General features: G+C 68.0%; 44 protein-coding genes (2 of these 44 cut by a window edge). 21 read left to right on the top strand and 23 right to left on the bottom strand.

Annotation, left to right across the window (positions count from 1 at the left end; genetic code table 11):
- A protein-coding gene (gene sppA, locus AB0F51_RS33250; RefSeq protein WP_360286249.1) for a signal peptide peptidase SppA crosses the window boundary here: on the top strand, positions 1–1,582 show its 3' portion. 80 nt of this gene lie to the left of the window's left edge; only the last 1,582 of its 1,662 coding nucleotides appear in the window; its start codon lies off the left edge, out of view; its stop codon occupies positions 1,580–1,582.
- Here the strand turns inward: sppA and AB0F51_RS33245 are convergent.
- A complete protein-coding gene (locus AB0F51_RS33245) occupies positions 1,575–3,428 on the bottom strand; it encodes a sialidase family protein (RefSeq protein WP_360286246.1) in 1,854 nt (617 codons plus the stop codon). The genes sppA and AB0F51_RS33245 overlap by 8 nt on opposite strands.
- A gap of 161 nt (positions 3,429–3,589) precedes the next feature.
- On the bottom strand, positions 3,590–4,174 hold the full coding sequence (locus tag AB0F51_RS33240) for a cob(I)yrinic acid a,c-diamide adenosyltransferase (protein WP_360286244.1): 585 nt from the start codon (positions 4,172–4,174) through the stop codon (positions 3,590–3,592).
- 50 nt (positions 4,175–4,224) lie between these two features.
- Between AB0F51_RS33240 and murA the strand changes: the two genes are divergently transcribed.
- The 3 genes from murA to AB0F51_RS33225 are packed head-to-tail and all read left to right on the top strand — an operon-like array spanning position 4,225 to position 7,883.
- The gene (gene murA, locus AB0F51_RS33235; RefSeq protein WP_360286242.1) at positions 4,225–5,511 is read left to right on the top strand and encodes a UDP-N-acetylglucosamine 1-carboxyvinyltransferase; all 1,287 of its coding nucleotides are present in this window, start codon (positions 4,225–4,227) and stop codon (positions 5,509–5,511) included.
- Positions 5,512–5,530: 19 nt separating this feature from the next.
- Positions 5,531–6,715, top strand: a complete 1,185-nt coding sequence (gene fabV / locus AB0F51_RS33230; RefSeq protein WP_360286239.1) for an enoyl-[acyl-carrier-protein] reductase FabV — start codon at positions 5,531–5,533, stop codon at positions 6,713–6,715.
- Positions 6,716–6,743: 28 nt separating this feature from the next.
- Positions 6,744–7,883 carry a hypothetical protein gene (locus tag AB0F51_RS33225; RefSeq protein WP_360286237.1) on the top strand — a complete coding sequence of 380 codons (1,140 nt, stop codon included), beginning with the start codon at positions 6,744–6,746 and terminating at the stop codon, positions 7,881–7,883.
- A 3-nt stretch (positions 7,884–7,886) separates the two neighbouring features.
- Here the strand turns inward: AB0F51_RS33225 and AB0F51_RS33220 are convergent, their stop codons facing one another.
- The 3 genes from AB0F51_RS33220 to AB0F51_RS33210 form a co-directional block, all read right to left on the bottom strand.
- Positions 7,887–10,388 (bottom strand): DUF3516 domain-containing protein, encoded by a 2,502-nt coding sequence (locus tag AB0F51_RS33220; protein ID WP_360286234.1) that lies wholly within the window; start codon positions 10,386–10,388, stop codon positions 7,887–7,889.
- Positions 10,389–10,504: 116 nt separating this feature from the next.
- A complete protein-coding gene (locus AB0F51_RS33215) occupies positions 10,505–11,146 on the bottom strand; it encodes an ATP-grasp domain-containing protein (protein ID WP_360286231.1) in 642 nt (213 codons plus the stop codon).
- The gene (locus AB0F51_RS33210) at positions 11,143–11,328 is read right to left on the bottom strand and encodes a hypothetical protein (protein WP_360286229.1); all 186 of its coding nucleotides are present in this window, start codon (positions 11,326–11,328) and stop codon (positions 11,143–11,145) included. The genes AB0F51_RS33215 and AB0F51_RS33210 overlap by 4 nt, the downstream gene beginning before the upstream one ends.
- Positions 11,329–11,448: 120 nt before the next feature.
- Between AB0F51_RS33210 and AB0F51_RS33205 the strand changes: the two genes are divergently transcribed.
- Positions 11,449–11,637, top strand: a complete 189-nt coding sequence (locus tag AB0F51_RS33205; RefSeq protein ID WP_360286227.1) for a hypothetical protein — start codon at positions 11,449–11,451, stop codon at positions 11,635–11,637.
- 96 nt (positions 11,638–11,733) lie between these two features.
- Here the strand turns inward: AB0F51_RS33205 and AB0F51_RS33200 are convergent, their stop codons facing one another.
- Together AB0F51_RS33200 and AB0F51_RS33195 are read right to left on the bottom strand one after the other, a co-directional pair.
- Positions 11,734–11,895 carry a hypothetical protein gene (locus tag AB0F51_RS33200; RefSeq protein ID WP_360286225.1) on the bottom strand — a complete coding sequence of 54 codons (162 nt, stop codon included), beginning with the start codon at positions 11,893–11,895 and terminating at the stop codon, positions 11,734–11,736.
- A 222-nt stretch (positions 11,896–12,117) separates the two neighbouring features.
- On the bottom strand, positions 12,118–12,441 hold the full coding sequence (locus AB0F51_RS33195; RefSeq protein WP_360286223.1) for a hypothetical protein: 324 nt from the start codon (positions 12,439–12,441) through the stop codon (positions 12,118–12,120).
- Positions 12,442–12,573: 132 nt separating this feature from the next.
- Between AB0F51_RS33195 and AB0F51_RS33190 the strand changes: the two genes are divergently transcribed.
- Positions 12,574–12,906, top strand: coding sequence for an STAS domain-containing protein (locus tag AB0F51_RS33190; RefSeq protein WP_360286220.1), 333 nt, complete (start codon positions 12,574–12,576; stop codon positions 12,904–12,906).
- 23 nt (positions 12,907–12,929) lie between these two features.
- On the opposite strand, the gene AB0F51_RS33185 is transcribed toward AB0F51_RS33190, so the two are convergent.
- Positions 12,930–13,721, bottom strand: coding sequence for a hypothetical protein (locus AB0F51_RS33185; protein WP_360286218.1), 792 nt, complete (start codon positions 13,719–13,721; stop codon positions 12,930–12,932).
- 70 nt (positions 13,722–13,791) lie between these two features.
- Between AB0F51_RS33185 and AB0F51_RS33180 the strand changes: the two genes are divergently transcribed.
- Positions 13,792–14,700 (top strand): DUF4232 domain-containing protein, encoded by a 909-nt coding sequence (locus AB0F51_RS33180; RefSeq protein WP_360286215.1) that lies wholly within the window; start codon positions 13,792–13,794, stop codon positions 14,698–14,700.
- Here the strand turns inward: AB0F51_RS33180 and AB0F51_RS33175 are convergent, their stop codons facing one another.
- Positions 14,701–15,198, bottom strand: coding sequence for an SRPBCC family protein (locus AB0F51_RS33175; RefSeq protein ID WP_360286212.1), 498 nt, complete (start codon positions 15,196–15,198; stop codon positions 14,701–14,703). It lies immediately after the preceding gene.
- 89 nt (positions 15,199–15,287) lie between these two features.
- Here AB0F51_RS33175 and AB0F51_RS33170 point away from each other — a divergent pair, with 89 nt between their 5' ends.
- Together AB0F51_RS33170 and AB0F51_RS33165 are read left to right on the top strand one after the other, a co-directional pair.
- Positions 15,288–15,893: a TetR/AcrR family transcriptional regulator gene (locus AB0F51_RS33170; RefSeq protein WP_360286210.1), complete on the top strand. Its 606-nt coding sequence runs from the start codon at positions 15,288–15,290 to the stop codon at positions 15,891–15,893.
- 64 nt (positions 15,894–15,957) lie between these two features.
- Positions 15,958–17,937, top strand: a complete 1,980-nt coding sequence (locus AB0F51_RS33165; RefSeq protein ID WP_360286207.1) for a protein meaA — start codon at positions 15,958–15,960, stop codon at positions 17,935–17,937.
- Positions 17,938–17,972: 35 nt separating this feature from the next.
- Here the strand turns inward: AB0F51_RS33165 and AB0F51_RS33160 are convergent, their stop codons facing one another.
- A complete protein-coding gene (locus AB0F51_RS33160) occupies positions 17,973–18,461 on the bottom strand; it encodes a pyridoxamine 5'-phosphate oxidase family protein (protein ID WP_360286204.1) in 489 nt (162 codons plus the stop codon).
- Positions 18,462–18,545: 84 nt separating this feature from the next.
- Here AB0F51_RS33160 and AB0F51_RS33155 point away from each other — a divergent pair, with 84 nt between their 5' ends.
- The 5 genes from AB0F51_RS33155 (at position 18,546) to AB0F51_RS33135 (ending at position 36,121) form a co-directional block, all read left to right on the top strand.
- Positions 18,546–20,471 (top strand): hypothetical protein, encoded by a 1,926-nt coding sequence (locus AB0F51_RS33155; RefSeq protein ID WP_360286201.1) that lies wholly within the window; start codon positions 18,546–18,548, stop codon positions 20,469–20,471.
- Between the two features lie 40 nt (positions 20,472–20,511).
- Entirely contained in the window at positions 20,512–21,603 is a 1,092-nt protein-coding gene (locus AB0F51_RS33150; RefSeq protein WP_360286199.1) for a LuxR C-terminal-related transcriptional regulator, read from the top strand.
- A 285-nt stretch (positions 21,604–21,888) separates the two neighbouring features.
- Entirely contained in the window at positions 21,889–27,906 is a 6,018-nt protein-coding gene (locus AB0F51_RS33145; protein WP_360286197.1) for a DNRLRE domain-containing protein, read from the top strand.
- Positions 27,907–28,138: 232 nt separating this feature from the next.
- The gene (locus AB0F51_RS33140; RefSeq protein ID WP_360286195.1) at positions 28,139–34,252 is read left to right on the top strand and encodes a DNRLRE domain-containing protein; all 6,114 of its coding nucleotides are present in this window, start codon (positions 28,139–28,141) and stop codon (positions 34,250–34,252) included.
- Between the two features lie 120 nt (positions 34,253–34,372).
- The gene (locus AB0F51_RS33135; RefSeq protein ID WP_360286193.1) at positions 34,373–36,121 is read left to right on the top strand and encodes a DNRLRE domain-containing protein; all 1,749 of its coding nucleotides are present in this window, start codon (positions 34,373–34,375) and stop codon (positions 36,119–36,121) included.
- Positions 36,122–36,751: 630 nt separating this feature from the next.
- On the opposite strand, the gene AB0F51_RS33130 is transcribed toward AB0F51_RS33135, so the two are convergent.
- Both AB0F51_RS33130 and AB0F51_RS33125 read right to left on the bottom strand, forming a co-directional pair.
- Entirely contained in the window at positions 36,752–37,672 is a 921-nt protein-coding gene (locus tag AB0F51_RS33130; RefSeq protein ID WP_360286191.1) for a cyclase family protein, read from the bottom strand.
- Between the two features lie 101 nt (positions 37,673–37,773).
- A complete protein-coding gene (locus AB0F51_RS33125; RefSeq protein WP_360286189.1) occupies positions 37,774–39,507 on the bottom strand; it encodes an MFS transporter in 1,734 nt (577 codons plus the stop codon).
- Positions 39,508–39,611: 104 nt separating this feature from the next.
- Here AB0F51_RS33125 and AB0F51_RS33120 point away from each other — a divergent pair, with 104 nt between their 5' ends.
- Positions 39,612–40,313 (top strand): TetR/AcrR family transcriptional regulator, encoded by a 702-nt coding sequence (locus AB0F51_RS33120; RefSeq protein WP_360286186.1) that lies wholly within the window; start codon positions 39,612–39,614, stop codon positions 40,311–40,313.
- A gap of 14 nt (positions 40,314–40,327) precedes the next feature.
- Here the strand turns inward: AB0F51_RS33120 and AB0F51_RS33115 are convergent, their stop codons facing one another.
- Both AB0F51_RS33115 and AB0F51_RS33110 read right to left on the bottom strand, forming a co-directional pair.
- Positions 40,328–41,053, bottom strand: a complete 726-nt coding sequence (locus AB0F51_RS33115; RefSeq protein WP_360286184.1) for an isocitrate lyase/phosphoenolpyruvate mutase family protein — start codon at positions 41,051–41,053, stop codon at positions 40,328–40,330.
- A gap of 6 nt (positions 41,054–41,059) precedes the next feature.
- Positions 41,060–41,524 carry a carboxymuconolactone decarboxylase family protein gene (locus AB0F51_RS33110; protein ID WP_360286182.1) on the bottom strand — a complete coding sequence of 155 codons (465 nt, stop codon included), beginning with the start codon at positions 41,522–41,524 and terminating at the stop codon, positions 41,060–41,062.
- Positions 41,525–41,571: 47 nt separating this feature from the next.
- On the opposite strand from AB0F51_RS33110, the gene AB0F51_RS33105 reads away from it, so the two are divergent.
- Positions 41,572–42,960 (top strand): PLP-dependent aminotransferase family protein, encoded by a 1,389-nt coding sequence (locus AB0F51_RS33105; RefSeq protein ID WP_360286180.1) that lies wholly within the window; start codon positions 41,572–41,574, stop codon positions 42,958–42,960.
- Here AB0F51_RS33105 and mmuM read toward each other — a convergent pair.
- From mmuM to AB0F51_RS33080, 5 genes are read right to left on the bottom strand one after another with little or no spacing between them, the layout of a single operon-like run.
- Positions 42,934–43,812: a homocysteine S-methyltransferase gene (gene mmuM / locus AB0F51_RS33100; protein WP_360286178.1), complete on the bottom strand. Its 879-nt coding sequence runs from the start codon at positions 43,810–43,812 to the stop codon at positions 42,934–42,936. The genes AB0F51_RS33105 and mmuM overlap by 27 nt on opposite strands.
- 3 nt (positions 43,813–43,815) lie before the next feature.
- The gene (locus tag AB0F51_RS33095; protein ID WP_360286176.1) at positions 43,816–44,736 is read right to left on the bottom strand and encodes an FAD-dependent oxidoreductase; all 921 of its coding nucleotides are present in this window, start codon (positions 44,734–44,736) and stop codon (positions 43,816–43,818) included.
- Between the two features lie 47 nt (positions 44,737–44,783).
- Positions 44,784–46,106, bottom strand: coding sequence for an enolase C-terminal domain-like protein (locus AB0F51_RS33090; protein WP_360286173.1), 1,323 nt, complete (start codon positions 46,104–46,106; stop codon positions 44,784–44,786).
- Positions 46,103–47,017: a 5-dehydro-4-deoxyglucarate dehydratase gene (kdgD, locus tag AB0F51_RS33085; RefSeq protein ID WP_360286170.1), complete on the bottom strand. Its 915-nt coding sequence runs from the start codon at positions 47,015–47,017 to the stop codon at positions 46,103–46,105. Before kdgD ends, AB0F51_RS33090 begins: the two co-directional genes overlap by 4 nt.
- 19 nt (positions 47,018–47,036) lie before the next feature.
- Entirely contained in the window at positions 47,037–47,969 is a 933-nt protein-coding gene (locus AB0F51_RS33080) for a LysR family transcriptional regulator (protein WP_360286168.1), read from the bottom strand.
- A gap of 98 nt (positions 47,970–48,067) precedes the next feature.
- Here AB0F51_RS33080 and AB0F51_RS33075 point away from each other — a divergent pair, with 98 nt between their 5' ends.
- Genes AB0F51_RS33075 through AB0F51_RS33060 form a run of 4 tightly spaced genes read left to right on the top strand, consistent with a single transcriptional unit; the run spans position 48,068 to position 52,333 of the window.
- Positions 48,068–49,078, top strand: a complete 1,011-nt coding sequence (locus AB0F51_RS33075; protein ID WP_360286166.1) for a tripartite tricarboxylate transporter substrate binding protein — start codon at positions 48,068–48,070, stop codon at positions 49,076–49,078.
- A complete protein-coding gene (locus AB0F51_RS33070) occupies positions 49,075–49,578 on the top strand; it encodes a tripartite tricarboxylate transporter TctB family protein (RefSeq protein WP_360286163.1) in 504 nt (167 codons plus the stop codon). Before AB0F51_RS33075 ends, AB0F51_RS33070 begins: the two co-directional genes overlap by 4 nt.
- Positions 49,578–51,080, top strand: coding sequence for a tripartite tricarboxylate transporter permease (locus AB0F51_RS33065; RefSeq protein WP_360286160.1), 1,503 nt, complete (start codon positions 49,578–49,580; stop codon positions 51,078–51,080). The genes AB0F51_RS33070 and AB0F51_RS33065 overlap by 1 nt, the downstream gene beginning before the upstream one ends.
- The gene (locus AB0F51_RS33060; RefSeq protein ID WP_360286158.1) at positions 51,077–52,333 is read left to right on the top strand and encodes a glucarate dehydratase family protein; all 1,257 of its coding nucleotides are present in this window, start codon (positions 51,077–51,079) and stop codon (positions 52,331–52,333) included. Before AB0F51_RS33065 ends, AB0F51_RS33060 begins: the two co-directional genes overlap by 4 nt.
- A 3-nt stretch (positions 52,334–52,336) precedes the next feature.
- Here AB0F51_RS33060 and AB0F51_RS33055 read toward each other — a convergent pair whose 3' ends face one another.
- Genes AB0F51_RS33055 through AB0F51_RS33040 form a run of 4 tightly spaced genes read right to left on the bottom strand, consistent with a single transcriptional unit; the run spans position 52,337 to position 56,352 of the window.
- A complete protein-coding gene (locus AB0F51_RS33055) occupies positions 52,337–53,029 on the bottom strand; it encodes a FadR/GntR family transcriptional regulator (protein ID WP_360286157.1) in 693 nt (230 codons plus the stop codon).
- Positions 53,026–54,144 (bottom strand): mandelate racemase/muconate lactonizing enzyme family protein, encoded by a 1,119-nt coding sequence (locus tag AB0F51_RS33050; protein ID WP_360286156.1) that lies wholly within the window; start codon positions 54,142–54,144, stop codon positions 53,026–53,028. Before AB0F51_RS33050 ends, AB0F51_RS33055 begins: the two co-directional genes overlap by 4 nt.
- Before the next feature lie 53 nt (positions 54,145–54,197).
- A complete protein-coding gene (gene glmS / locus AB0F51_RS33045) occupies positions 54,198–56,018 on the bottom strand; it encodes a glutamine--fructose-6-phosphate transaminase (isomerizing) (protein ID WP_360286155.1) in 1,821 nt (606 codons plus the stop codon).
- Positions 56,019–56,076: 58 nt separating this feature from the next.
- Positions 56,077–56,352: a hypothetical protein gene (locus tag AB0F51_RS33040; protein ID WP_360286154.1), complete on the bottom strand. Its 276-nt coding sequence runs from the start codon at positions 56,350–56,352 to the stop codon at positions 56,077–56,079.
- A gap of 280 nt (positions 56,353–56,632) precedes the next feature.
- Between AB0F51_RS33040 and AB0F51_RS33035 the strand changes: the two genes are divergently transcribed.
- On the top strand, positions 56,633–57,671 hold the 5' portion of the coding sequence (locus tag AB0F51_RS33035; protein WP_360286153.1) for a M4 family metallopeptidase. Its footprint extends 884 nt past the window's final position; the window shows 1,039 of its 1,923 coding nt (coding positions 1–1,039); its start codon is at positions 56,633–56,635; the stop codon falls past the right edge of the window.

The following is a 57,671-nucleotide window of genomic DNA, read 5'->3' as shown; positions in this document are numbered from 1 at the left end:
GGCTCGGCATCTGCCGACCATGCGTGAGTTGGTGCGGGCGTTGCGGAAGGGCGCGGAGGACGACCAGGTCGTCGGTCTGGTGGCGCATCTGGGTGGGCCGGGGTTGTCGCTGGCTCAGGTGCAGGATCTGCGGGAGGCCGTTGCCGACTTCCGGGCGTCCGGGAAGGGTGCTGTCGCCTGGACCGAGTCGTTCGGTGAGGTCGGTGGTGGGACCGTGCCGTACTACCTGGCGACCGCCTTCGACGAGATCTGGGTCCAGCCGTCCGGGGATCTCGGGATCACCGGAGTATCCGTGCAGGCGACCTTCGTCCGGGGCGCGTTGGACAAGGCCGGTGTCATCCCGCAGTTCGGCAAGCGGCGTGAGTACAAGACCGCCGTGGACACCTTCACCGAGAAGGAGATGACCGGGCCGGCCCGCGAGATGGCGTCGCGGCTGGCCGAATCGGCGTACGAGCAGATCGTCGAGGGCATCGCCGTACGGCGCCGGTTGGAGCTCGCCAAGGTGCGGGAGCTCATCGACAGTGCGCCGCTGCCCGCTCAGGCAGGTGTTGACGCCGGCCTGGTTGACCAGCTCGGCTACCGCTCGGATGTGTACGACGAGCTGGAGAAGCGGCTGGGGGAGACCACGCCCTTACTGGCTGAGCGCTACGTCCGCCGCGGCCCCCGCAACCTCAAGGACCTCAGGGAGAGCCTCCCGTGGCCGCAGAAGCCGGTAGTGGCGGTCATCCGCATCAGTGGAGGCATCAATGTCGGCCGCAACTCGGGTGGTGGCCCTCTGGGCGGCCCCAGCTCTGGCTCCGACACCATTGGTGCCGCCCTGCGCGCTGTGGCCGACGACGACAAGGTCAAAGCCGTCGTACTGCGCATCGACAGCCCCGGCGGCTCGTATGTCGCCTCTGACGCCATCCGGCACGAGGTACTGCGCCTGCGAGCCACCGGCCGACCAGTGATCGCCTCAATGGGCAGTGTCGCAGCCTCAGGCGGGTACTTCGTGGCAATGCCGGCCGACGTCATCGTGGCTCAGCCAGGCACGATCACCGGCTCCATCGGCGTTCTCTCCGGCAAGGGCGTAGTACGGGATGCTCTTGGCCGGATCGGGATCTCGCAGGAGGCTGTGTCGCAGGGGCAGAACGCCCGGATGTACTCCGCACAGGAGGAGTTCTCCCCCGAGCAATGGGAGCGCCTTGAAGAAACCCTCGACCGTATCTACGACGACTTCGTCGCCAAGGCGGCACAGGATCGCGGCCTCCCAGTGGCCGACCTGGAAGCCCTGGCCCGCGGCCGCGTCTGGACCGGAGCCGACGCCCAGCAACGCAAACTGGTCGACGAACTAGGCGGCTTCGAACACGCCCTGCAGGTCGCCTGCAACCGCGCCGGCCTCGACCGCGACCACATCGCCCTCACCGCAGCCCCCCACCGCCACTTCCTCGACCGGCTGAGGCCCCCGGAATCCACCGAGGACCTCGCCGCCCAAGCCAAGACGGTCTCGCTCACCGACGGCCTGACGTCGGCCGTCTACACCGCCCTGGGTTTGCCGCCCACCGGCGTACTGACCATGCCGATGACGTGGCGCCTCACCTGACGGCGCCGTAGATGTTCTGGTCGAGGCCTCCGCTGTTCGGGCAGGTGTCCGGTCCGAAGGTGCCGTCGGGGCCGGCGACCCGGCACTGCAGGACGTCGAAGCCATCCACGCCGTCGATCGGGTAGCGCGGATCGGTGCCCGGGACAACATCGCGGTGGTCCGTCCAGGTCATGAACGCGGTCGTTCCCGACGCGGCGATGTAGTTGTAGTCACCGAAGAACGGCACATCGCGATCCCCGAACTGCTCGTACTGCGGCATCGTGCGAGCCGTGGTCACCTCACCGCTCGCCCAGCTTGCCCCGTCGTTCGTCGACACGGCGTAGAACGCCGCAAGTCCGGGACCAGCCGAGACCGCACCCGGGGGATTCGCCGGTACGGCGCGGTTCCCGACCGGGACGCTGCGGAAGTCGCGCCCGCCCGGACCCACCGCGGCGTCGAACCGGCTGTCCTGCCAGACGGCGTGCAACCGCCCGGCCTCGGCCACGATGTCCGGGAAGTACTGGTGGCCGCGCGCCTGCGAGTCGATCCGCGTCGGCGTGGACCAAGTCGCACCTCCCGTGCTCGTGCGCAGGAAGTAGATCGATGCCTGGCTGCCGGTGCCCGGGCTGATCGTGCCGTACGTCGTACCGGTGGACGTCTGGCTGCCAGACACGGACCCGTCGTAGACCACGAACACCTCGTCCGGATCACCGAAGGTGGTCGGATCGGCGGTGATCCGCACCTGCGAGTTCACTCGGTGGAACACGTAACCGGACTGGCAGGCCAGCGGCCCGTCCCCACAGTCGCGTGCGAACGCCCGCGGCTCCGGACTCGCGCAGGCGCCCAGTGTGCCGTCCCCCACGAGACAGGCGTTGTACTTCGCTTGGCCGTAGGCCGGAGCCGAGACCGTCTGGTCGCCTGGGTCCCAGCCGATGAAGCCAGTCGCCACAGCCGGCTTGGTGAACGACCGGCCGCCGTTGACCGACTTCACCCACGCGACGGCGTTGCCCTGCAGTTGCCCCTGGTTCGGCTTGAACTCGAACTGCCGCCACGCGACGTAGACGTCACCGTCCCGGGTGACCGCGATGTCGCAGAACTGGCTGCCGTGCACCGACTCCGACACCTTCTGGCTGCGGAAGGTCCGGCCGCCGTCGCTCGAGCGGGCCAGGAACACGCCGTTGTTCGGGCCGCTGGCGGTGAAGCGAGCCCAGCACACGTAGACGTTGCCGGCGTACGGGCTGTCCGCGCCGCGGTCCACCTCGAGCTGGATCTTGTCGTGGAACAGGCCTTGGAAGATCGGGCTCGGTGTTCCCCGCTCGACCAGGGTGGTGAACTGGTACGACGGGGCGGCGCCACCTGGCCACCCGTAACGGGCGACCCAGATCGAGCCGAGTGCCGGCCTTTCGCGGTTGAAGCCGATGCCGGCGTAGTACAGGTGTCCGTCGTTGTCCCAGGCCTGTACCGGGTCCCCGGCGTTGCTGACGCCGATCCGGTGCAGCGGCGACGCAGTACCGGCTGGTGAGGTGTCCCCGGGATAGCCAGGTAGCAGGCTGTTGGTCCACGAGGTGCCGCCGTTACCCGAGTAGTAGAAGCCTGCCCAGGTACCGCCGGTCGTCGGGACTGTGCAGTAGTCGTTGGATCCCGAGCTCATCAGCGCCGGATTGTGCGGTGCCACGCTCGCGGCCGGTTCGTTCTGCTGCCTGTTGTTGGTCGAGCAGGCGGCCAGCACCGGGTCGGTGCCGCCGTCGTACCGCACATAGGTGCGGTCACTGACCGCTACGTCTCCCGGCGCCGCGCCCGCGGGTACGGACAGTAGCGGCGCCATCAGGCCGGCGCAGAGTACTCCGGCCACCACAAAACGCTTCACGACTTCCCCTTGAGCCAAGCCCCCGAGCAGTTCGACACGGTGCGACCGCCCGATGCACTGGACGGCAGCGACAGCCACGTACAGCTCTTCTCACAGGAGACGTCCGGCACCCTCGCCTGTCAACAACTCGCCAGCTCGCCCGAGCCGGCGCGGGGATGCCGCTACTTGTCGCGGTCGCCGCCTGGGACCCAGAGGACGTCGCCGCCGGAGGAGAGGTTGGCTACTCGGCCGAGGATGAAGAGTAGGTCGGACAGGCGGTTCAGGTAGGTGATGGCGAGCAGGTTCACCGTTGGGCCGTGCGTCTCGACGGCGGTCCAGGCGGTGCGTTCGGCTCGGCGGGTGACCGTGCGGGCGACGTTCAGGTACGCCGCACCCGGAGTACCGCCCGGGAGGATGAACGAGCGCAGCTTGGTCAGCCGGTTGTTGTACTCGTCGCACCAGCCCTCGAGCCGGTCGATGTAGTCCTGGGTGATCCGCAGCGGCGGGTACTCCGGGTCCGGGGTGATCGGGTTGCACAGGTCCGCGCCGACGTCGAACAGGTCGTTCTGGATCCTGGTCAGCAGCAGCACCAGGGAGCTGTTCAGGTGCCCGGCCGCGATCGCGACGCCGATCGCGGAGTTCGCTTCGTCGACGTCCCCGTACGCCGCCACCCGCGCATCCGTCTTGGAAGCCTTGCTCATGTCGCCCAGGCGGGTCTCGCCGGCGTCGCCCGTCCGGGTATAGATCCGCGTCAAGTTCACAGCCATGTCACGGCACTCTACGCAAAGCTGGAATGCCCAGCCGATACAGTCAGCAGGTGGAACGGTTTCGAATCGCAGGTGAGGCACGGCTCGAGGGCACTGTCGAGGTGGCGGGCGCGAAGAACAGCGTGCTGAAGCTGATGGCGGCGGCACTGCTGGCAGAGGGTACGACGACGCTGCGGCAGGTGCCCAGCATTCTCGACGTCACCTTCATGGCCCAGTTGCTGGACACCCTGGGCTGCTCGGTGAAGGTGGACGCGGACACGGCGAGCGCGACGATCGCGGTCCCGGCCGAGATCGGTCACCAGTGTGACTACGAGCTGGTGCGCAAGCTGCGGGCGTCGATCTCGGTGCTCGGGCCGCTGCTCGGCCGCTGTGGCCGCGCCGAGGTGGCGCTGCCGGGTGGCGACAACATCGGCTCACGCGGCCTCAACATGCACGTCGCCGGCCTGGAGGCGATGGGGGCGAAGGTCCACATCGAGCACGGTTTCGTGATCGCCGAGGCGCCGCAGGGGCTGCACGGCGCCGAGGTCTGGCTGGACTTCCCGAGCGTCGGCGCGACCGAGACGATCATGATGGCGGCCGTGCTGGCCAAGGGCAGCACGGTGATCGAGAACGCCGCCCGCGAGCCGGAGATCCAGGACATCGCCGCGATGCTGGTCGCGATGGGTGCGCAGATCGACGGCGCCGGGACGCCGCGGATCGAGGTGACCGGGGTGGACGGGCTGCTGAAGCCGGTCGAGCACGTCACCGTGCCGGACCGGATCGTGTCCGGTAGCTGGGCGTTCGCCGCCGCCATCACCAAGGGTGACGTGACGATCTCGAACGGTCACGCCGAGCATCTCGAACTCCCGCTGGACAAGCTGCACAAGGCCGGCGCCGAGATCACCCTGCTGAACCCGGGCTTCCGGGTCCGGATGGACGACCGCCCGAAGCCGGTCGACGTGGTCACCCTGCCCTACCCGGGGTTCGCGACCGACCTGCAGGCGTTCGTGATCGCGATGAACGCGGTCAGCGACGGCGCCGCGATGGTCACCGAGAACCTGTTCGAGGGCCGGTTCACCTTCGCCCAGGAGCTCACCCGGCTCGGCGCGCACATCCAGACCGATGGCCACCACGCCGTCGTCCGGGGCGTGCCGCGGCTGTCCGGCGCTCCGGTGGTCGCCAGCGACATCCGCGCGGGTGCCGCGCTGGTGATCGCCGCCCTGGCCGCGGAGGGCGAGACGCTCGTCTCCGCCGCCCACCACGTGCACCGCGGCTACACCGACTTCGCCGGCAACCTGCGTCGGCTGGGCGCGGATGTGACCGTCGAGCCGGACGACGCCGAGCTGTACTGGAACTAGATGGCCTAAGGTCAGGCGCATGACTGAGCGCGTGATCAAGCCCGTCGGCCGTGGGTTCCTGTTTCTCGACTCGCACCCGGTGGGGTGCGAGCAGCTCGTCAGAGGGCTGACCGAGCAGGTCGAGCCGCGCACACCCGAGCAGCGCCCGGTTGCGCTGGTGATCGGGTCCAGTTCGGGCTACGGCCTGGCCGCGACCGTCGCCGGACTGGCGCGCTACGGCATCGACGGGATCGGCGTCTCCTTCGAGAAGGGCGCGACAGTACGCCGTACCGCGTCCGCCGGCTGGTATCGCACCGCAGCCACTGCCGCGTACGCCGAGAGCGTCGGCAGCGACTTCACCTTCCTCAACGCCGACGCCTTCGCCGACACGACCAAGAGCGAAGTGCTCGACCTGTTGCAGGAGAAGTTCGGGGGAGTCGACTACCTGATCTACAGCGTCGCCGCACCGCGTCGCGTTGACCCGCGCACCGACACGACGTACCAGTCGGCCATCAAGGCCATCGGGCAGCCTGCCCAGACCAAGAGCCTCGCGTACGACGCAGGCGAGCCGGTCCTGCAGGAGGTGGGCATCGAGGTCGCCACTGACGAAGAGGTGGCCGACACGGTCCAGGTGATGGGTGGCGAGGACTGGTCCCGCTGGGTGGACGCCCTGGAGGAGCGCAAGCTGGTCAAGGACGGCTTCAGCACGGTCGCGCTGACCTACATCGGCTCCGAGCTCACCGGGCCGATCTACAGGCAGGGCTCGATCGGTGCCGCCAAGGCCCACCTGGAAGCCACTGCACGCACCCTGTCCGAGCGCGACGGCGTAGAGGCCCGTACGTCGGTCAACGGCGCCGCGGTCACGCAGGCGTCATCCGCAATCCCTGGCATCGGCCTGTACGTCAGCCTGCTCCACAAGGTGCTCGGCGCTGACATGCAGACGCCAATGCAGCAGTCCATCGCCTTGTGGGACCAGCTGACCGGTGAGAAGCCCCTGGACCTCGACGGGGACGGCCGCATCCGCCTGGACCGCTGGGAACTGGCAGACGACGTACAGGCCGCAGTACGGGCCCAGTGGGACGCTGCAACCCAAGAGAACATCGCAGACGTCGCCGACACCGTCTGGTTCTACGAAGAGGTCCGCCGCCTCTACGGCTTCGACGTAGCCGGTGTCGACTACGAGTCGCCCGCAGAGGTGGACGTCGACTGGCCCTCGAAGTCGTAGACCTGCAAGAGAGCTAGATTTGGCGGCTGTGACTTCCTGGGGGCTCAAGCGCGGCGGCGCGATCGTGGTGGCGGCAGCGCTGGTGATGGCTGCGCTCACCGGGTGCGACGACCACGACCAGGCCAAAGCGGTGGCGCCGAACCGGTTGCTCTTGGGGGCCGACGAGGTCGGGGACGGTGCGAGTGCGGTGGCCGTCCAGCAGGACGACTACGCCTCGCCGACGCTGTGCGGCCCGGAGAGCGACGGGATCAAGGCAGGGGTCGAGCCCAGCGACTTCGCCGCGTTCACCCGTGGCGGCAGCCGTGTCGTGGTGGGTGCCTGGGAGAAACTCGATGTCCGCGACTCGGCGATCTCGGCGGTCGCCAAGAAGGCCACCGACCCGACCTGTACGGAAGGCGCCGGCAGTTCGGGCGTCGAACGGTGGCGGGTGCGGCTCAACCCGGGCAGTGACCGCACCAAGGTGTCCTTCAGCTGGACCCGCTGGTGGGTCCAGGACGGCACGGCTCCGCTGACCCCGAAGGTGGGGGATGGGGTCAAGGCGACCTCGGGTGTTCGGGCCTATCGCCTGGTCGGCGATTACGTGGTGACCGCCTCCATCATCAGGGAATCGGCGCAGCCACCGGCGGCGTCCGAACTCGCCAAGATCTTCGATCGACAGTCGATCAAGGTCGACACCACCCCCGGGACTTCGGGTCCGGACGCTTGCGGGCTGCTCAACACCGAGCAGGTGAGCGCGGCGCTCGGAACCGACCCCCGGTCCACTCTCGACGATTCGACCAACAAGCAGCTGTCCACCAGCAATGTGCTGGCCTGTCGCTACCTTGGCCAGGGCGAAGAGCGCCTGACGTTCCGGGGCTCTCGCACCACGAGGTGGCAAGAAGCGCAAGCCGAGGTCGCCAAGCAGCGGCAGACCTGCCCGACCGCGGTCGAGCTCGACATGAGCCAGATGAGCATCCACCCCGGCACCGGCTTCATCTGCCCGGCTGCGAAGGACGGCGGCCCGGCCACCGCGTGGGCACAGTGGATGACCGTCGTCCTGCAGGTCCAGCTTCGGCCCACCGGCGACCCGCAGCCGACGGACACGACACGTCGCCTCACTCAGGTGACGACCGAGGTCCAGCGCAAGCTGACGTTCGACGCCTTCGGTTCCCGGACCGGCCGGCCCTGACGACTACAGCGGCTTGAACGACACCATTTCGAGTACTAGGTCGCCTGCTTCGTCGGAGGCGGCTAGGTCGATGGTGGCGGTGATGCGCCAGTCGTGGTTGCCTTCTGGGTCGTCGATGATCTGCTGGACCTCCCAGTAGCCGGGGTGCTCCTCGACCATGAAGAGGGCCGGGCCGCGGGCGGCAGGGCCGGTGCCGAGGGTGCTGTGCTCGGCGTAGTACGCAGTACCGGCTTCTGCCCAGCGGCCTGCGTCCCAGCCGGACTCGGCGTCCAGCTGGCCGAGCTCGGCCCAGCGGTGCAGTGAGACCAGCTCGACCCGGCGGAACATCGCGTTGCGGACCAGCACCCGGAAAGCCCTGCTGTTCAAGGTGATCCGGCGCGGACCGGCCGGGACCGGTGCGGCGACCACCTCGTCGCTCGGGTTGGTCAGCTCCTCCCACTCGTCGAGCAGGCTGGAGTCGGTCTGCCGGACGACCTCGCCGAGCCACTCGATCAGGTCGGTGAGGTCCTCGTTGGTCTTGTGCGGCGGGACGGTCTGCCGCAGCGCCTTGTACGCGTCGCTGAGGTAGCGCAGGACGATGCCCTCGGAGCGCGCCAGGCCGTAGTACTGGATGAACTCGCCGAACGTCATCGCCCGCTCGAACATGTCCCGGACCACCGACTTCGGCGACAGCCCGGCCTCGGCGATCCACGGGTGGGTCTGCCGGTACATCTCGAAAGTTGCCTCGAGCAACTCCTCGAGCGGTTTCGGCCAGCTGATCTCCTCGAGCAGCTCCATCCGCTCGTCGTACTCGATCCCGTCCGCCTTCATCCCACTGACCGCCTCGCCCTTGGCGTGGTGCAGCTGCGCCATCAGGATCGCCCGCGGGTCCTCCAGCGTCGCCTCGACCACCGACACCACGTCCAGCGCGTACGTCGGATCCTCGGGGTCGAGCAGGTCGAGCGCGGCCAGCGCGAAGGTGGACAGCGGCTGGTTCAGGCTGAAGTCCTTCTGCAGATCCACCGTGAGCCGCAGCGTCCGGCCGAACTCGTCGGGCTCGTCCAGCCGCTCGACGACCCCCGCGGTAAGCAGCGTGCGGTAGATCTGGATCGCGCGGCGGATCAACCGCAGCTGCGCCTTGGAGTCCTCGTGGTTGTCCTGCAGCAGGTGCCGCATGCTCGCGAACGCGTCGCCGTCGCGGGCGATCACGTTCAGCAGCATCGCGTGGCTGACCCGCATCCGCGACTGCAGCGGTTCGGGATCGGCCGCGACCAGCCGGTCGAAGGTGTCCTCGCCCCAGGTGACGAACCCCTCCGGCGGCTTCTTCTTCTGCACCCGGCGCTGCTTCTTCGGGTCGTCACCGGCCTTGGCCAGTGCCTTCACGTTCTCGATCACGTGGTCGGGCGCCTCGACGACGACCGTGCCGGAGGTGTCGTACCCGGCGCGGCCGGCCCGGCCCGCGATCTGGTGGAACTCGCGCGCCTTGAGGATGCGCTGCCGGCGTCCGTCGTACTTGCTCAGAGCGGTCAGTACGACGGTGCGGATCGGTACGTTGATCCCGACGCCGAGGGTGTCGGTGCCGCAGATGACCTTCAGCAACCCCGCCTGCGCGAGCTGCTCGACCAAGCGCCGGTACTTCGGAAGCATGCCGGCGTGGTGGACACCGATCCCGTGCATGATCAGCCGCTGCAGCGTCCTGCCGAAGCCCGGGCTGAACCGGAAGTGCCCGATCAGCTCCTTGATCTTGTCCTTTTCTTCCTTCGTGCAGACGTTGATGCTGGTCAGCGCCTGGGCCCGCTCCAGGGCGGATGCCTGGGTGAAGTGCACGACGTAGACCGGGGACTGATGAGTGACGAGGAGCTCGGCGAGCGTTTCGTGCAGCGGCGAGGTGACGTACTTGTAGACCAGCGGCACCGGACGCTCACCCGACGCCACGATCGCGGTCGGCTTGCCGGTCCGCCGGGACAGGTCGATCTTGAACCGCTCGACGTCGCCCAGGGTCGCCGACATCAGGATGAACTGGGCGTGGGGGAGTTCGAGCAGCGGGACCTGCCAGGCCCAGCCGCGGTCCGGCTCGGAGTAGAAGTGGAACTCGTCCATCACCACCTGGCCGACGTCGGCCGTCGCGCCCTCGCGGAGCGCGACGTTGGCCAGCACCTCGGCGGTGCAGCAGATGATCGGCGCGCCGGCGTTGACCGAGGCGTCGCCGGTCAGCATGCCGACCTTGTCGGCGCCGAAGATGTCGCACAGCGCGAAGAACTTCTCCGAGACCAGCGCCTTGATCGGCGCGGTGTAGAAGGTGCGCTTGCCGTTGGCCAGCGCGGCGAAGTGCGAGCCGGTGGCGACCAGACTCTTGCCGGAGCCGGTCGGGGTGGACAGGATCACGTTCGATCCGGTCATCACCTCGATCAGCGCTTCCTCCTGCGCCGGATACAGCGAGATGCCTTGCGCACCCACCCAGGTGGCGAAGGCGTCGTACAGGGCGTCAGGATCGGTCGTTTCCGGCAGCTTCTCGGTCAGCGTCATCAGTTCCATTGTCCCGCATGGACTCACACCCGCCGAACCGCAGTCTCCGGCCGCGGTTCGGCGGGAAAGGCGAGAGCTGCGAGGCAGCGGAGTGGTGGCGGGTGGGTCCGGGCTGGTCAGAAGAGGGCGGTGACCAGGTCGGACGGGTCTCGGGACGTCGGCCAGTCGCTCACCTGGCCGTCGCCGAGTTCGACGATGCGCCAGGCGCCGTCGGTACGGCGTACCAGGTCGACGGTGACGAAGGGGAGGCCCAGGTCGGTGACGAGTGGTTCCACCTCGACCAGGTCGAGGCCATCGGGAAGTTGGTCAGGGGTGTCGGGGTGGGGAGTGACCAGGGCGCAGCTGCCGCCGATCCACCAGGTCCGCGCCTCGGCGCCGGTGAACTCCTCGAACCGGCGCAGGACGAACCCACCCGTGAACGCGTCATCCCGCAGTTCGAGGAATCGCCTCGCGACCCGCTGGACCGTCTCCCGATCGGCGACGTCGGGGATGTAGGCCGCCTCGTCCCAGTAGTGCTTCATGGATTTCACATGATCACGCAGTACTGCGGGCCCGCTGCCGAGCTGCTCGCAGACCGCGTCCAACCCGGCCAGATCCGGCCCTTGAGTCCAAGCAGACTCCGGCGTCAACGGCTTCAACGCCTCGTACCAACCCGGTAGCTCATGCGCCGCTTTGTACTCCTCGGGGCTGGTCCGAAGCGTCACCCGCCGGGCGTCGAGCGCCTTGGCGAACCCCTCGTACTCGTTCGCGGACATCATCCAGCCGCGGTAACGGCGTCATCACCTGCCGGGACTCCGGCAACAGCCTCATCGGGCCGGCTCAGCGCGTCGTGGTCGATCCTGGCGACGGCAACCCCGCGGTCGCGCGCCGCAGTGGCTTGTGCAGCGAAATGCGGATCCACCCGACGCGGATCGAGCGGGTCCCCCGGTACCAGCAGCATGCAGTGAATTGTCCCTGCCACGACAGGGATCCGCTCGCTATTTCCGCGCGCCAGGCCAATGACTTCCTGCTGTAACCGGCGGAAACACAGCCGATCACTGGGCCTTGTAGCTTCACCGGCGTGACAACATCGTCGTCCCGTCGCCGGGTCCGGTTGTGGTTCGGTCAGCACCAGATCGCCGACTACATCGGCCAGCCGGCCCACGCCGACCGCTACGAGGCCGCCATGCGCCGCCGCTTCCCCGGATTGCAGATCACCAACGAGGCCCTCCGGTGTGCCGATGGACAGGATGTGCTGCCCGGCAGGTAGTACGACGGACTGTCTGCTCGACGTTGTTGCCTTTGGCATCGATCACGGTCGCGCGCGACGCCACGAACCCGGTACCGGCACCGGGGGGAGGAAGTATTAGCGGATGGTGCGCGAGGGGGGTTGGGGGTTTTCGTCGGTCCAGCCGGATTCGAGGACGACGCTGGCGCCGGACTTGAGGCCGTCCTGTTCCGAGCTCAGCAGCCGGCCGGTCGACGGGTCGACGATGTAGCTGAGGCGGCCGTCGCCGAGCATCGTCATCCGGCTGCCCGGCCTGGCCGTCTTGTCCCAGTCCAGGCTGATCCGGGTTAGGGTGCCGGCCGGGCGTTCGCCGCCCGGCTCACACTGTTCTTGTCCGATGTCCCCAGAACCCTTCTCGACCCCATTGACGTGTCCGGGACGATGACGCGCGGCGGCGCGCTCCGGAGTACAGGGAGCGGGAAAGTTGGCGATTGCCCCGGGGGAGAGGCCTGTCGCGCAGGCTCAGGAGGCGTCGAGGAAGCCGCGGGCGGCCGCTTCGTCGGCGGGCCAGACGTAGACCGACCAGCCGTCCTTCGTCCGGGCGGCGGTCGCCTTGATGCCGAGATCCTTCAGCATCGACACCTTCACCCGGGCCTCGTTGTACGTGCGCAGCGTGCTCACGTCGACCAGCAGTCCGAAAGTGTCCTTCTCGGCCGGCGTGTAGTCAGTACGGCGCACCAGCGACCCGCCTTTGGCCTTGGAGAACGCCCAGCGGGTGAGCAGCACCATGCCGCCGGTCAGCGCGATGGCCACCAGCGGGAAGAGAAAGTAGTGCTCCGCGAACACGGACACATTGTCTCGCGAAATGAAAGGTCGCGAGGTCTTGGCAACCTTCCGTGTCGCCAGGGAGTCTTTACCAACACACGCTGCAAGCGCGGCCGATACTCGGGGGCCGCCGGAAGAGCGGAGGGCACGGACATGCTCGCACCGACCCACAACGCAGTACGCGACAAGGAAAACGTTGTCCGCCTGGCCGGACTGCTGGACGTCCGCTCGGTCGGCGACGTCCGCCAAGAGATCAACCACCTGATCGACAACTCCGAAGGCGACGTCATCGTCGACCTTGAGGCACTCGACGCTTTGGACGCGACCGGCCTGGGCCTGCTGGTGGCAACCCACCGCCGCACCCAGCTCCTCGGCCGGCAGTTGGTCCTCCGCCATCCGCTCCCGTCGGTGATCCGCATCCTCGCGGTCACCCGGCTCCACCGCATCCTGAACGTCGAAAGAACCCCACTACCGATATCGGCCTAGTACGACGCCTTGGCCGCGGCCGCTCAGCGGGCCTGTCCGCTGATGCGGCCGCCTTCGGTGATCAGCCATCCGCCGGTCTCCCAGTCGTTCGGGCTGTCCTCGCTGCGGTAGCAGAGGTCGAAACGGATGCCCAGGCCCGGCCACGGGTGACGGATCTCGACGACGCGGAAGATCTCGTCGAGCCCGGGGAAGGTGATGCCTTCGGGTTCGGGGAACATGCTCTCGAGCTCTGCTCGCGTCAGGTCGGTCCAGAGCGCGAACTGCCACTGGGTGCGCGTCAGCCACTCGTCGTGGACCAGTTCGAAGCGCGGCTCCCGGCCGACCACGAAGTCGTGGATGCCGTCGCGAAGTTCGTCAGCCGACGACGGGAGAACGAACGGCCACGGCTCGCCGGTGGGATACCGGTACATCGTGGCGGTGGCGGCGATTGCTGTCACGAGTTCCCCCCACTGCTCGGGCGATGTCACGCGGGCGGGCAGATTCACACCGGTGTGATCGACCCGCTGCACATGGCCGCGAAGCCGACGAGCCAGCTCGGCCAGGTCGATCAACGGCGCTGGTCGGTCGGTTCCTTCGCTCCAGACGGCGATCGATCGACCGGTGTCGAAGGCGATCTCGGGTGCGGGTACGTCAGCCAGCTCGAACGTCGTCACCGGCCGCGCGCCGGCGGGCAGCGGCGGGGTGAGAGTCAGGCGGTCACCCGCCCCGGACTCGGCGTACGTCACCTCGGCGAGCAGGCCACGCAACTCGTCGAGAAAGGCGGATGATTCCGGCGATGCGGGCAGCCGGAAGGTGATCTCGGACAGTCGCTCCATCCGCTCGACCGTAGCTCATTTCAGCCTCTCCACAGCGGCGCTGCCCCTTGGTTCTGGTTGACTCGGCTGGATGCGCAGCCTGTCTCGCACGTTCCCGGCCGTCCTGGTGAGTGTTGTTCTGCTGCTCGCGGGGTGCGGATCGCAGGTTGCAGGCAGCGGCGACGGGCAGTCTCAGGCGCAGGGCGTTCCCACTGAGCCCGCCTGCGGGGCGACCTCCGGTACGACGGGTGTGCCCAGTACGTCCCCGTCGCCTGGAGCTTCTCCCGCTGAGGTCAAGATCATCCGCGTGAGTCGCGGCGCGCCGCACTGCTTCGACTTCGAGCTGACCAACGTCGGCAAGGTGCCGGCCCTCTACACGATCACCTTCGACATTCTGAGTCGCGGCGAGGCGTTGATGTCTCCGAAGGACATAGTGCCGGCGCTCGAACCCGGCCGGACCGTCAGGCGCACCGTCACCGTGGGCGACCTTCCCCGCGCTGGAGACGAGATCCAGGCAAAGGTCCAGAAGGTGAGGAGCGTCCCCGTCGTCGAAGCGCCTTCGCACGGAGGGCCCTGCCCGCCTTCGGGGATCCGTGTGTACCTCGGTGTGACAGACGCTGCCATGGGGCTTCGCTTCCTGAGCATCGACCTGGAGAACTGCGGCAAGCGGCCCACCCGGCTCAACGGCCACCCGCAGCTTCAGCTCCTCGACGAGAGCCACCTGCCGATCCGCGGCGTGAAGATCCTCCACGACGCCGGCACCATCAGCAGCTCGGCCTCCGGGTGGGTGGCTCGGCCCGTGGTCCTGAAACCCGGCGAGCGCGCCTATTCCGAGCTGGTCTGGCGGAACACAGTCGACGCCGGCGTCAACGTCAACAGCCCCTACGTCCGGGTGTGGGCCAGACCCGGCGCCGCCCCGGTCATGCTGACCCCCGAATTCGACCTCGGCACCACCGGCAAGCTCGGCGTCGGCCCCTGGAAGAAGCAAATGACGCGCTAGTCAGGCCTCGGAGGCCTGCTTCAGGGTGGTGAGGGACTCGGTCAGGACGGCGTCGAGCTTCTTGTTGTTGAAGAGGAGGCCGAAGAGCGGGCCGGCCATGGATTCCTCGACGACGACCCGGGTGGTGTTGTCGTCGGTGGCTTCCAGGGTGAAGCGGTGCACGACCTTGGCGCCGAAGGCCGCGCCGGTCCAGGCGATCTCGCGCGGCGCCTCGACAACGGCGAAGCGCGCCTTCATCTTGGCGCCGCCCTTGACCCGGGTGAACCGGCCGTCGACGGTGACGCCGTCGTCCAGCTGGATGTCCTTCACGCCGGGCTCGAGGTTGGTGTCCCAGCTCGCGACGTCGCTCAGCTTCTCCCAGACCCGCTCGATCGGGGCCGCGACGGTGATCTCGCGGCGGCCCTGGATCGCGGCTCGGTCGTCGATCCGGCTCTTCTTCGCGTACTCCTCGTGCAGCACGGCGATCGACGGTCCGGTATAGAAAAGCGAGTTGGTCATCAGCGATCCTTGGTTAATGCAACTGTTTGTTGCAATTACGCTGGATCATGCCAGCCCCGGCCGACGGACGCAATGACGTTGGAGGTCAAGTGAGCCAACCACCCGGTACGGCGCGTCCGGGCGGCCGCACCGCACAGAACCGGGCAGCCGTGGTCGAGGCGACCCTGGCCGAGCTCGCCGAGCGCGGGTACGACCAGACGACCATCGAGTCCGTCGCGCTCCGGGCCGGCGTCCACAAGACGACCGTCTACCGTCGCTGGCGCACCAAGGAACGGCTGGTCGCCGAGGCGTTGGAGGCGACGGCCGAAGTACAGATCGAAGTTCCCGACACCGGCGATCTGGCGCTCGATCTGCAGACGCTCGCCCGCGGTGTGCGGGCAGTACTGACGAGCACGGTGGGCTCAGCCGCTGTCCGAACGCTCGTCTCCGGAGCCCAGTCTTCGCCCGAGGTGGCTCAGGTACTGCGAACGTTCTGGGCCGGCCGCCTGACCAAGGTCATCCCGATCGTGGAACGCGCAGTCGCCGACGGCCGCTTGCCGCCGGGCACCGACTCGATCGAGTTGATGAAATACCTCGCCGCGCCGCTCTTCCATCGGGTCCTGGTGACCGCCGAGCCGGTGAACGACAAGGACGCCGACCGTGCGGCAGCCGCAGTACTGGCTGCTGCCCGGGCGGGCGTGTTCGTTGTGATCTAAGCCGCTGGTGACACCAGTCACGAGAAGGGGACTCACAAGGGCACACAGTCCTACTCTCGGGTACATGACGACGCAGAAGGACCGCCCCTGGGTGATGCGGACGTATGCCGGCCACTCGTCGGCGGCGGAGTCGAATGCGCTCTTCCGGCGCAACCTGGCCAAGGGGCAGACCGGGTTGTCGGTCGCCTTCGACCTGCCCACGCAGACCGGGTACGACGCCGATCACCCGCTGGCGAAGGGTGAGGTCGGCAAGGTCGGCGTACCGGTGGCTCATCTGGGTGACGTCCGGGCGCTGTTCGACCAGATCCCGCTCGCGCAGATGAACACGTCGATGACGATCAACGCGACCGCGATGTGGTTGCTCGCGCTCTACCAGGTCGCCGCGCAGGAGCAGGGCGCGCTGCCGGACGAGCTGACCGGTACGACGCAGAACGACATCGTCAAGGAATACCTGTCCCGCGGCACCTACGCCTTCCCGCCGGACGCGTCGCTGCGGCTCAGCACGGACCTGATCGCCTACACGATCTCGAACGTCCCCAAGTGGAACCCGATCAACATCTGCAGCTACCACCTGCAGGAAGCCGGCGCGACTCCCGTGCAGGAGTTGGCGTTCGCGCTGTCGACGGCGATCGCCGTACTGGACCGCGTGCGCGACGGCGGTCAGGTGCCGGCGGACCGGTTCGGTGATGTCGTGCAGCGCATCTCGTTCTTCGTGAATGCCGGCGTGCGGTTCATCGAGGAGACCTGCAAGATGCGCGCGTTCGTGCGCCTGTGGGACGAGATCTGCGTCAACCGGTACGGCGTGACCGACGCCAAGGCGCGCCGCCTGCGGTACGGCGTACAGGTGAACTCGCTCGGCCTGACCGAAGCGCAGCCCGAGAACAACGTGCAGCGCATCGTGCTCGAGATGCTCGGAGTCACCCTGTCCAAGAACGCGCGAGCCCGGGCAGTCCAGTTGCCCGCCTGGAACGAGGCGCTCGGGTTGCCGCGGCCGTGGGATCAGCAGTGGTCGTTGCGGATGCAGCAGGTGCTCGCTTACGAGTCGGACCTGCTGGAGTACGAGGACATCTTCGACGGCTCGCACGTGATCGAGGCGAAGGTGAACGAGTTGGTCGCCGGCGCGCAGGAGGAGATCGACCGGGTGCAGGCGATGGGCGGCGCCGTCGTCGCGGTGGAGAGCGGCTATCTCAAGCAGGCGCTGGTCGCCTCGCATGCCGAGCGCAGGCAGCGGATCGAGTCGGGCGAGCAGATCGTTGTCGGGGTGAACAAGTTCGAGAACACCGATCCGTCACCGCTGACCGCTGATCTCGACACGGCGATCCAGACCGCGGATCCGCAGGCCGAGGCCGCGGCGTTGAAGTCGTTGCAGGAATGGCGCGCCTCGCGGGATGCGAAGGCGGTCGAGGACGCGCTGTCCACTTTGCGCGAGGCCGCGAAGGGCACCGAGAACCTGATGCACGCGACCCTGAAGTGCGTCCGGGCGGGCGCGACGACGGGGGAGTGGGCCGGCGTACTGCGGGAGGTGTTCGGCGAGTACCGCGCACCGACCGGGGTGTCCGGTTCGGTGGGTGTCTCCGGTGGTGGCGAGGCGATCGCGGCCGTGCGGGAGAAGGTCGCGGCGACGTCGGAGGAACTGGGCGGCCGGTTGCGGTTCCTGGTCGGCAAGCCCGGACTGGACGGTCACTCGAACGGCGCGGAGCAGGTCGCGGTCCGGGCCCGGGACGTCGGGTTCGAGGTGATCTACCAGGGGATCAGGCTGACCCCCGAGCAGATCGTCGCGGCCGCCGTCGCCGAGGACGTGCACTGCGTGGGGTTGTCGATCCTGTCCGGTTCGCACATGGAGTTGGTGCCCCAGGTCGTCAAGGGCCTGCGCGAAGCCGGCCTCGAAGACGTCCCCCTCGTCGTCGGCGGCATCGTCCCCGACGCGGACGCCCGCTCCTTGCTCCACGCGGGCGTCGCTGCCGTCTACACCCCGAAGGACTACGACCTGACGGGCATGATGTCGAATGTCGTCGACGTCATCCGTGGGGCTAACAACCTCTGAAAAAGCAGTGGTGGGTGAGGGCAGGCCAACAACCTCTAGCTCTCCTGCTGGGCGTTGATCAGGTCTTCGACGGACTTCGGGAGGGTGGTTTCGAAGTCGAGGAGTTTGGCCCAGGTGAGGGTGACGGTGAGGACGACCATCTCGGAGTACAGGGCCTTCACGCCTTCGAGCCAGCCGGGGTACTGGTCCTCGGTCATCACCTTGCGGCCGGCGGTCAGGTAGCCCTCGGGGATGCCCTGGACCAGCTCGACCTCCGTGGTGCCGCGGAGCAGGAGGACCTTCGGGGGGAAGGCGCTGGTGTCGATGGTGAGCGCGACCTTCCGGTTCTTGCGCAGGGCGGCGACCTTGGCCGACTTCGGCACGGTGGCCATCACCAGCTTGTCGCCCTCCATCCAGAACCCGATCGGGATCACCCGCGGGTCGCCGTCCAGGCCGTCGTAGGCGAGCCGGGCCGGTGTCGAACCGTTCAGCAGTTGCTGGGAGTACGGCTTGGCCAGGATCTCGGCGATCTCGTTCTGGTTCATGGTGCTGATTCCTTCCGGGTCAGAGGTGCTCTCACCCAGGGGACGAGGCCGCCGCCGGTTTCTCTACATCGCTAGGTTGGAGAAATGCCGGAAACTTTTGCAGTCGGGGCCGGGCAGGTCGAGGTGGCGGACGACGGGGCGGTCGCGGCAGTGCTGCATCCCAGCCGGGGGCACTCCATGTTGCTCACCGAAGGCGTGGTGCACGACCCGGCGCACTACTGGGGCAAAGGATTCGTGATCACCGATCACGGCAGCCATCGCTTCGACGCTCCTGACTTCACCAGATGGCGGCAGACCGGTATCGATCTGCTCTACCGTCTCGGCGAGCTGGAGTTGCGGGTCGGTCGCCGGTTCGGGGAGCACTGGACCGAGACCTACGAAGTACGGAACACCGCGGCGGAGCCGATCGCGATCGGGTCCCTCGCTGTCAGTACGCCGTACCGGGATCTCTACAGCTCCAGTCGGGAGAGCCTCAACGGAGCGGTTCATGCCCATCTCTGGACCGGCGGCGCGGACTCGTGGGCGTGGGCGGTGCCGATGGACGGCAGCGGGCCGGGTCTCGGGCTGCAGCTCACGGAAGGGGAGTTGTGGGCGTACTCCGTCGAGTCCCGCGACGCCGGTACCGGCAGCAACATCCGCGGTCACCTCTATCTCCACGTCACCGACCATGCCCGCGCCCCGCACGCGATGGGCGGTCAGCCTCAGATCGTCCTGCAACCCGGCGACTCGTATCGCTGGACCTGGCAGCTCGGGTGGTACGAGACGCTGGAGGCCTTCCACGCCACCCGCAAGCCGCTCATCGACGCGACCACCCTCGTCGCCGAGGTCGGCGAGTCGATCGCGATCCAGCTGGCCGACCGCGCGACCGGACCGGCGACGGTGACCTCGGAGACACCCGGTACGCAGTACGTCGAAGCGACCGATGGCAAGGTGACGTCTCGCATCAACGTGCTCTTCCACGAGCCTTTGCGCGAGATCGTCGAGCGGCGGGTGCGGTTCGTGCTCGACCACCAGCGGCCGGTCGAGCTGAGCGACAGCCGTCGCTACTCCTTCGTGCCCTACGACAACGAGACCGGCCTGCGCGTGCTCTCCGGCGCCTGGCGCGACTGGTCGGACGCCCGGGAACGGATCGGCACCGCATTGTTGCTCCAGGCAACGCGGGATCGTGGCTGGGGTGATCGCGACGAGCTGGACGAGGCGCTGGCGGGTTACCAGCGGTTCGTCACGGAGTACCTGCTCGCCGACGACGGGACGGTCGCCGACGACAGCCTGCACGAGAGTCGCACGCGGCTCTACAACTTCCCGTGGTTCGCCCGCTTCTTCCTCGGCCAGGGCGACGTCGCGACGGCCGTCCGCATCATCGACCGGTACTACGAACTGGGCGGCGACCACTTCCTGGCGTTCGACCTCGGTCCGATCCTGCGCGAGCTGGCCAAGGTGCCCGAGGTCTCCGGCCGGATGCGCGACCACCTTGCGAGGCATGCCCGCGCCTTCCTCGACTACGGCGACGACCTGCCGCCGCACGAGGTCAACTACGAGCAGTCGATGGTCGCCCCGCTGCTCGAGCTCCTGATCGCCGCTCACCAGGAGGCGCCCGACTCGTTCGATCCCGGCGAGCTCACCCGCCGCCTGCCCTGGCTGACCGCGTTTGCCGCGGACCAGCCCGACGTACGGCTGCGTCATGTCCCGATCCGGCACTGGGACGGCTACTGGTTCGGCCTGTTGCGGCTGTGGGGAGACGTCTTCCCGCACTACTGGTCGATCCTCAGCGCGGCCGTCTACCTGACGTGGCCACGCGAACTGGTGACACCGGCTGAGGCGGCACGGCTCACGGATGCCGGCCGGGCGATCCTCCGGGCCAACCTGGTCAACTTCCATCCCGACGGCTCGGCGACCTGCGCGTTCGTCTATCCCAGCGCGGTCAACAATCGCCCTGCCCACGTGGCCGATCCGCTCGCCAACGACCAGGACTGGGCGCTGGTGTACGCGCTTCGCTTGGGCATCATCTGACCGACATGAGCAATACTCTGAAACTTCCTCACTGAAATCGATGTCCAGTGGTAGCGTCCTCGCATCACGACTGAGTGCCACCAAGTGGTGGCTGACTGTGGTGGGGGACGCCGTGGTTGCGAATCTGAGTCTTGGCCGGCTTGAGCAGCAGAACCTGTCCGAGCACGAGAAGTTGTTCCGCGAAGTACTGCCTGCTGCGGTCGCCGACGCGTACTTCGAACTGCTCGGCCTCGGTCAGCGCCCGCTCGCCGAACACTCGGCCATCGACCAGGAACTGGTCACCCGGCAGCTCGCCTACCCCCACCGCGACCAGGAATCGCTGGTACTGCGGCCGATCGACCCGCTGATCGCGACCACCGGGCTGCTCACCGAGGTGCAACACGAGCTCGCCAGGCAGCAGGAGCGGTTGCAGCAGGGGTACGTCGCGGCCGCCGAGCTGCACCAGCGTCAGTTGCACGACAAGCAGCCCGGCGAGGTGCCGTCGGTCCTGGTCCAGGTGCTGACCGATCCCGACGAGATCGCCGAACGCTGGATGACCTCGATCCACACCACCCAGTGCACCTACCGGTCGATCGCGGTGCACGATCCGGAGCAGATCGCGTCCGCGCTGCCGTCTCCGCTGTCCGCCTGCTGCGACTCGATGACGTTTCGCGAGCTGTGTACGCCGGACTTCCTCGCCGATCCGCGCGGTACCCGGGCAGTCCGGACCGCGATCGAGGCCGGGATGGAGGTCCGTACCGCGCAACACCTGCCGGCCCGGATGCTCATCGTGGACGACCACTTCGCCCTCGTCGGCCTGGACCCGACCGGCACCAGCGGAGCCCTGCTCGTCCGCTCGCCGGCCCTCATCGCCGCCCTCACCCAGTACTACGACCAGCTCTGGTCGGCCGCGACTCCAGTCGTCGCGGCAAGCGCCGTACGGTCCGGACCGAACTCCGAGCAACTCGGCGAGACCGAGCGGGAAGTCCTGTCCCTGTTGGTCCATGGACTCAAGGACGAAGCCATCGCCCGGCATCTCGGCCTGAGTGTCCGGACGGTCCGCCGGCACATAGCGACGCTGATGGACTTCGTCGACGCCCCCACCCGCTTCGCCGCCGGCGCCGCCGCCCAACGCCTCGGCCTCCTCAGCTGACCCCGCGAACCACCTCACCCAAGCCCTGCGGCTGAAACTGCCCACCGGGTCACCGGCCTCCTCGGCTGAGAGTAGGCGGACGCCCAGGCCATCAATGGGGCCGCCGGCGTGGCCGGTCGAGCGTGGCCGCGCGTGTGCCGCGCGGGGTCGCGGGGCTTTGGTGGCTGGAGGTCCGGCTCTCTTGGCCAGTTAGCGAAAGTGTCCACTTCTTCCCTGGTGAGCCGGGGCGGGCGCAGTTCACCCTGGGGGCGATATTCCGCTCCTTCCGCCCCGGAGGTCTCTGCCATGTTCGATCCGAGATCGCGCCTGCTGCGCGGTTATCCGACGCCCCGCTCGGTGCGCTGGATCGCCGCGGTGGTGGGCCTGGCGTTCGTCGCCGAGTTCCTGGTCCCGCCACCTGATGCCGATGCCGCCCGGAAGGCGGCTGCCGCGGCCGCCGCGCAGGCGGTCGCGGACCAGCCCCCGAACGAGCCACTGGAACGGCCGGACGAAGCCTCGGCCATGACGACGGCCAGGATCACCGGAGAACCCGTGATCATCTCCGGCCGGACCACCGAGACAACGCAGTACCGGGCGTTGCCGTCGGGGAAGATCGAGGCGACCGTCGCGGCCGGCCCGGTCCGGATGCGAGCCGACGACGGCGACTGGACGGACGTCGACCTGACGCTGGTTCGCCGGCCTGACGGTTCGGTCGCGCCGATCGCGCATCCGGAGGATCTGAAGCTGTCCGGCGCGGCGGCGGGCAAGGGTGACCATCCGCTCGTGACGATGGGTGCCGCAGGCAAGCAATCGTCGCTGGGCTGGGCCGGACCCTTGCCGGCGCCTGAGCTGGACGGGACCATCGCGACGTACCGGGAGGTCAAGCCCGGTGTCGATCTCGTCGTCGAGGTGACGCGGACGGGATACCAGCAGCAGTTGATGGTGAAGAGCCGTGCCGCCGCGGAGCAGGTGAAGCAACTTCGGATGCCGTCCAAAGGCCTGCAGAACAACGCGCAGGGCCTGCTGATGTGGGACTCGACTGTCGACAAAGCGTCCGGCGAACACACCCGCCGCGCCTCGATCAAACTCGGCCTGGCCAAGGACGCGCTGGTCCTGACGCCGGATGCCGGCTTCCTGAACGACCCGAAGACCGTCTACCCGGTGACGATCGACCCGTCCCAGTCCTCGGGTGCCAACTTCGACACGTTCGTGCAGAACACCTACACCAGCGACCAGTCCGCCGCGACCGAGCTGAAGGTGGGGACGTACGACGGTGGCGGCAACAAGGCGAGGTCGTTCCTGCGGTTCGACAACCAGGAATGGCTGTGGGACAAGCAGATCCAGGCAGCCACGCTCAGTCTGTGGGAGAGCCACTCGTTCTCCTGCAGCGCGGCCGGATGGGAGGCCTGGCGCACGGGCGACGTCGACAACACGGCCCGCTGGACGAAGCAGCCGACGGAGTACGAGAAGGTCGGCACTTCCACGCAGACCAAGGGTTTCTCGAGCTCCTGCGGTGATGGTTGGGTGACGATTCCGGTCACCGCTGCCTTCCAGCACACGGCCACGAACCGGCTCGCCAAGACGACCATCGGTTTGAAGGCGGCCAGCGAGACCGACAACGCCGGCTGGAAGCGGTTCGCCTCCCGGGAGGCTGCGGCCAACCCGCCGTCGGTGACGATCACCTACCAGACCAAGACGGCGGTCAACACCCAGGCCACCGCACCGCAGACGGTCTGCGCGACCGGCACGGCCCGCCCGTACATCTCCAGCCTGACGCCGCAGTTGCGGGCGCAGATCAGCGACGGCCTCGGCGCCCAGGTGTACGGCACCTTCGAGTGGAAGCCGATCAGCGGAACCAGCACGACCGTGAACGTCGGCCCCGGCGCATCCGGCGCCTGGATGGGCACCACCATCCCCAGCGGCGCCCTCCAGGAGGGTGGCAGCTACGCCTGGCGAGTCCAGGGCACGGACGGTACTACGCCCGGTGCGTGGTCCTCGTGGTGTGAGTTCACCGTCGACACCATCTCCCCGGCAGCGGCGCCCACTGTCTCCTCGACGACCTACCCCGTCTCGCAGTGGTCGGGTGGGGCAGGCACGGCCGGGACCTTCACCTTCGGCGCCTCCGGAGTCAGCGACGCCGTCGCCTACGAGTACGGCATCGACACGAACCCGCCGGACCAGGTCGTGAACGCTGCCACTCCAGGGGCGACCACGAGCATCAGCATCACCCCGACGGCGGACGGCCCGCACACGTTGTGGGTCCGGACGAGAGACCGGGCCGGCAACCGATCCCCACTGACGGCCTACCAGTTCGCCGTGGGCGGGGGCGCAGTACTGACTCCTAAGGCTGGTGACATCAGTGCGGCCAAGACTTCCATCACCGGTGCCGCGCGTTCCACCGCCACCGGTGTCACCTATCAGTGGCGTCGCGGCGACACCGATGCCTGGGTCGACATCCCCGCGGCACATGTGCAACTGGCCGCGGGCGGTGGTGCTGTCACCTGGCCGCTCCCGACCTCTGGGGGCGGCCAGTTCCCGAAGCTGAACTGGAACATCGAGGCGACCCTGGCTGCGGCGGACGCCCAGTCGATCCCGCGCGACGGACCCCTTCAGTTGCGCGGCACCTTCACCGGCGGTACTGCGGCGTCCTCCGGCGCGGTGAAGCTCACCTTCGACCGCAACCTGGCCAACGCGGCCGCGGAGGAGATCGGTCCGGGTGAGGTCAACCTGCTGACCGGCAACGTCAGCCTGTCCGACACCGACGTCACGGTCGACTCCTACGGCAGCGACCTGACCGTGAGCCGCACCTACAACAGCCGGCAGTCCGCGAAGGCCGACGGCTCGGGCATGTTCGGTCCCGGGTGGGTCTCCAGCGCGGTCGTCGACGAAGCGGAGACGCCGTACACCTCCCTGGACGTCTACGGATCGCTCCGCCAGGTCGGTACGCCGGATGGCGACGTGGTCGGCTTCACCGCCCGCGACGGCGTCAACTTCGATCCGGAGGTCGGTCAGGAGACGCTCAAGCTGACCTACGCCTCCACGACCGACACCTACAAGCTCACCGACGACCAGGGCACCATCGTCACGTTCGGCCGGATCGCCGGGTCCGCGGCCGGCAAGTATGTCCCGACCGTCACCACCATGCCAGGCAGCAACCAGAGGACGTCGTTCGTCTGGGAGCGGGTGACAGTCGGAGGTGCCGAGGTACTGCGGCCGACCCGGGTACTCGCGCCCGTGCCGGACGGCGTCAGCTGTACGACGGTTGCCCGTGGTTGCCGTGCGCTGAACTTCACCTACGCCACCACCACGACTGCCACCGGCACAACCGAGTCGACCTGGGGTGACTACGTAGGCCGGGTGAAGGAGATCTCCTTCACCGCTTGGGATCCTGACCTGGCCACCCCGGCCATGCGGACTGTTCCGATGGCCCGGTACAGCTACGACAACACTGGTCGGCTCCGGTCGGTGGCCGATCCGCGGACCAGCGGCAAGGACACCTACGACTACCAGTCGGACGGCGTTCTCTCCACCATCAAGCCCGCGGGCAAGGAGCCGTGGCAGCTCAGCTACACCACAGTTCCGGGTGACTCCGGTGCCGGCCGCCTGCAGAAGGTGACCCGCTCCGCTCTCGCTGCAGGTACTGCGGTCGAGACGGTCGTCTACAAAGTCCCACTGTCCGGCTCTGGTGCTCCCAACGACCTTTCGCCGACACAGACCAAGCGCTGGGGGCAGGTGGAGGCTCCGACCGACGCCACTGCCATCTTCCCGGCCGACCAACTCCCGAACGGCTCCAGCTGGGAGCGGGCGACCGTCAGGTACCTCGACGCCAACGGCCGCGAGGTGAACGAGGCCAAGCCCGGCGGCAACCTGACGGCGACTTGGTACGACGGCTTCGGCAACGAGGTCCGTACGCTCACCGCCGAGAACCGCAAGCGGGCCCTGGACCAGTCCTCCTCCGACAACGACGTCGCGGAGCAGACACTGTCTCAGACCTACTCCACGATCAACACCTATTCACTGGACGGTGTGCGGCTGGAGACCACGCTGAAGCCCGAGACGGAGGTCCGCCTTGCCAACGGGACCACCACCAGAGGCCGCCAGCTCAACCGGAAGACCTACGACCAGGGCGCGCCGACCACTGGCGGCCCGTACAACCTGGTGACCACCGACGAGACGCAGGTCCGTGTCTGGGGCGCCGGCGGTACGACAGTCGAAGCCGACCGCCGAGTCACGACCACCGGCTACAACTGGACACTCCGGCAGCCGACAGTGGTCACCAACGATCCAGGCGGTCTGGCACAGACGGTCCGTACGACGCTTGACCCGGTCACTGGACTCGAAACCTCGACCACCCAGGCCGCCGGCGGCACCACCACCAACACCCCGGCAACACGCAAGACGATCAACTACCGGGCTACGGCGGGCTCCGGGTACGCCGAGTGCGATCTCCACCCGGAATGGGCCAACCTGCCGTGCCGGGTTCAGCCCGGCGGCCAAGCGGCCACCGGCCCGGAACTGCCCGCCACGGTCACGACGTACGACATGTACAACCAGGAGCGGGTGCGGACCGAGAAGACCAGTGCGGCGACGTTGCGGACCACCACGACGACGTACGACGCTGCTGGGCGGGTGCTGGAGACGAGCGTGACGGGTCTCGGTACGGCCGTGCCGACCGAGCGCAACGTGTACGACGCGGTCACCGGCGAGCACCTGCGGACACAGTCCGTCTCGGGCGGCTCGGTCACCGCCGAGGTGGTTCGCGGCTACGACACGCTGGGCCGGCTCACGTCGTACAAGGATGCCGATGGCAACTTGTCGACCACGACGTACGACCTGCTGAGCCGGGCGGCCACCAGCACCGACGGACTGGCCACCCGGACCTACGGCTACAACTTCCGTGGGTTGCTCACCTCGGTCGCCGACAGCCAGAGCGGCACCTACACCGGCGACTACAACGCCGACGGCACGCTGGTGACCGAGACCTGGCCGAACGGCGTCAAGGTGGACACCTCGTACGACGAGGCCGGCGAGGAAGCTGGAATCACCTACAGCAAGCCGGGTTGCGCGGCCAGCGACTGTACTTTGTTCCGCGAGGTGCTGACCAGGTCAGGCCTGGGCCAGACGGCGAAGCGGGTCAGCACCTTGTCCTCCCAGGTCTACGCCCACGACCTGGCGGGTCGGGTCTCGTCGGTGCAGGACACGGTCGGCGAGAAGTGCGTGACCAGGGCGTACTCGCTGAGCGTCGCGACGAACAGGTCCACCAGTACGGAGTACGGTCCGGCCGCGGACGGCAGTTGCCAGTCCGATACACCTGCGAGCAGCAGGACATGGACGTACGACACAGCGAACCGGGTCACCACGGCCGGCTACGAGTACGACGCCCTGGGGCGGACCACGAAGGTACCGGCCGTCGACACCGGCAACCCGGCCGGTGGAGAGCTCACGGCGACGTACCACGCGGACAGCCTGGTCGACACGATCACCCAGGCCGGCCGGACGACCGACTACAGCATCGACGTCACCGGTGAACGGGTGCGGTCCTGGACGGACAACGCGACCGGTGAGGTGCAGCGCAACGTCCACCACTACGACGGCGACGACGACTCGCCGGTCTGGACGCAGGAGGGTCCCGATCGGTGGACCCGGGTCATCGCCGGACTGAAGGGCATGAGCGCAGTACTGGACAGTGACAGCGGTGCACCGGAGTGGCAGGTCTCCGACCTGTCCGGCGACATCGTCGCGACCATCCACGATGGTGACCAGGGCCTGTCGACCACGGGAGAGGCCACGGAGTACGGCGGGTTGAGTGACTCCGAGGCGATCGGCAAGCAGCGGTACGGGTGGCTCGGCGCCGAGCAGCGCGCCGCGGACGCGCCGTCCGGGATCGTGCTGATGGGGGTCCGTCTCTACAACCCCGTCAGCGGACGTTTCCTGCAGACCGACCCGGTCTACGGCGGTAGCTGCAACGCCTACGAGTACACCTGCGCGGACCCGGTCGACAAGACCGACCTGGACGGGAAACGGACTTGTCTGGGCTTCCGGAAGTGGTGCTTCAGCATCGGCAAGCGGAAGTCGAAGTGGAGCTGGTGTGGGGACTGCTTCATCATGCATGCCGGCCGGAAGTTCAAGAAGTGGACGGACAGGCAGATCCGGCGCGGTAAGAAGTACGGCAAAGCGTGCGTGATGGGCGCGGTCGGCTTGTCCTCGACCAGGGGAGCACGGGGCCGGTACGGGTACCGGCCGCGGTACAAGATGAACTGGAAGAGATGGGGCTGGCAGGGCTGCTACCGCTCGGTGGTCAGCAAGTGGTTGTGGAGCCGCTGATCTTCTACCAGAACTGCCCGGCGACGCCGGGCAGTTCTGGCCAGTAAGGGAAGTTGTCCACTTCTTCCCTGTCGGTGAGTGGGCTCAGGCAGCACGCTTGAGCTCGAGGAGTTCCGTCCCGCCCACCCTCAGGTTCCCGCCCACTGCTCGCCCCTCAGCTCACACCATCCGCCGCGTCGCCGCGCGATGTGCTGTGCCGTGCGTGGAAACCGGCTTCGCAGAGAGGTTCCCCATGCCCTATCCGAGATCACGCCTGCTCGGCGCCTATCCAGGCCGCCGATCAGCGCGCTGGATCGGCGTCACGGTCGGCCTGGCCCTGGTGGCCGCCGTGCTGCAGAATCCCGCTGAAACCGTGGCTGCCCCCACGGACGACACCACCCAGACCGCCGAACAACCCCTCGAGCGTCCTGACGAGGCAGCCGCCGTCGTCACCGCCAGGATGACCGGCAAGCCGGTGCTGATCACCGGCAAGACCACCGAAACCACCGAGTACCGCGCGCTGCCGTCGGGCCGGATCGAGGCGACCGTCGCCGCCGGTCCGGTCCGGATACGGGACGAGGACGACGAATGGATCGACGTCGACGTGACGCTGGTCCAGCGGGCCGACGGTTCGGTGGCTCCCAAAGCCCATCCGTACGGGCTGAAGCTCGCCGGTGCCACCACCGGCAAGGCAGACCACGAACTGGTCAGCATCGGTGCGAAAGGCCAGCGTTCCAGCCTCGGCTGGTCCGGACCGTTGCCGGCTCCCGAGCTCGATGGCAACGTCGCCACCTACCGCGAGGTGAAGCCCGGCGTCGACCTCGTCGTCGAGGCGACCCGGACGGGGTACCAGCAACACCTGCTGGTGAAGAACAAAGCAGCTGTTGCCCAGGTCAAGCAGTTGCGGATGCCGTGGAAGACCGACGGGATGACCACCAAGCTCGACGGCGAAGGTGGCCTGAAGGTCTCGTCAGCCACCGTGAGTCGCGACGTACCGGCTCCGGTGATGTGGGACTCGACCGTCGACGAAGCATCCGGTGAGCACACGCGGCGGGCTCCGGTCGGGCTCGGCCTGGCCAAGGACGCGCTCGTCCTGACGCCGGACGCCCGCTTCCTGAACGACCCGAAGACCGTCTACCCGGTGACGATCGACCCGTCGCAGAGTTCGGGCGCGAGCTTCGACACGTTCGTGCAGAACACCTACACCAGCGACCAGTCCGCCTCGACCGAGCTCAAGCTCGGCACCTACGACGGCGGTGGCAACAAGGCCAAGTCGTACCTGCGGTTCGACAACCAGGAATGGCTGTGGGACAAGCAGATCCAGGCCGCCACGCTGAGCCTGTGGGAGACCCACTCGTTCTCCTGCGCGGCAGCGGGCTGGGAAGCGTGGCGCACCGCCGAGGTCACGAGCGCGGCGCGCTGGACCGCGCAACCGGCCGAGCTGGAGAAGGTCGGTACGTCGACGCAGACGAAGGGGTTCTCGAGCTCCTGCGGCGACGGCTGGGTGACGGTTCCGGCGACTGCCGCGTTCCAGCACACGGCCACCAACCATGCGGCCAAGACCAACCTCGGCATCAAGGCCACCAGCGACACCACCAACGCGGGCTGGAAGCGGTTCGCGTCGCGTGAGGCCGCGGCCAACCCGCCCTTCGTGACGATCACCTACCAGACCAAGACCGCGGTGAACGCCCGGACGACCGCACCCGAAACGGTCTGCGGCACCGGCGCCGCCCGTCCGTACATCTCCACCCGTACGCCGCAGTTGCGCGCGCAGATCAGCGACGGTCTCGGCGCTCCGGTGCACGGCAACTTCGAGTGGAAGCCGATCGGCGGAGCCACCACCACCGCCACCGAAGGCCCCGGCGCATCCGGCGCCTGGATGGGCACCACCATCCCGAGCGGTGCTTTCGAGGAAGGTGGCAGCTACGCCTGGCGAGTCCAGGGCACCGACGGTACGACGCCCGGCGCGTGGTCGGACTGGTGTGAGTTCACCGTCGACACCCTCGCGCCCGCGACCGCACCGACCGTCTCGTCCACGACGTACCCCGTGGGTCAGTGGTCAGGAGCGGCCGGAACGGCCGGGACCTTCACGTTCGGCGCTTCGGGTGTGAGTGACGTCGTCGCCTACGAGTACGGCGTCGACACCAACCCGCCGGACGAGGTGATCAACGCCGCCACTCCGGGGGCGACCACCAGCATCAACATCACTCCGACCGCGGACGGGCCGCACACGTTGTGGGTCCGGACCCGGGACCGGGCCGGCAACCGGTCGCCGCTGACGGCGTACGAGTTCGCTGTCGGTGGTGGCGCGGTGATCTCACCGAAGACGGGTGACGTCAGCGCGGCCAAGACCTCGATCGTCGGCACGGGCCGGAGTACGGCCACCGGCGTCACCTACCAGTGGCGTCGCGGTGACACGGACGCCTGGGTGACGATCCCGGCCGCTCACGTCAAGGTCGCCGCCGGTGGCGGGTCAGTGACGTGGCCGTTGGCAACCAGTGGCAACGGGCAGTTCCCGAAGCTGAACTGGGACCTCGAGGCTACCCTGGCCGCGATCGACGCCCAGTCGATCCCGCGCGACGGGCCGGTCCAGATCCGCGGCAACTTCACCGGTGGCACCGCGGCGTCCTCGGGTGCCGTCAAGCTCACCTTCGACCGCAACCTCGCGACGGCGGCCACCGAAGATGTGGGTCCCGGTGAGGTCAACCTGCTGACCGGCAATCTCTCGATGTCCGAGACCGATGTGTCGGTCGACTCCTACGGCAGCGACCTGACGGTCAGCCGGACCTACAACAGCCGTCAGTCGGCCAAGACCGACGCGTCGGGCATGTTCGGCCCGGGCTGGATCTCCGGCGCGGTCGTGGACGAGGCCCAGACGCCGTACACGTCCCTCGACGTCTTCGGAACGCTGATCCAGGTCGGAACGCCGGAGGGCGACACGGTCGGCTTCACGGCTCGCGACGGCGTCAACTTCGACCCCGAGGTGGGGCAGGAGAGCCTGAAGCTTAGCTACGCGAGCACGACCGACACCTACAAGCTCACGGACGAGCAGGGCTCGATCGTGACGTTCGCCAAGGTCACCGGGACAGCAGCAGGGAAGTACTACCCGAAGACCACGGCGCTGCCGGGCAGCAACCAGATCACCACCTACAACCGGGAGCGGGTGACGATCGCCGGTGCCGAGGTGGTCCGGCCGACCCGCATGCTGGCACCAGTGCCGGACGGGGTCAGTTGCGCGACGATGGCACGCGGCTGCCGGGCACTGAACTTCACCTACGCCACGGCGACCACGGCCACCGGTACCACCGAGGCGAGCTTGGGTGACTACCTCGGGCGGGTCAAGGAGATCTCCTTCACCGCTTGGGACCCGGACCTGGCCACGCCGGCGATGCGGACCGTGACAGTTGCGCGGTACGCCTACGACAACGCCGGCCGCCTGCGTTCGGCCTGGGACCCCCGGCTCGACTCCGGCACCACCCACGTCGGTGACAGCTACACCTACCAGGCGGACGGTGTGCTCGCGACTTCCAAACCGGCCGGGCAGGAGCCTTGGCAGCTGAGCTACACCACGCTGCCGAACGACCCCGCCATCGGGCGGATCGCCAAGGTGTCCCGCTCCGCCCTGACCGCGGGCACTGCTGTAGAAACCGTTGTCTACAAGGTGCCGCTGTCCGGAGCGGGCGCGCCGTACGACCTGTCTCCGGGGCAGACCAAGCGGTGGGGGCAGGCAGAAGCGCCCACTGACGCCTCGGCCGTCTTCCCGGCAGACCAGGTGCCTGGCGGCAACCCAGCGACCGGCACGCTGCCGACGAACTGGGAGCGAGCGACCATCAGCTACCTGGATGCCAACGGCCGGGAGGTCAACACGGCGGCACCGGGCGGCCACATCACCACGAGCTGGTTTGACGGCTTCGGCAACTCCGTTCGCGCACTGACCGCGGAGAACCGGCAACGGGCCCTGAACCAGTCGGCGTCGGACAACGACGCCGCGGAGCAGACCCTGGCGCAGGCCTACTCCACTGTGAATACCTACTCGCTGGACGGAGAGCGGCTCGAGACCACTGTTGGTCCTGAGACGGAGCTCCGCCTCAGCACCGGTGCCACAGTCCGGGGCCGGCACCTCACTCGCAACACCTACGACCAGGGCGCGCCCGCCACCGGCGGTCCGTACAACCTGGTCACCACCACGGAGACGCAGGTTCGGCTCTGGGGCGCGGGCGGTACCGCAGTCGAGGCAGATCGCCGCGTGACGGCCACTGCCTACAACTGGGCACTGCGCACGCCTACGGTGACGACTGTCGACCCAGGAGGATTGGCCCGGACGATCCGCAGCACCCTGGACGCGGTCACCGGTCTCGAAACCTCGACGACCCAGGTCGCGGGCGGTACGACCACCACCACCCCGGCCACGCAGAAGCTGATCTACTACCGGGCCACCGCCGGCTCGGGGTACAGCGAGTGCGACCTGCGGCCTGAGTGGGCGAACCTGGTCTGCCGGATTCAGCCGGGTGGCCAGGCGGCCACTGGACCTGAACTGCCGGTCAAGGTGCAGACCTACGACATGTACAACCAGCAGAGAGTACTGGTCGAGAAGACCAGTGCCGGGACACTGCGCACCAGTACTACGAAGTTCGACTCCGCCGGCCGGATCTCTGAGGTCAGCGTTGTGGCGGCAGCAGGCCTCGGTACGCCGGTTCCGATCCAGCGCACCATCTACGACCCGTCCGACGGCAACATCCTGCGGAGCCAGTCGGTCGTCAACGGGACGGTCACCGCCGAGATCGTCCGTACCTACGACACTCTCGGCCGGATCACCTCCTACAAGGATGCCGACGGCAACTTGTCCACCACCACCTACGACCTGGTGGGCCGGCCGGCGACCACCTCGGACGGCAAGGGCACCCGGACCCACGGATACGACTACCGCGGTCTGCTCACCACGGTGACCGACAGCCAGACCGGCGCCTACACCGGCAGCCACAACGCCGACGGGCAACTCGTCAGCGAGACCTGGCCCAACGGGGTCAAGGTCGACACCCGGTACGACGAAACCGGCGAACCGGCCGGGATCACCTACAGCAAACCAGGGTGCTCCTCCGGCGACTGCACTTTGTTCAGTGAGTCGCTGACCGGTAATGCCGCCAGCCAGACGGCCCGGCGGGTGTCCACCCTGTCCAGCCAGCTCTACCAGCAGGACGCGGCGGGACGGGTCACCTCGGTCCAGGAGATTGTCGGCGAGAAGTGTGTGACCCGGACCTACGGGTTCAACTCGGCGACGGACAGGACGAGCACCGCGGAGTACGGGCCGGCTGCTGACGGCAGTTGCCAGACGACGACGCCCGCGACTTCGCGTACCTGGACCTACGACGCGGCGAACCGGGTCAACACGCCCGGCTACGTCTACGACGCTCTCGGCCGGACCACGACGGTGCCGGCGATCGACACGGGAGCGCCTGCGACCGGGAACGTGACGGCCACCTACCACGCGGACGACCTGGTCGACACAGTCACCCAGGGCGGCCGGACGACGGACTACACCCTCGACGTCACCGGTGAGCGGATCCGGTCCTGGACCGACAACTCGACCGGCGAGGTGGCGACGAACGTCCACCACTACGATGCCGACGAGGACTCACCGGCGTGGACCGAGGAAGGCGTGGGCCGGTTCACCCGGGTCATCCCGGGGCTGTCCGGCATGACCGCGATCCTCGACAGCGACTCCGGCGTACCGGAGTGGCAGATCGCCGATCTGTCCGGGGACATCGTGGCCACCATCCACAGTGGCGACGAAGGACTGTCCAGCACCAGCGAGGCCGACGAGTACGGTCAGCTCGGCGACCCCGAGGCAGTCGGAAAGCAGCGCTACGGCTGGCTCGGTTCGCAGCAGCGGGCCGCGGACGCACCGTCCGGGATCGTCTTGATGGGCGTCCGGCTCTACAACCCGACCACCGGGCGCTTCCTGCAGGTCGACCCGATCTGGGGCGCCGGCTGCAACTCGTACGAGTACACCTGCGCCGACCCGGTGGACAAGATCGACCTGGACGGCAAGTGGCCGTGCTGGACCAAGAAGTGTGTGCTCAAGGCGGCCGCGAAGAAGCTGAAGGCACTCAAGAAGAAGATCAAGCGGAACAAGTACGTGCGCTGGGTCTGGCGCAAGGTGGTCAAGAACAAGTACGTGCGGGCCTGTATCAAGGGCGCCGGTGGCGGGATGCTGCGGAAGTCCTTCTGGGCCAAGTACAAGAAGCTCCCGTACAAGATCGGCCGCTGGGGCGCGCAGGGTTGTGCGTTCGGCGTCGTCAGTACGTACGTCTGGAAGCGGGTCAGGCAGTGGAGGCCCAAGTACCCCTTCCCGTCCAGCTACACGTGATCGGCTGAACAAAGCCCGGGCGGCCCGCACAGGGCCGCCCGGGCCCGGCAGTTCCGCTCCTCGCAGTTCACCGGCCTGCGCTGTCTCCTGCACCGCAGGCCACGCAGAAAGGTCATGCGCATGTCCCCTGATCCCAACCCGCGCATCCGCCCCGGCGCCCGCCCGGCCAACCCGTCCCACTCCGCCCGCTTGGTCCGCCCGCCCCGCTCGATCCACCCGCCCCGCTCGATCCGCTTGGCCGGCTCGGTCCGCTCGGGCCGCTGGGTCGTCGCGGTGGTGGGCCTGGCTTTGGTTGCCGGTCCGCTCCACGCACCTGCCGTGGCCAGACCGGTCGAACAGCAGCCTGCCGTGCTCGATGAGGCGGCGGCTCTCGTCGCCGCCAGTACGACCGGCAAGCCTGTGGTCATCACAAGCAGGACCACCGACACCACGGAGTACCGCGCGTTGCCGACCGGCCAGATCGAGGCGACGATCGCCGGTGGACCGGTGCGGATGCGTTCCGGGAACGGCTCGTGGATCGCCGTCGACGTCTCACTCGTCCGGCAAGCAGATGGCTCGGTCGCCTCCAAGGCTCATCCCTACGGGCTGAAACTCTCCGGGCCTACTGGTCCAGGTGATCACGATTTGGTTGCTCTCGGCATCAATGGCAAGCGCTCCGCCGTCGGCTGGTCCGGTCCGTTGCCGGCTCCGGAGCTCGACGGGACCACAGCGACTTATCGCGAGGTGAAGCCCGGCGTCGACCTGGTCGTCGAGGCGACCCGGACGGGGTACCAGCAGCGTCTGGTGGTGAAGACCCGGCAGGCCGCAGTACAGCTGAAGCAGCTCAGGATGCCGTGGAAGGCGGAGGGCGGCGACGTACCAGCTCCGACGATGTGGGACTCGACTGTGGTTTCCGGCGAGCACACGCGGACAGCCGCGGTCGGACTCGGCCGCGCCAAGGGAGCGTTGCTGCTGACCCCGGATGCCCGCTTCCTGAGCGACCCGCAGACCGTCTATCCGGTGACGATCAACTCGTCGGAGACGTCGGACGCGAACTTCGACGCGTTCGTCCAGTCCAGCTACAGCACCGACCAGTCCGGGGCGGGCGAACTGAAGATCGGTACGAACGACAGCGGCGCCAACAAGGCCAAGTCGTATCTGCGGTTCGACAACCAGAACTGGCTGTGGGACAAGCAGATCCAGGCCGCCACGCTGAACCTCTGGGAACACCACTCGTACTCCTGCACAGCCAAGGGATGGCTGGCACACCGAGTGGCCAACGTGACCAACACGGCCCGCTGGACGAACCGGCCGGCGCAGTACGAACAGGTGGGAACGTCGACCCAAACCAAGGGCTGGGGGAGCGCCTGCAGCGACGGCTGGGTGACAATCCCGGTGACCGCGGCGTTCCAGTACACGGCGGCGAACAAGCTGACCAGCACCAGCATCGGCATCAGCGCAGCGAGTGAAACGGACAACTACGGTTGGAAGAAATTCGCCTCCCGCGAAGCCGCGGCCAACCCGCCAACGGTCACCGTCACCTACCAAACCAAAACGGCCGTAGACGACCGCGGCACCGCCCCCGAAACCGTCTGCACCACCGGCCCCGACCGCCCAACCATCGCCAGCCTGACCCCCCAACTAAGAGCCCAAGTCAGCGACACCACAGGCGCCCCGGTCTACGCCGTCTTCGAATGGAAAGTACTAGGCGCCCCCACCAGCACCACCACCACCGAAGGCCCCGGCGCCTCCGGCTCCTGGCTAGGCACCACCATCCCCGACGACACCTTCACCGAAGGCACCACCTACACCTGGCGAACCCAAGGCACCGACGGCACCACCCCCGGCGAATGGACAAGCTGGTGCGAATTCACCGTCAACACGATGTAAGAGGAGAAGAGAGCAAAGGAAAGAGCTAAATAGAGTGCTGCCGCAGGTCAGCAGACATCCTCAGGCAGCTTGGCGCTCAGAAACACCCGACTCTGTGCCGAAGGACAGGATGTAGTGCCCGATTCCTGACTGCTGGCTTGTGAGCTGAGCGTGGGTGCGCACTCGCCGGTGGAGCACCTCCTGTCGCTCGGCACACGAGCCGGGCCATCGCGCATCGCAAACCTCGAGACCGCGCGCCCGCCAGCGCGGCCAACCACGTAGGCGGTTCGCCCGCGCGATGAGGAGGGGCCGGAGCGCGGGAGCAACCCAACCACCTCTTGTTGGCCGAGCTGGCCGGCCACGCGGACCAACCCAACCACCCCCGCTTGGCCGAAGTGGCCGGCACCACTCGCGGTTGAATCGCGCGACGTAGGAGCGCAAAAACACGGGTGGGTGGGAGCGGTCGAACGGGCACGCGACGTAGGAGCGGGCGCCGGAGGGCGCGTGGGGTCAACCCAACTACCTCCGCTTGCCCACGCGGCTGACCACCGCCGTGGTTGGTCCGCGCGACGTAGGAGCGCAGAACACGGGTGGGTGGGAGCGCCCGAACGGGCACGCGACGTAGGAGCGGGCACCGGAGGGCGCGTGGGGTCAGCTCAGCTTGGCGTAGGCGCGGACTGGGAACGTGCCGAGGCCGGAGATGCGCGGGGCTGTGGCGGTGAAGGTGGCGCCGGTGGGTGGGACTTGGGACAGGGCGGTCAGGTGCTCGACGATGGCTATGTTCGCGCCGAGCAAGAGGGTGTGGGCGGGGCGAGTGCCGTCGGTCATGTCGTCGATGTTGGCGGCGTCGATGCCGACCAGCACAGCCCCATTCGCGATCAGCCATTCCGCGCCGTCGCGGGTCAGGAAGTGAGCGTTCTCGACGTACTGCGGTGTCCCGAAGCGCGCGTCGTCACCCGTGTGCAAAAGCACCGCCTTCCCAGCCACGTCGTACGTCGCCAAAGCAGCCGCGTCGATCCCCAGTCGTCCGCTGTCCTCCACCCGTACGACGACCGCCGGCAGGTCAACAGTGCGGTCGAGGCTGAAGCCGGTGAGGTCGTGGCCGTCCGGGTAGCGGTGGTACGGGCTGTCCATGTACGTGCCCGTGTTCGTCACCATCGTGACCAACCCGATCTCGAACTCCGTGCCAGGTGCATACAGCTCGCGCGACGCCTCCCGCGTCAGCTGCTTCCCCAACACCGGACCAGGCAGATTCGGCAGAGTCACCATCCCGTCGCGGATCACATGACTGAGTTCCACGTACTGCGCCCGCCCACCGCCCGCCTGACCGTCACCAGGGCGGCCGTCAGCCGGCCCGCCGCGAGTGCCCTTGTGGGCGGCCTCCACAATCTCCAAGTTGCTCAACCGCACGTCGCCGGCCATCAGCAGCCCAAGCGAGTCGAGGAAGAGCTCACCGACCTGCGCGCTCGTCACCTCCGCCGAGGGAACATCGACAAGGAAACCCTGAACCTGCAGACCGCCACCGTTCGTGAAGGTGACGTCTGCATCGAAGCGCGCGCGATAGGTGGTCATGCCGCCCATCATCACTCAGACCATCGCAGGCGACGCCGAGTTTCCGCGGCATCTCAGCGTGCGGAAACCCGGCGCCAGCCCGGTCGAGGGAAGGGGAAGTGTCAGCCGGCAGTCACCGCCGGCTGGTTGGCGAAGTAGTTGTGGACTCCGATGACTCGGCCGCCGCTGGTGCGGAGTACCCCGAAGCCGGTGGCGATCGGAGTAGTCGCCGTGGGATCCGTCAGCAGCCAGCTGAACAGGGTGGTGTCGTGGTGGGCGTGGATCACCTCGCCCAGACCGAGCCGCAGGTCGCCGAGCTTGGTCCGGGCCTGGCCGATGGCGTCGATCGCCTCGTCCCTGCCGCTGGCGGTCCAGTCCGGGTCCACGATCTCGACCGAGCTGTCCAGCAGCGCCTGCAGCCGGCTGGCGCGGCTGTCGGCATCGGTGTCGTTCCAGGCGGCGAAGTAGTCGTCGACGATGGTGTTGGTCACTGGTGCGCCTTTCGAAGTGCGGGTGTGGTTGGCAAGGGCAAGCAAACCGCCGAGAACCGCAAGGGCGGCGGCCGTGAAGAGGGCAAGTCGCAGACCGTCCAAGAGTCCGCTCGGCGCGGTGGCGATGGCGACCAGTACTGCGAGGCCAAGTGCTCCGCCGATCTGCTGAGAAGTGGTCGCCAGTGCGGATGCGGCGCCCTGTTCGCCCGGAGCGACGCCGGCCGCCGCTGCGGCAAACATCGCAGGGAAGGTGAGACCGCCGCCGATGCCCCAGACGACCAGGCCGGGCAGCACCGTCCACAACGAGCCGTCACGGATCATGCCGACGGCAAGGATCGCCAGACCGGCACCGTTCACGACCATGCCGATCAGCAGTGCGCGCCTGATTCCCCAGCGGGAAATCAGCGGGGCGGTGCCGCGCAACGACGCCGTCGTCGAGACGACTGTCAGCGGTAGGAAGGCGAGGCCGGCTGTCAACGGACTGTAGGAGAGCACGTTCTGGAGGTAGGTCGTGAAGAGGTAGTACGCGCCACCGAGCGAAGTCTGGAACAGCAGGATGACTGCCATCGAGACCAGGAGGTTCCGCGAACGCATCAGCCTCAGCGGAACCAAGGGCGAGGCGGTACGGCGTTCTACCAGCAGGAACAGGCCGAGCAGCAGCAAACCGGCCACCAGTGAACCGCCGCCCCGGCTCGTGAGCCAGCCAACCGCCGGACCGTTCACCAGGCCGAGGACAAGGAGCGATGATCCGGCCGTCACGATGACCGCACCGAGGACGTCGAAGCCGCCCTCGCGCGGGTGCGGCCGCGCGGCTGGGATCGCTCGCAGGGTTCCGATCGCCACCGCCAGCCCGATCGGAACCATCACGAAGAACACCCAGCGCCAGCCCCAGGCGTCGGTGAGGACGCCGCCGAGCAGGGCGCCGGCGGCCAGTCCACCGCTGCCGGCGCTGCCCCAGATCGCCAGTGCTTTGTTGCGTGCGGCACCTTCTTCGAACGTGCTGCTGATCAGAGCCAGAGAAGCCGGACTCAGCAGTGCCGCGCCGAGTCCCTGTACTGCGCGACTCGCGATCAGCAGCGTGTCGTCGGGGGCGAAGCCGGCTGCCAGGGAGCCGAGACTGAACAGGGTCAGGCCGAGCACGAACATTCGGCGGGCACCGAGCAGGTCCGTGGCGCGACCGCCGAAGAGCAGGAAGCCGCCGAAGCCGACGGCGTACGCGGTGACCACCCATTGCAGGTTCTGCGGGCCGAACTCCAGATCCTGGCCGATGTCCGGCAGGGCGACGTACACGATGTTGTAGTCGAGAGCGACCAGGAACTGGCCGAGCGCGAGCACGGCCAACTGGAACGCGAAAGGTCTTCTCACGAGTGGGTTCCTCAGGTGAATAGAGGGCTACACGCCGCGCAAACATTGAACGGTGTGTAGAAAGTGCACAGAGCATAAAACATGATCGGTGTAGAGTGTCAAGCGTGAGTGACGGGACGACCAGCAGGCGGGCGCGGCTGCGCGCCGAGACCGCGGCGGAGATCAAGGCGATCGCGCTCAAGGCGCTGACCGAGAGCGGCGCGGCGGGGATCTCCCTGCGGGCGATCGCGCGCGACATGGGAATGACCGCGGGGGCGATCTACAGCTACTTCGACACCCGGGATGCGCTGATCACCGCGCTGATGGTCGACCTCCACAACTCGCTGGCCGATGCCGAGGCTGCCGCGCTGGCCGGCGCCGCGGCCGGCGATCCGGGCGCGCAACTGACGGCGATCGCCGAGGCGTACCGCGAGTGGGCGGTCGCCAACCCGGAGGAGTTCCGGCTCATCTACGGCGACGCCGTACCGGGGTACGAAATGCCTGAGGAAGGGCCGGCCCGGGAGGCTGCGCACCGGGCCTGTGCCTTGCTGACGGGGATCGTGGCCGCCGGGTGGTCAAAGGTCACAGCGGTCCAGACACCGATGGCGGCGGCCTGGACGGACTTCGATCCGACGCTGGCCCGGCTGGTTCAGGACCAGTTCCCGGGCTTGCCGCCGGAGGCGGTCGCGCTGTCGATCCAGCTCTGGGGCCGGATCCACGGCCTGGTGGTGCTCGAGATCTACGGTCAGTTGTCGAACCTGACACTTGCCCCGGGCAAGCTCTTTAGTGCGGACGTAGCGGCCCTGACCAGTTCACTGAACTGGTAGGACCGCTCGGTACGTCAGCTGAGCTCTGGCAACAGAGTGCGCAGAGCGTTCGAGGTGTAGTTGTGGAGGCTGGTGCCGTAGGTGATGCGGGTGGCGCCGAGGGTGATCAGGTCGGCGGCGGTTGGGCCGTCCGGGGCGGCGTGGGCGTTGATCGGGCCGCCGATCTGGTCGACCAGGGTGCCGAAGACCTCCGGCGGAGCGAAGATCGGGTAGACGCAGTCGACTCCGGCTCGGCGGTAGGCGCGGCCGCGGGCGATCGCGTCCTCCAGGGTTCCGCCGGTGAAGAAGTTGTCGATCCGGGCGTTGATGACCAGATCGGCGCCGGCGGCAGCCCGTACTGCGCCCAGGTAGTCCGCCTGCTCCGCCATGTCCACCTGCTCGTCGTGGACCGAGTCCTCCAGGTTGCAGCCGACCGCGCCGGTGGACAGCAGGCGCTCGGCGAACTCCTTCGGGTCCAGCCCGTAGCCGGCTTCCATGTCGGCCGTCACCGGTACGTCGACCGAGCGGGCGATCCGGGCGACCGCCTCGAACATCTCGGCCGGCGGGGTCAGTTGGCCGTCGTCGTACCCGAGGACGCGGGCGACCGCGCCGCTGCTGGTGGCGATCGCCGGATAGCCGACTTCGGCGATGACGCGGGCGCTGACCGGGTCCCAAGCGTTCGGGAGGATCAGCGGCTGGGCGCCGTGGTGGAGGGCACGGAAGGCTTCCGCCGTACGCGAGTTGGTCCGTGGATTCGTCATCGCCGGTCAGCTCGGGCTGTAGTGGCCGGGCTCGATGCGGCAGGTGACGCCGACCCGGTTCCACGCGTTGATCATGATGATCAGGCCCATCAGTTGGGCCAGCTCCTTCTCGTCGAACGCGTCGGCGGCGATCTGGTACTTGTCGTCCGGGACGTGGTCGACGCTGATCAGGGTCATCGCCTCGGTCAGCTCGAGCGCGGCCTGCTCCTGCTCGGTGTAGAACTTGCGCGCCTCGCGCCAGGTGGCGACCAGGTTGAGCCGCTGCTCGGTGTCACCCTCGTGCCGCGCGTCCAGCGTGTGCATGTCCAGGCAGTAGGCGCAGCCGTTCAGCTGCGAGGCGCGGATCCTGACCAGGTGTGCCAGCTTCGGGTCGATCCCGAGCGCCGAAACCTCGTCCAGCGCGACCAGCGCCTGGTAGAACTCCGGCGCGTGGGTGGCGATCTTGACTCTGCGAACTGTCGTTGTGCTCATACCGAGAACGCTAGGCGCAGATCGGCCCAGGTGTATGGTCCACTTCTATGGAGGATCCGAGGGCCAATTCGCCGGCCGGCGCCGATCTGCACCTGGATCTCGGCGGCACCCGCGGACGCAGTGACCTGGTCCACGCCCTGCACGAGTCGATCCGCTCCGGCCGGTTGCCCGCCGGCACCCGGTTGCCCTCGTCCCGTACCCTCGCCAAGGACCTCGGCATCGCCCGCAACACCGTCGCCGACGCCTACGGTCAGCTGGTCGCCGAGGGCTGGCTCACCGCCCGCCAAGGCTCCGGCACCGAAGTCGCCGACCGGATCCTTCCCGCCGCGACGCCGGCCCTTTCCGAGTCCCCGCAGCCGAAGAACTACCGGTACGACCTGACGCCGGGGTCTCCCGACGTTTCGACCTTCCCCCGCGGCGAGTGGCTGGCTGCGGCGAGGAAGGCGCTACCGGCCGCACCCAACGAAGCGTTCGGCTACGGCGACCCACGCGGCCGCATCGAGCTGCGAGAGAACCTCGCCGACTACCTCGCCCGCGCCCGCGGCGTCTGGGCTGATCCCGAGCGCATCGTCATCTGCTCCGGCTACGTCCAGGCACTCAACCTGCTGACCGACGTACTGCGGCAGCAAGGCGCGACGACCATGTCCGTCGAGGAGTTCGGCTACAGCCTCCACTGGGATGTCATCCGCTTCCGCGGGCTCCAACCCCACCCCGTGCCCGTCGACGAGCATGGAGTTCGCGCAGATCTGCTCACTGGCCAAGCGGCGCTCCTCACCCCGGCACACCAGATGCCGTTGGGAGTACCGCTGGCGCCAGACCGTCGTACGGCGGCTGTCGAGTGGGCTCGCCAGACAGGCGCAGTACTCATCGAAGACGACTACGACGGCGAGTTCCGCTACGACCGTCAGTCAGTGGGAGCCCTGCAGGCACTGGACCCCGAGCGAGTCGTCTACACCGGTACTGCGAGCAAGAGCCTGGCCCCGGCCCTCCGACTCGCCTGGATGGTGTTGCCGGAGCACCTGATGGAGCCCGTGCTGGCCGTCAAGCACACGACCGACCTGCTGACCGCCACACTCGACCAGCTGGTCCTGGCCGAGTTCATCGCCTCCGGGCACTACGACCGCCACGTACGCCGTACTCGCCAGCACTACCGTCGTCGCCGGGACCACCTGGTCGAGTTGCTGGCCGTGCGGGCCCCCGGCGTCAAGGTGGCGGGCATCTCGGCCGGCCTCCACGTGCTGCTCGACGTACCGGGCGACGCGGCCGACATGGTGGCCCGCGCCAAGCGCCAAGGCCTCCTGGTCGCATCACTCGACAGATACCGCTTCACGCCCGACCCAGCCGCCCGCCAAGCCCTCATCGTCGGCTACGGCACCCCACCCGATCACTCCTACAACGGCGCCCTCGACCTACTCTGCCAAGTCCTCGCGGTCTAGGGTGCGGGCCAAGGCGCGGATGTCCTCAGGCCCTACCCGGCAGCAGCCGCCGACGTACTCCGCGCCGGCCGCGACCCATTCGGGCGCCAACGAGGTGGAGTCAGCCGCGTCGCCGGTCCAGCGGCGACCTCCGGCGTCCCATCCTTCGCCACTGTTGGGGTAGGCAACGACCGGCTTTCCGCTCACCGCGGCGGCGAGTTCGACCGCACCTTGGACATCTTCCGGTGCGCAACAGTTGACGCCCACTGCAACGAGGTTGTTGCTCCGGAGAGCAAACGCCTCCTCGAGTGGCTGGCCGGCTCGAGTGCGAGTACCGGCCGCGGAGTACGAAAGCCAAGCAGGAAAGCCGATCTCGTCGATCAGCTCGACCAGCACTTCTGCCTCGTCGAGATCGGGAATCGTCTCGACGGCCAGCAGGTCGGGGCCGGCAGCAACCAGCAACTCCAGCCGGGGCCGATGGAAATCGCGCAGGAACGCCTTGCTCACGCCGTACCGGCCCCGGTACTCCGATCCGTCGGCGAGCACCGCGCCGTAGGGACCGACCGATGCGGCCACGAACCGCTCCTGCCCGTCGACGGCCAACTCGTCGCGGACTCGCCGGGCAATGGCGACGCTGGAACTGATCAACCGTTCTGCCTCGTCAGGCGGCACGCCCGCCTTGCCGAAGCCGGAGACACTCGCCTGGTAGCTGGCCGTCGTCGCGAAGGTGGCGCCGGCTTCGTAGTAGGTCCGATGCACCGCTGCGATCTCGTCCGGCGCGTCCTTCAGCAGTCGCGCCGACCAGAGCGCATCGGACAGATCGTGTCCGCGGTCTTCCAGGGCGTTCGACATTCCACCGTCGAGGATGTGCACAACTCAACCTTCCCGCACGAGTTCGAGCACTTCGTCCGCGCACCCCCACGACAGTGTGACGCCGGAGCCGCCGTGGCCGTAGCAGTGGATGACGCGGCGGTCGCCGGTGCGGACGGACTCGCAGCGAACCGAGGGCCGCGCGGGGCGCAGGCCGACGCGCTGGCGGAGGACTTTCGCCTTGCGGAGTTCAGGAATCAGCGAGGCGGCGCGGTCGATGATCCGCTCGGCGATCTTCTCGTCGACGGTGAGATCCCAGTTGTCAGGCTCGGCCGTGCCGCCCACGATGATGTCGTTGGAGCGGGGGAGGGCGAAACACAGGTCTTGCGGGCCGTGGTCGGCCAGCATCCACTCGGTGAGGCCGAACTGCTCGACGGCCAGGAGTTGGCCGCGAACCGGCGTGACGGTCGGGTCCTGGGCGGTCAGCCGTGCACCGAGGCCGGTGCAGTTGACCACCAATCCGGTTGCGTTCGGCAACGACGAGAACGCGGCCCGGCTGAGGGTGCCGCCGGCCGCCTCCAGCCGCTTCACCAAGTACCGCAGGTAGCTCGGCATCTCCACGATCGGTGTCGTGAACGCCCACCCGTCGCGGAAGCCAGGAGGCAACGACCCCACCCGCTGGAGGTCCGGAAGATCCGCGGCCCAGGCCGGGGCGGGCGTGGACTCGCGGTAGTACTCCTTGCCGTGCCGCAACTGCACCGACGGTTCGGACCCGGCCAGCTTGACGAACTCGTCGTACGACGAACGCGCCCAGCCGGCGACCCGGTCACCCGCCGACAGGAATGGATGCCACATCGCTCCGGCGACGGCCGACGTCGTCTCCAACGGCAGATCCCTGGCGAACACTGCGACGTCGTACCCCGCCTCGGACAACCGGACGGCACAGCTGAGCCCGATCACCCCGGCTCCCACCACGATTACGCGCATTCACGCATTGTCACCTGCCAGCCGTCACACCGCCACCGGTGCGGTGCTCAGCGCACCAAACAAGGGCGTTTCGGGTCGAAGATCCAGTCCTTGACCAAGTACTGCATCGCCAGAGCGTCGTCGCGGGCACCGAGCCCTTGGGCGAGATAGAGCTCGTGCGCGGCCCGGAGCGCGTCGCGATCCAGCTCGACGCCAAGACCGGGCAACGTCGGTACGGCGATCTGGCCATCGACGATCCGCAGCGGATCCTTCGTCAGCGCCTGGCCGTCCTGCCAGATCCAGTGCGTGTCCAGCGCAGTGATCTCGCCCGGCGCCGCAGCCCCGACGTGAGTAAACATCGCCAGCGAGATGTCGAAGTGGTTGTTGGAGTGCGATCCCCAGGTCAGGCCGAAGTCGTGGCAAAGCTGAGCCACTCGCACCGATCCCGCCATCGTCCAGAAGTGCGGATCGGCCAGCGGGATGTCGACCGCGTCAGAGCGCACCGCGTGGCTGAGCTCGCGCCAGTCCGTCGCGATCATGTTCGTCGCGGTGCGCAACCCGGTGGCCCGCTTGAACTCGGCCATCGTCTCGCGGCCGGACAGTCCCGGCTCCGGCCCGCACGGGTCTTCGGCGTACGCGAGCACGTCGCCCAGATCGGTGCACAACTCGATCGCCTCGCGGACGGGCCATGCGCCGTTCGGATCGATCGTGATCCGCGCCGAGGGGAAACGCTGGGCGAGCGCGCGAACGGCCGCGATCTCCTCCGGACCGGCGAACACCCCACCCTTGAGCTTGAAGTCGGCGAAGCCATAGCGTTCCTGCGCCGCCTCAGCCAGCGCCACCACCGCATCCGGCGTCAAAGCTTCCCGCCGCCGCAACTGCGACCATCGATCGTTGCCGCCGTCATCGATCACGTAAGGCAGATCCGTGCTGCCCGGATCACCGACATAGAAGAGATAACCAAGCACCGGTACGACGGAACGTTGCTGGCCGTCGCCCAGCAACTCAGCCACCGGTACTCCGAGATGCTTGCCCAGCAAGTCGAGCAGCGCCGACTCCAGCCCGGTGACGGCGTGCACCGTCGTCCGAAGGTCGAACGTCTGGATGCCACGCCCACCCGCATCGCGACCGGCGAATGCCTGCGCGACCGACCGCAGTAGTTGCCGGTACCAAACGATCTCCTTGCCCACCAGCAGTTCCGCGGCCTCGGTCACCGTCGACGCGATCTTGCCGCCACCAGGGACCTCGCCCAGGCCGACATTGCCCGAGCTGTCGGTGACGATGACAACGTTCCTGGTGAAGAACGGTCCGTGCGCACCGCTCAGGTTGAGCAGCATGCTGTCGGACCCGGCGACCGGGACAACCTCGACCGAGCTGATGGTAGGCGTCACCTGAGCTTGCCGATCAGTTCGGTCAGCTGGGCCAGTTCCTCCTCGGTCAGATCCTGCAACGGCGGCCGGACCGGTCCTGCCGAGCGGCCGATCGCGGTCAGCCCGGCCTTCACGATCGACACCGCGTAGCCCTTCGTCTTGTCCCTGATGTCCAGATAGGGCAGCACGAACTCCCGCAGCTTGCGGTAGACGGCGTCCCGGTCCTGCGCGCGCACGTCGGCGTAGAAGCCGAGCGCGAACTCGGGCACGAAGTTGAAGATCGCCGACGAGTACGTGCTGACCCCCAGCTGAAGCAGCGGCAGGGCGAAGGTCTCCGCGGTCGGCAACCCGCCGATGTAGGTGAGCCGGTCGCCGACCCGGGCGTAGATCCGGGTCATCATCTCGATGTTGCCCACGCCGTCCTTGAGACACACCAGGTTCTCGTTGCGGTCGGCAAGGATCGCGACGGAGACGTCGTCCAGGATCGCGTTGGCGCGGCTGTAGACGGTCACCCCCAGCGAAGTACTGCGGCAGACTGCCGAGACGTGCTCGACCAGACCGGCCTGCCCTGCCTCGGTGAGGTACGGCGGAAGCAGCAGAATTCCATCTGCGCCCGCGTCCTCGGCAGCCTGAGCCTGGGCGATCGCCTGGCTGGTTCCGCCGGTGGCGGGCGCCAGCACCGGAACCGCGCCGCTGACCTCGGAGACCGCAGTACGGACGACGGTGTCGATCTCGGCCGGCGTCAGCGAGAAGCCCTCACCGGTGCCGCCGGCCGCGAAGAGCCCGGCGACGTCGTACTTGCTCAGCCAGGCCAGGTGTTCGCGGTAGCGGGGCTCGTCGAAGGCGAGGTCGCGGTCGAACGGCGTGACCGGGAACGAGAGGAGGCCGGTCTTGAGGTGAGCGGCGAGCTCACGCGGGGAATAGTGCGTCACGGCGTCAGCGTAGGGAGGCCTACTGATGCCTGTCCAAGATCTCTTTTGTATCTATTGATGCCCTCAGAGCATCGCTGTCCTCGAACAGCCGCAGCACACGCTGCAGCAGCGGACTGGTCGACTCCCGGTTCCAGATCGCGTGCAACTCGACGGGCCCCGCCTCACCGGAGTCCACCAAGTCGCAGTACGCGACGCCCTGTACGCCGAGACTTCGCGCCGACGCCGGGACCAGGGCGACTCCGCGACCGGCCGCCACCAGCAGCACCACCGTGAGGATCTGCTGGACCCGCTGCTCGATGCGGGGATGCTCGTTGGTGAGGAAGCGCACGGTCAGCTCATGGAAGTAGCGAGCCTGGGTGGGGGAGTAGCTGATGACCTGCTCGTTGGAGAAGTCCGCCGGCGACAGCGCCCGCCCGACCGACGCCAACCGATGATCAGCCGGTACTACGGCGCACAGCGGCTCACGGAACACGACCCGCGAATCGAGTGCCACCGCGTCGAACGGCGGGCGGCCCAGTCCCAGATCCAGCTCGCCGCGCAGCAGGCCGTCGACCTGTGCCGGGGTGACCCGCTCGTGCAGGATCACGTCGACGCCCGGCAGTTCCTCTGACATCCGGCGAAGGAACGGTCCGAGCGTCCTGATCGCGGAGACCGCGGTGAAGCCGAGCCGGAGCGTGCCGGCCGCGCCGCCTTCGACCCGGCGGGCCAGGTCACTCGCGGTCTCGACCAGGGCCAGCAGCCTGCGCGCTTCGGGCAGGAAGGCCTGACCGGCGTCGGTCAGTTCCACGCGACGGTTGTCCCGTTCGAGCAGCCGGGCCCCGACGGCGCGTTCGAGTTTCTGCACCTGGCGGCTCAGCGGCGGCTGGGTCATGTTCAGTCGTTCGGCCGCGCGGCCGAAGTGCAGTTCCTCGGCGACCGCGACGAACGCGCTGATCTGATCGAGCGAAAACATGATTCGCAAAAGGTATCACTCGATGCCCAAACGGCCTTGGACACGTATTAATGGCCACCCTACGCTCACGAAATCGGCCAGCTCAGAGGAGAAACGCCATGAAGTTCCCACAGATGAGCCGCCGGGCCTTCCTGGCGGCGGCCGGCGGCGTGACGGTTGCCGCGATGCTGTCGGCCTGCGGCGGAGTCAAGACCACCTCGACCGGCGGCGAGGGCAAGTACCCGACCGGCAACATCCAGATGAGTGTCGGCGCTTCGCCTGGTGGCAGCACCGACCTGATCACCCGCGCGATCGCCGAGGGGCTCGGCAAGGAGCTGTCCGTCTCGGTGCCGGTGGTGAACAAGCCGGGCGCGAACGGCGCGCTGAACGCCAAGGAACTCCAGTCGGCCAAGCCCGACGGATACAAGATCGCGGTCCAGAACGCCTCGCTCTTCACGATCACGCCACTGGCCGTCTCCGCGTCCGAGGCCGTGAAGCTCGACGACTTCGATCTGATCACCGGGATCTCCCAGGACGACTACATGCTGGCGGCACCGGCCGGCTCGGGGTACAAGAGCATTGCCGACCTGAAGAAGGCCGGCAAGAACATCAAGTACGGCACGACCGGCGTCGGCACCGGTGCGCAGCTGGCCTCCGCGCTGACCTTCAAGGTGGCCGGGATCGCGGCCACCGACGTGCCCTTCGACGGTGGCGCCCCGGCGATGACCGCGTTGCTCGGCAAGCAGGTCGACGTGGCCGCCTTCCAGATCGGTGAGGGCATCGAGAACGTCAAGGCCGGCAAGCTGGTCCCGCTGGCCGTCTTCTCGGCCGAGCGGATCAAGTTCCTGCCCGACGTGCCGACCGCCAAGGAACAGGGCTTCGACGTGGTCGTTTCGCAGTACCGGTTCCTGACGGCGCCGAAGGGGACGCCGGAGGACGTGAAGACCAAGCTGGCCGACGCTGCGAAGAAGACGTTCGGCACCGACGCGTACAAGAAGTTCAACGAGGCGAACTTCCTCACCCCGATCGAGGTCGGGCCGGACGAGGTGCGCAAGATCCTCGACGAGGCGGCCACGAAGTACAAGGCGCAGATCGACCAGTACGGCATCCAGCTGGGCGCCAAGAAGTGAGCAACGAGGCACCCATTGACGGTGCGGCCCTGCTGGCGGAGTTGGCGGAGGATCGGCCGCCGCCGGCGGGACCGTGGTCGCAGGTTGGTGCGGCGGTCGTCACCGGCCTGATCGGCCTGGCCGGGCTGGTCCTCTCCGCGCGGCTCGGTCTCGGCAAGCTCACCGCGCCCGGACCAGGACTCTGGCCGTTCGCGATCAGCGTCGTCATCACCGTCCTGTCGGTAGCGCTTGCGCTGACCGGGCGGCACGGGACGGACACGGAGAAGTTCTCCCGCTCCAGCGTGACGACCGCGATCGCGGTCTCCACCCTCGTCCTGCTCGCGCTGGCTCTGCCCGTCATCGGCTTCGAGATCCCCTCGCTACTGCTGACGTTCGTCTGGTTGCGGTTCCTCGGCAAGGAGTCCTGGCGGTCGTCGATCGTGATCAGCGTCTGCACGGTGGTCGCGTTCTACCTGTTGTTCGTGCTGGCGCTCAAGATTCCCCTCCCACGGCTGATCTGATGGACTTCCTGAACCCGGTATTCGACGGCTTCGGTGTCGTCGTGCAACCGGCCAACCTGCTGTACTGCCTGGCCGGCGTCGTCATCGGCATGCTGATCGGGGTGCTCCCCGGGCTCGGTCCGGCCGCCACGATCGCGATCCTGCTGCCGGTCACGTACGGCGTCGAACCGGTGTCGGCGATCATCATGCTGGCCGGCATCTTCTACGGCGCGCAGTACGGCGGAACCATCACCTCGGTGCTGCTCCGCCTGCCCGGTGAGGCCTCGTCCGTCGTCACCGTTTTCGACGGCTTCGCCCTGGCCAAACAAGGCCGAGCCGGTACTGCGCTGGGCATCGCGGCCATCGGCTCCTTCGTCGGCGGCACCGTCTCGATCATCGGGCTGACCCTGCTCGCACCAGTGGTGGCCGGCTTCGCGCTGGACTTCGGCCCACCGGAGTACGCCGCACTGGCGCTCTTCGGAGTCCTGCTGGTGGCGACCGTCGGCAACGGCGGCCGGCTCAAGTCGGTCATCGCGGCCTGCCTCGGCCTGCTGCTCGCCACGGTCGGGCGCGACACTTTCACCGGGGCCGACCGCTTCACCTTCGCCAGTCTGGATCTTGCCGACGGCATCGACTTCGTGCCGATCGCGATGGGACTGTTCGGCCTCGGCGAGATCCTCTACAACCTCGAGGAACGCCAGCACAAACGGCAGGAGCCGGCCAAGGTCTCCACGGTGTGGCCGTCCCGGCAGGACCTGCGCCAGTCGCGGGGTGCTATCGGTCGCGGCTCGGTGATCGGCTTCGTGCTCGGAGTACTGCCGGGCGGTGGCGCGACACTGTCGTCCCTGGTCGCGTACGCCGTGGAGAAGCGGCGGGCCAAGGAGCCGGAGCGGTTCGGGCGCGGCGCGATCGAGGGCGTCGCGGCGCCGGAGACGGCCAACAACGCGGCGGCCACGTCGTCGTTCATCCCGCTGCTCACGCTGGGCATTCCGGCCAACGCGACGATGGCGCTGATGTTCGGAGCGCTGCTGATTCAGGGCATCCCGCCCGGACCGCAACTGGTCTCCGAGCACCCGGACCTGTTCTGGGGCGTCGTCAACTCGATGTACGTCGGCAACATCCTGCTGCTGATCATGAGCATCCCGCTGGTCGGCGTGTTCGTGAAGATCCTCCGGATCCGTCCGGCCGTGCTGGCGCCGATCACCGTGCTGATCACGTTGCTGGGGGTCTACACGGTGGCCAACCGGATCTTCGACGTCTTCCTGGTGATCGTCTTCGGGGTGCTCGGCTATCTGATGAAGAAGTTCGGCTTCGAGCCCGGCCCACTCGTGCTGGCCTTCGTGCTCGGCGGCCTGATGGAGATCGCGATTCGGCAGTCGCTGCTGATCTTCGGTGGCGACGTCACCGGGTTCTTCACCCGGCCCATCTCCGGCACGGTCCTTGCCGTACTGGTCGTAGTACTGGCGTTTCCGATCGTCAAGCAGGTCAGGAAATCCCGGCAGAAGAGCGAGGAGTTGGTGTGAGCAGCACACGTGTCTCGGGGGTCGTCGTCACGCCCGTCGCTTTCGCGGATCCACCGCTGCTGAACGTGGTGGGCGTGCATCAGCCGTACGCGTTGCGGGCCATCGTCCAGGTCCAGACCGACAGCGGGAGCGTCGGCTTGGGGGAGACCTATGCCGACGACGCGCACCTGGCCCGATTGGCCGCGGTGGCCGACGTACTGCCCGGCCTGGATGTGTACGACCTGAACGGTTTGCGGCAGCGAGTGAGCGACGTACTGCGGCTGGACGGCAGCGCGCAGGTGGGCGGCATGCTGGCTATCCAGAATCCGGCCGATGTCGTGCTGTCGCCCTTCGAGGTCGCTCTGCTCGACATCCAGGGCAGGGAACTGGGACGACCGGTCGCCGACCTGCTCGGCGGCGCGGTGCGGACCGAAGTACCGTTCAGCGCTTATCTGTTCTACAAGTGGGCGGCTCATCCGGATCGCGAGCCCGACGCGTGGGGTGCGGCTCTCGATCCCGACGCGATCGTCACGCAGGCGCGGCGGATGGTCGAGGAGTACGGTTTCACGGCGATCAAGCTCAAAGGCGGGGTCTTCGCGCCGGACGAGGAGATCGAGGCGGTCAAAGCCCTGGCCGCAGCCTTTCCCGGGCACAAGTTGCGGATCGATCCCAACGGCGCCTGGACCCCGGCCACCTCGGTGCGGGTGGCCAAGGAGCTCGCGGGCGTCATCGAGTACCTCGAAGACCCGACGCCGGGAATCGAGGGGATGGCGCAGGTGGCGGGGGAGACGGACATCCCGCTGGCCACCAACATGTGCGTGATCGCCTTCGACCATCTCAAGCCGGCAGTGCTCGCCGATGCGGTCCAGGTCGTGCTGTCGGATCACCACTACTGGGGTGGTCTGCAGCGCTCGCGGTTGCTCGCCGGGATCTGCGAGACGTTCGGTCTGGGGTTGTCGATGCACAGCAATTCGCACCTGGGGATCAGCCTCGCGGCGATGACGCACCTCGCCGCGGCGACTCCGAACCTCACCTACGCGTGCGACACGCACTATCCGTGGAAGACCGAGGACCTCATCAAGCCGGGGGCCCTGGACTTCTTCGATGGCAGCATTCGGCTGCCGACCAACCCGGGGTTGGGAGTCGAACTCGACGAGGACGCGCTCGGGCGGTTGCACGAGCAGTACCTGGCGTGCGGAATCCGGAGCCGCGACGACACGTCGTACATGCAGACCGTGCAGCCGGACTTCACCCGGAACACCTCTCGGTGGTGAGTTCTACTTCTGCAGACGGTTGCGAGTGTTCGACAGGTGCACGCGCATGGCCGCGCGGGCGGCGTCGGGGTCGGAGTTCGTGATCGCGACCGCGATGTTCTCGTGTTCGAGGACGACCCGGCTCAGGTGGGAGGCGTCGGACATCTCGTACGCCGGGTCGAGTCTGGTCCGCGGCAACATGACCATCATCGGGCCGAGCGAGCCGATCAGCTCGGTGTAGAACCGGTTGCCCGACGCGCTCGCGACCTTCAGGTGGAACGCGAAGTCGGCCGCGACCGAGCTGCTCGGGTCGTCGCCGATCCGCCGGAAGTCGTCGAGCGCGCGGTCGATCGCCCGCAGGTGATGTCCGGTACGCCGTCCGGCGGCGAGCCCGGCGGCCTCCACCTCGACCCCGATCCGCAGCTCGAGCAGCTCCAGCACGTCGCGGTGCGACCGCACCTCGCCGAGGGCGAAGCGCTCCGTTGCTGGCGGCAACGACAGCACAAACGACCCGCGGCCCTGGAACGTCTCCACCAGCCCGGCCGCCTGCAGCCGCGAGATCGCCTCCCGCACCACCGTCCGGCTGACCCCGAACTCGGCCGTCAGCGAACTCTCGGTCGGCAACTTGCTCCCCGGCTCCAGCTCACCCGCCAGAATCCGACCCTTGAGCCGCTCAACCAGCTCATGCGCCAGCCCCCGCCCACCTTCGGCCTTCACGAGAACTCGCAGGAGTCGACCGTCCAGGCCTTGCACTGATCGCTGGTCGTGAACCCCAGCCCGGGCCGATCCGGCACGAGCATCCGTCCGTCCTTCGTCTCGAGACGCTCATTGAACAAGGGATTGAGCCACTCGAAGTGCTCCACCCACGGCTCCCGCGGATACGCCGCGGCCAGATGCAAATGGATCTCCATCGCAAAATGCGGCGCCAGCTGCAGCCCATGGTGATCGGCCAGCGTCGCCAACTTCAGGAACGGCGTGATCCCCCCGATCCGCGGTGCATCCGGCTGAATGACGTCCGCGGCGCGAGCCTCGATCAGTCGAACATGCTCGGAGACGCTCGACAGCATCTCGCCGGTGGCGATCGGGGTGTCCAGGGTCGCGGCCAGGTGTGCGTGTCCCTCCGCGTCATAGGCGTCGAGGGGCTCCTCGATCCAGACCAGGTCGAACTGCTCCAGAGTCCGCCCGACCCGCAACGCCGTACTGCGATCCCACTGCTGGTTGGCGTCGACCATCAGCGGTACGCCGGCCCCGAGGTGCTCGCGGACGGCGCTGACCCGCTCCAGATCGATCCGGCTGTCAGGCTGTCCGACCTTGATCTTGATCCCGCCGATGCCATCGGCCAGCGACTGCGAGGCGCGCTCCTTGACCTCCTCGATCGGCGCGTGCAGGAAGCCGCCCGAGGTGTTGTAGGTCCGCACCGAGTCGCGATAAGCACCGAGCAACTTGGCCAGCGGCAACTCCGCCCGCTTGGCCTTCAAATCCCACAACGCGATATCGATGGCCGCGATCGCCTGAGTAGCAACCCCGGACCGCCCGACCGAGGCCCCGGCCCAGAGCAACTTGTCGTACACCTTGCCGATGTCCCACGGATCCTCGCCGATCAGGTTCGCCCCGATCTCCTTGGCATGCGCGTACTGCGCCGGCCCACCGGCCCGCTTCGAGTAACTGAACCCGATCCCGTACTGATCGTCCCGAGTAGCGATCTCGGCAAACAGCAACACGATCTCGGTCATCGGCTTCTGCCGCCCGGTCAGCACCTTGGCGTCACTGATCGCCTGCTCCAGCGGAAGCACCACAGAAGACAGCCGGACCTGACGGATACGGTCACTCATGCGGTCATCATACAAGCAACCAGCTTGTATGATGACCGCGATGAGCGGGGCTGCTACTCGACCGTGACGGACTTGGCCAGGTTGCGGGGCTTGTCGACGTCGTGGCCGAGGGCGACCGCGGCGTAGTACGCGATGATCTGCAGCGGGATGGTGAGCAGGATCGGGTCGAGTTCCGGCTCGTTCTTCGGGACCTCGATCACCGCTGCGGCACCGTCCGGGACGTCGACGCCCGGGTGGGTGACGACGTACAGCGGGCCGGAGCGGGCGGCGATCTCGTGCAGGGCGCCGATGTTGCGGTCCAGCAGCTCGTCCTGCGGCACGATCGCGACGCTCGGGACGTCCGGCGAGATGAGCGCCAGCGGGCCGTGCTTCAGCTCGGAGGTCTGGTACGCCTCGGCGTGCCGGTAGGAGATCTCCTTGAGCTTCTGCGCGCCCTCGCGGGCCACCGGGTAGCCACGGGTGCGGCCGACGTAGAAGACGCTCTCGTGCTTGGCGAGCCGGCCGGCGATCTTGCCCAGCTCCTCCTCCTGGTCCACGATCGTCTGGATCTGGGCCGGGATCTTCTTCAGGCCCTCGATCAGCCGGCGGCCGTCGGCGGGGGAGACGTCGCGGATCCGGCCGAGGTGGATGCCGAGCATCGCGAACGCGACGGCCATGTTGGTGAGCGCCTTGGTGGACGCCACCGAGACCTCCGGGCCGGCGTGCAGGTAGACACCGCCGTCGACCTCACGGGCGATGCTGGAGCCGACCGCGTTCACCAGGCCGATCACCCGGCCACCCTTGCGCTTGAGCTCCTGTACCGCGACCAGAGTGTCGAGCGTCTCGCCGGACTGGCTGACCGCGACGTACAGGGTGTCGCGCTCGACCACCGGGTTGCGGTAGCGGAACTCCGACGCGGGCTCGGCGTCGGCGGGGATGCGGGCCACCTCTTCGATGAACTGGGCGCCCATCTGGCCGGCGTAGTACGCGGATCCGCAGCCGAGGATCTTGACCCGCTTGATCTCCCGGGCCTCCCGGGCGTCCATGTTCAGGCCGCCCAGGTGGACGGTGTGGAAGCGCTCGTCGAGCCGGCCGCGCAGGGCCCGCTGGACCGCCTCGGGCTGCTCGTGGATCTCCTTCATCATGAAGTGCTCGTGCAGGCCGCGCTCGTACTCGTCGGCCTCCCACTCGACCGTCTTGGCGGTCTTGGTGGTCGGCGCGGCGTCCTGGGTGAAGGTGCGGTAGCCGTCGGCCTTGACGGTGGCCATCTCGCCGTCGTCCAGGTAGACGACCTGGCGGGTGTAGCGGATCAGCGCGGCCGCGTCGGAGGCGACGTGCATCTCGCCGTCGCCGATGCCGAGGATCAGCGGGCTGCCGTTGCGGGCGACCACGATCCGGTCCGGGAAGTCCAGGTCGACCACGGCGATGCCGTAGGTGCCCTCGATCCGGCGCAGCGCGGCCATCACCTTCTCCTCGAGGGTGGCGCCGTCGGACTGCTCGATCAGGTGCGCGAGGACCTCGGTGTCGGTCTCGGAGCGCAGCTTGACGCCGGCTTCCTCCAGCTGGCGGCGAAGCGCGCCGGCGTTGTCGAAGATGCCGTTGTGGACGACCGCGATCCGCTCGTTGCCGCTGGCGTGCGGGTGCGCGTTGTCCTTGCTCGGGCCGCCGTGGGTGGCCCAGCGGGTGTGGCCGATGCCGAGCTTGCCGCCGAAGCGCTTGGGCAGCGAGGCCTCCAGCTCACGGACCCGGCCGGCGTCCTTGTGCACCTTCAGCTCGCTGGACCCGACCACGGCCACACCGGCCGAGTCGTACCCGCGGTACTCCAGCCGGGCCAGGCCGTCCACCAGGATCGGCGCGGCCGGCTTGGTGCCGACATATCCGACGATTCCGCACATGGGAAGGGTGTTCCTTTCGTGGGGTATGGGGTTCTCGACCTGTCCGCCTGAGCTGCCCTCAGCCGTAGACGATCCGGCGCAGCTGACGGGCCGACAGTTCGGGTGAGCGGACCGGCCAGTGGCGCAGTTCGGCGGCCACCACGGCGAAGATCTCGTCGTTGCGGGCGCCGTAGGTCTGCAGTTCGCGGTGCCGGCGCCGGACGTACTGCTCGGTCGTCTCGGTGAAGTAGGCCAGCACGTCCGCGACCACCCGGCGGGCGTCCTCGAGCGGCAGTCCGGTGGTGCGACTGATCTGGTCAACGAGGTCTTCGCTGGGATCCGCCGCCTCACTCATCACCCGACCACTGTGCAGTCAAACCAGGGTCAAAGCCAAGAATCTGCCCGAAATCGGGCACATCTTACGTTTTCTTGACAGAACCAGACAGACCAGTGACGCGGGTGGACACTACTCCGATCGTCGCCCGGTGTCGAAACCGGCTCACCCCTTGCAGCCGCAGGTGCGTGGGCGTACGAATGGCTGTGACGGGGCGACTCTTGGGGACATGTGGATGTCGGCCGGCCCGCAGCTCGTGGCCGTCTACCGGGAGGGGTCCCTTGCCATGAAAAGCCCTGCCATGAAGCGCCCTGTCATCAGGCGCCCAGGTGTCGTCGCCTTACTCGCAGCCGCCGCTCTGATCGCGGCCGGTAGCGGGTTCACCGCCAGCGCCCAACCGTCCTCGCCCGCGGCGTCGAACTCGACCGGCTCGTTCGCCCGTGGTGGTTCCTTCACGCTCACCGGGGCCGACGCGCGCGCTTTCGCAGTACCGAAGGACGTGGTGAAGGTCTGGTCCGCCAAAGCCGCCGGCGGCGGCACGCAGACCCGCTATCAGCAGCAGGTCGGCGCAGCCAAGGTGCTCGGTGGTCAGCTGACCGTGCTGACCGACAAGGCCGGGGAGGCGACAGCCGTGATCGGCGCGTACTTCCCGGGACTGAAGGCCAAGAACAGTGCCGCGGTGACGGCATCCGGAGCGCGGGGAGTGGCAGCCAAGCGGATCGGCAGTACGGGCAAGTGGTCTTCGAGCCTGCGCATCGATCCACGGGACGGCCGGCTGTTCCATGAGGTGATCAACCAGCGGACCGACCACCGGTGGGTGCACTGGGTCGATGCCGCCAGCGGGGCAGTGAAGAAGCAGTACGACGCGGTCGCCCACGGCGACGGCACGGGCGTCAAGGGCGACACCAAGACCTTGGACACCACCCGGATCGGCAGCACGTACTTCCTGCGGTCGCGCGACCTGCGGCAGGAGACGTACGACGCCGGCAACACCGCGACGCAGCCCGGCACGATCATGACGGACGCCGACGACCACTGGAACTTCAACCTGCCGAAGTGGAGATCACCGAGCCAGGCGCCGGGGGTGGACGCGCACTACTACACGAACGTGACCGACGACTTCTACCGCGGCACCTTCGGTCGCAACAGCCTCGACAACAACGGCATGCAGATGATCTCGACCGTGCACTATGCGAACCGGTACTGCAACGCCTTCTGGAACGGCGAGCAGATGGCCTACGGCGACGGTGACGGCCAGACCTGTATCCCGCTGTCGGGCGCGGTCGACGTGGTCGGGCACGAGCTGACCCACGGCGTCACGCAGTTCACCTCGAACCTGA

Origin of the sequence: Kribbella sp. NPDC023855 (assembly GCF_040639475.1) — a bacterium.
In the GTDB taxonomy this organism is placed as follows: Bacteria; Actinomycetota; Actinomycetes; order Propionibacteriales; family Kribbellaceae; genus Kribbella.
The sequence above is the reverse complement of the archived record's forward strand: the minus strand, read 5'-3'. Positions and strand labels throughout refer to the sequence as shown.

Coding starts and splice junctions, on each gene's coding strand:
- AB0F51_RS33240 (WP_360286244.1), bottom strand. CDS start 4,174: ATGGCTGTGAACTTGACGCGGATCTATACCCGGACGGGCGACGCCGGC.
- fabV (WP_360286239.1), top strand. CDS start 5,531: ATGACTGAGCGCGTGATCAAGCCCGTCGGCCGTGGGTTCCTGTTTCTC.
- AB0F51_RS33220 (WP_360286234.1), bottom strand. CDS start 10,388: ATGACGCTGACCGAGAAGCTGCCGGAAACGACCGATCCTGACGCCCTG.
- AB0F51_RS33215 (WP_360286231.1), bottom strand. CDS start 11,146: ATGATGTCCGCGAACGAGTACGAGGGGTTCGCCAAGGCGCTCGACGCC.
- AB0F51_RS33210 (WP_360286229.1), bottom strand. CDS start 11,328: ATGCTGCTGGTACCGGGGGACCCGCTCGATCCGCGTCGGGTGGATCCG.
- AB0F51_RS33200 (WP_360286225.1), bottom strand. CDS start 11,895: ATGACGATGCTCGGCGACGGCCGCCTCAGCTACATCGTCGACCCGTCG.
- AB0F51_RS33190 (WP_360286220.1), top strand. CDS start 12,574: ATGCTCGCACCGACCCACAACGCAGTACGCGACAAGGAAAACGTTGTC.
- AB0F51_RS33185 (WP_360286218.1), bottom strand. CDS start 13,721: ATGGAGCGACTGTCCGAGATCACCTTCCGGCTGCCCGCATCGCCGGAA.
- AB0F51_RS33180 (WP_360286215.1), top strand. CDS start 13,792: ATGCGCAGCCTGTCTCGCACGTTCCCGGCCGTCCTGGTGAGTGTTGTT.
- AB0F51_RS33175 (WP_360286212.1), bottom strand. CDS start 15,198: ATGACCAACTCGCTTTTCTATACCGGACCGTCGATCGCCGTGCTGCAC.
- AB0F51_RS33165 (WP_360286207.1), top strand. CDS start 15,958: ATGACGACGCAGAAGGACCGCCCCTGGGTGATGCGGACGTATGCCGGC.
- AB0F51_RS33160 (WP_360286204.1), bottom strand. CDS start 18,461: ATGAACCAGAACGAGATCGCCGAGATCCTGGCCAAGCCGTACTCCCAG.
- AB0F51_RS33155 (WP_360286201.1), top strand. CDS start 18,546: ATGCCGGAAACTTTTGCAGTCGGGGCCGGGCAGGTCGAGGTGGCGGAC.
- AB0F51_RS33150 (WP_360286199.1), top strand. CDS start 20,512: ATGTCCAGTGGTAGCGTCCTCGCATCACGACTGAGTGCCACCAAGTGG.
- AB0F51_RS33145 (WP_360286197.1), top strand. CDS start 21,889: ATGTTCGATCCGAGATCGCGCCTGCTGCGCGGTTATCCGACGCCCCGC.
- AB0F51_RS33140 (WP_360286195.1), top strand. CDS start 28,139: ATGCCCTATCCGAGATCACGCCTGCTCGGCGCCTATCCAGGCCGCCGA.
- AB0F51_RS33135 (WP_360286193.1), top strand. CDS start 34,373: ATGTCCCCTGATCCCAACCCGCGCATCCGCCCCGGCGCCCGCCCGGCC.
- AB0F51_RS33130 (WP_360286191.1), bottom strand. CDS start 37,672: ATGACCACCTATCGCGCGCGCTTCGATGCAGACGTCACCTTCACGAAC.
- AB0F51_RS33115 (WP_360286184.1), bottom strand. CDS start 41,053: ATGACGAATCCACGGACCAACTCGCGTACGGCGGAAGCCTTCCGTGCC.
- AB0F51_RS33110 (WP_360286182.1), bottom strand. CDS start 41,524: ATGAGCACAACGACAGTTCGCAGAGTCAAGATCGCCACCCACGCGCCG.
- AB0F51_RS33105 (WP_360286180.1), top strand. CDS start 41,572: ATGGAGGATCCGAGGGCCAATTCGCCGGCCGGCGCCGATCTGCACCTG.
- AB0F51_RS33095 (WP_360286176.1), bottom strand. CDS start 44,736: ATGCGCGTAATCGTGGTGGGAGCCGGGGTGATCGGGCTCAGCTGTGCC.
- AB0F51_RS33080 (WP_360286168.1), bottom strand. CDS start 47,969: ATGTTTTCGCTCGATCAGATCAGCGCGTTCGTCGCGGTCGCCGAGGAA.
- AB0F51_RS33075 (WP_360286166.1), top strand. CDS start 48,068: ATGAAGTTCCCACAGATGAGCCGCCGGGCCTTCCTGGCGGCGGCCGGC.
- AB0F51_RS33065 (WP_360286160.1), top strand. CDS start 49,578: ATGGACTTCCTGAACCCGGTATTCGACGGCTTCGGTGTCGTCGTGCAA.
- AB0F51_RS33050 (WP_360286156.1), bottom strand. CDS start 54,144: ATGAGTGACCGTATCCGTCAGGTCCGGCTGTCTTCTGTGGTGCTTCCG.
- glmS (WP_360286155.1), bottom strand. CDS start 56,018: ATGTGCGGAATCGTCGGATATGTCGGCACCAAGCCGGCCGCGCCGATC.
- AB0F51_RS33040 (WP_360286154.1), bottom strand. CDS start 56,352: ATGAGTGAGGCGGCGGATCCCAGCGAAGACCTCGTTGACCAGATCAGT.